Source organism: Pseudomonas sp. GW704-F2, from assembly GCF_059423025.1.
This window is the reverse complement of sequence record NZ_JBWKXO010000002.1, coordinates 168,819-224,376: the sequence shown is the minus strand read 5'-3', so window position 1 is coordinate 224,376 and position 55,558 is coordinate 168,819. Positions and strand designations below refer to the sequence as shown.

At 62.3% G+C, this 55,558-nt stretch carries 51 protein-coding genes, 5 tRNA genes and 1 pseudogene (1 of these 57 running past the window's edge); 36 read left to right on the top strand and 21 right to left on the bottom strand.

What is annotated here, in order from left to right; translation table 11 throughout:
- From ileS to ispH, 4 genes are all read left to right on the top strand, one after another.
- On the top strand, positions 1-2,659 hold the 3' portion of the coding sequence (gene ileS / locus AC07W0_RS02845) for an isoleucine--tRNA ligase (protein ID WP_102617161.1). The gene continues 173 nt to the left of window position 1, outside the view; 2,659 of the gene's 2,832 nt are visible here — the last part of the coding sequence; its start codon lies beyond the left edge, outside the window; the stop codon is at positions 2,657-2,659.
- Positions 2,652-3,161 carry a signal peptidase II gene (gene lspA / locus AC07W0_RS02840; protein ID WP_017845489.1) on the top strand — a complete coding sequence of 170 codons (510 nt, stop codon included), beginning with the start codon at positions 2,652-2,654 and terminating at the stop codon, positions 3,159-3,161. Before ileS ends, lspA begins: the two co-directional genes overlap by 8 nt.
- Positions 3,162-3,168: 7 nt before the next feature.
- The gene (fkpB, locus tag AC07W0_RS02835; protein WP_169850802.1) at positions 3,169-3,606 is read left to right on the top strand and encodes an FKBP-type peptidyl-prolyl cis-trans isomerase; all 438 of its coding nucleotides are present in this window, start codon (positions 3,169-3,171) and stop codon (positions 3,604-3,606) included.
- A gap of 137 nt (positions 3,607-3,743) precedes the next feature.
- Entirely contained in the window at positions 3,744-4,691 is a 948-nt protein-coding gene (ispH, locus tag AC07W0_RS02830; RefSeq protein WP_017845487.1) for a 4-hydroxy-3-methylbut-2-enyl diphosphate reductase, read from the top strand.
- Here the strand turns inward: ispH and AC07W0_RS02825 are convergent.
- Entirely contained in the window at positions 4,645-5,226 is a 582-nt protein-coding gene (locus tag AC07W0_RS02825) for a GspH/FimT family pseudopilin (RefSeq protein ID WP_046384738.1), read from the bottom strand. The two genes, ispH and AC07W0_RS02825, sit on opposite strands and share 47 nt — an antisense overlap.
- A gap of 204 nt (positions 5,227-5,430) precedes the next feature.
- Between AC07W0_RS02825 and pilV the strand changes: the two genes are divergently transcribed.
- The 5 genes from pilV to thiO all read left to right on the top strand — a co-directional run bounded on the left by pilV (position 5,431) and on the right by thiO (position 8,743).
- Entirely contained in the window at positions 5,431-5,916 is a 486-nt protein-coding gene (gene pilV, locus AC07W0_RS02820; RefSeq protein ID WP_032804232.1) for a type IV pilus modification protein PilV, read from the top strand.
- Positions 5,913-6,620: a PilW family protein gene (locus AC07W0_RS02815; RefSeq protein WP_017845484.1), complete on the top strand. Its 708-nt coding sequence runs from the start codon at positions 5,913-5,915 to the stop codon at positions 6,618-6,620. The genes pilV and AC07W0_RS02815 overlap by 4 nt, the downstream gene beginning before the upstream one ends.
- A 46-nt stretch (positions 6,621-6,666) precedes the next feature.
- A complete protein-coding gene (locus tag AC07W0_RS02810; RefSeq protein ID WP_232925416.1) occupies positions 6,667-7,158 on the top strand; it encodes a pilus assembly PilX family protein in 492 nt (163 codons plus the stop codon).
- Between the two features lie 11 nt (positions 7,159-7,169).
- A complete protein-coding gene (locus AC07W0_RS02805; RefSeq protein WP_017845482.1) occupies positions 7,170-7,571 on the top strand; it encodes a type IV pilin protein in 402 nt (133 codons plus the stop codon).
- Positions 7,572-7,633: 62 nt separating this feature from the next.
- Positions 7,634-8,743 (top strand): glycine oxidase ThiO, encoded by a 1,110-nt coding sequence (thiO, locus tag AC07W0_RS02800; RefSeq protein WP_017845481.1) that lies wholly within the window; start codon positions 7,634-7,636, stop codon positions 8,741-8,743.
- Here the strand turns inward: thiO and AC07W0_RS02795 are convergent.
- Together AC07W0_RS02795 and AC07W0_RS02790 are read right to left on the bottom strand one after the other, a co-directional pair.
- Complete coding sequence (locus AC07W0_RS02795) at positions 8,730-8,963, bottom strand: PP0621 family protein (protein ID WP_026139830.1); 234 nt, start codon at positions 8,961-8,963, stop codon at positions 8,730-8,732. The genes thiO and AC07W0_RS02795 overlap by 14 nt on opposite strands.
- Positions 8,964-9,088: 125 nt before the next feature.
- Positions 9,089-10,114 (bottom strand): outer membrane protein assembly factor BamD, encoded by a 1,026-nt coding sequence (locus tag AC07W0_RS02790; protein WP_017845480.1) that lies wholly within the window; start codon positions 10,112-10,114, stop codon positions 9,089-9,091.
- A 149-nt stretch (positions 10,115-10,263) separates the two neighbouring features.
- Here AC07W0_RS02790 and rluD point away from each other — a divergent pair, with 149 nt between their 5' ends.
- From rluD to AC07W0_RS02755, 7 genes are all read left to right on the top strand, one after another.
- Positions 10,264-11,226, top strand: coding sequence for a 23S rRNA pseudouridine(1911/1915/1917) synthase RluD (gene rluD, locus AC07W0_RS02785; protein ID WP_046488081.1), 963 nt, complete (start codon positions 10,264-10,266; stop codon positions 11,224-11,226).
- Positions 11,223-11,948: a peptidoglycan editing factor PgeF gene (gene pgeF, locus AC07W0_RS02780; RefSeq protein WP_017845478.1), complete on the top strand. Its 726-nt coding sequence runs from the start codon at positions 11,223-11,225 to the stop codon at positions 11,946-11,948. Before rluD ends, pgeF begins: the two co-directional genes overlap by 4 nt.
- Before the next feature lie 131 nt (positions 11,949-12,079).
- The gene (gene clpB / locus AC07W0_RS02775; protein WP_017845477.1) at positions 12,080-14,644 is read left to right on the top strand and encodes an ATP-dependent chaperone ClpB; all 2,565 of its coding nucleotides are present in this window, start codon (positions 12,080-12,082) and stop codon (positions 14,642-14,644) included.
- Positions 14,645-14,948: 304 nt separating this feature from the next.
- Positions 14,949-15,024: transfer RNA gene (locus AC07W0_RS02770), tRNA-Asn, on the top strand.
- Between the two features lie 10 nt (positions 15,025-15,034).
- Positions 15,035-15,111, top strand: a tRNA-Pro gene (locus AC07W0_RS02765).
- A gap of 6 nt (positions 15,112-15,117) precedes the next feature.
- A tRNA-Lys gene (locus AC07W0_RS02760) sits at positions 15,118-15,193 on the top strand.
- A 94-nt stretch (positions 15,194-15,287) separates the two neighbouring features.
- Positions 15,288-15,364 (top strand) — tRNA-Pro (locus tag AC07W0_RS02755).
- Between the two features lie 115 nt (positions 15,365-15,479).
- On the opposite strand, the gene AC07W0_RS02750 is transcribed toward AC07W0_RS02755, so the two are convergent.
- The 4 genes from AC07W0_RS02750 to AC07W0_RS02735 all read right to left on the bottom strand — a co-directional run bounded on the left by AC07W0_RS02750 (position 15,480) and on the right by AC07W0_RS02735 (position 18,799).
- Positions 15,480-16,778, bottom strand: a complete 1,299-nt coding sequence (locus AC07W0_RS02750; protein ID WP_017845476.1) for an NAD(P)/FAD-dependent oxidoreductase — start codon at positions 16,776-16,778, stop codon at positions 15,480-15,482.
- A 60-nt stretch (positions 16,779-16,838) separates the two neighbouring features.
- On the bottom strand, positions 16,839-17,012 hold the full coding sequence (locus AC07W0_RS02745; protein WP_016976295.1) for a DUF3094 family protein: 174 nt from the start codon (positions 17,010-17,012) through the stop codon (positions 16,839-16,841).
- Between the two features lie 90 nt (positions 17,013-17,102).
- Positions 17,103-17,732: a DUF1780 domain-containing protein gene (locus tag AC07W0_RS02740; protein WP_017845475.1), complete on the bottom strand. Its 630-nt coding sequence runs from the start codon at positions 17,730-17,732 to the stop codon at positions 17,103-17,105.
- 164 nt (positions 17,733-17,896) lie between these two features.
- The gene (locus AC07W0_RS02735) at positions 17,897-18,799 is read right to left on the bottom strand and encodes a GntR family transcriptional regulator (protein ID WP_102617160.1); all 903 of its coding nucleotides are present in this window, start codon (positions 18,797-18,799) and stop codon (positions 17,897-17,899) included.
- 167 nt (positions 18,800-18,966) lie between these two features.
- Between AC07W0_RS02735 and AC07W0_RS02730 the strand changes: the two genes are divergently transcribed.
- From AC07W0_RS02730 to AC07W0_RS02715, 4 genes are all read left to right on the top strand, one after another.
- Entirely contained in the window at positions 18,967-19,716 is a 750-nt protein-coding gene (locus AC07W0_RS02730; protein WP_102617159.1) for a hydroxypyruvate isomerase family protein, read from the top strand.
- 171 nt (positions 19,717-19,887) lie between these two features.
- Complete coding sequence (locus AC07W0_RS02725; RefSeq protein ID WP_017845474.1) at positions 19,888-20,355, top strand: hypothetical protein; 468 nt, start codon at positions 19,888-19,890, stop codon at positions 20,353-20,355.
- Positions 20,352-21,041 (top strand): energy-coupling factor ABC transporter permease, encoded by a 690-nt coding sequence (locus AC07W0_RS02720; RefSeq protein ID WP_102617158.1) that lies wholly within the window; start codon positions 20,352-20,354, stop codon positions 21,039-21,041. Before AC07W0_RS02725 ends, AC07W0_RS02720 begins: the two co-directional genes overlap by 4 nt.
- Positions 21,042-21,117: 76 nt before the next feature.
- Positions 21,118-21,333, top strand: a complete 216-nt coding sequence (locus tag AC07W0_RS02715) for a hypothetical protein (RefSeq protein ID WP_003171680.1) — start codon at positions 21,118-21,120, stop codon at positions 21,331-21,333.
- On the opposite strand, the gene yacG is transcribed toward AC07W0_RS02715, so the two are convergent.
- Genes yacG through AC07W0_RS02695 form a run of 4 tightly spaced genes read right to left on the bottom strand, consistent with a single transcriptional unit; the run spans position 21,330 to position 24,218 of the window.
- A complete protein-coding gene (gene yacG, locus AC07W0_RS02710; RefSeq protein ID WP_017845472.1) occupies positions 21,330-21,530 on the bottom strand; it encodes a DNA gyrase inhibitor YacG in 201 nt (66 codons plus the stop codon). The two genes, AC07W0_RS02715 and yacG, sit on opposite strands and share 4 nt — an antisense overlap.
- The gene (gene coaE, locus AC07W0_RS02705) at positions 21,527-22,150 is read right to left on the bottom strand and encodes a dephospho-CoA kinase (protein WP_046384731.1); all 624 of its coding nucleotides are present in this window, start codon (positions 22,148-22,150) and stop codon (positions 21,527-21,529) included. The genes yacG and coaE overlap by 4 nt, the downstream gene beginning before the upstream one ends.
- Complete coding sequence (locus tag AC07W0_RS02700; RefSeq protein WP_102617157.1) at positions 22,147-23,013, bottom strand: prepilin peptidase; 867 nt, start codon at positions 23,011-23,013, stop codon at positions 22,147-22,149. Before AC07W0_RS02700 ends, coaE begins: the two co-directional genes overlap by 4 nt.
- Positions 23,010-24,218, bottom strand: a complete 1,209-nt coding sequence (locus AC07W0_RS02695) for a type II secretion system F family protein (RefSeq protein WP_102617156.1) — start codon at positions 24,216-24,218, stop codon at positions 23,010-23,012. The genes AC07W0_RS02700 and AC07W0_RS02695 overlap by 4 nt, the downstream gene beginning before the upstream one ends.
- A 201-nt stretch (positions 24,219-24,419) precedes the next feature.
- On the opposite strand from AC07W0_RS02695, the gene AC07W0_RS02690 reads away from it, so the two are divergent.
- The 4 genes from AC07W0_RS02690 (at position 24,420) to AC07W0_RS02675 (ending at position 26,832) form a co-directional block, all read left to right on the top strand.
- Positions 24,420-24,833 (top strand): pilin, encoded by a 414-nt coding sequence (locus tag AC07W0_RS02690; RefSeq protein ID WP_046488095.1) that lies wholly within the window; start codon positions 24,420-24,422, stop codon positions 24,831-24,833.
- Positions 24,834-24,868: 35 nt separating this feature from the next.
- The gene (locus AC07W0_RS02685; protein WP_102617155.1) at positions 24,869-26,278 is read left to right on the top strand and encodes an O-antigen ligase family protein; all 1,410 of its coding nucleotides are present in this window, start codon (positions 24,869-24,871) and stop codon (positions 26,276-26,278) included.
- A gap of 39 nt (positions 26,279-26,317) precedes the next feature.
- Positions 26,318-26,393 (top strand) — tRNA-Thr (locus tag AC07W0_RS02680).
- 133 nt (positions 26,394-26,526) lie between these two features.
- The gene (locus AC07W0_RS02675) at positions 26,527-26,832 is read left to right on the top strand and encodes a DUF6388 family protein (protein ID WP_017845466.1); all 306 of its coding nucleotides are present in this window, start codon (positions 26,527-26,529) and stop codon (positions 26,830-26,832) included.
- Positions 26,833-26,875: 43 nt separating this feature from the next.
- Here the strand turns inward: AC07W0_RS02675 and nadC are convergent, their stop codons facing one another.
- Positions 26,876-27,724: a carboxylating nicotinate-nucleotide diphosphorylase gene (gene nadC, locus AC07W0_RS02670; protein WP_046384727.1), complete on the bottom strand. Its 849-nt coding sequence runs from the start codon at positions 27,722-27,724 to the stop codon at positions 26,876-26,878.
- A 242-nt stretch (positions 27,725-27,966) separates the two neighbouring features.
- Between nadC and AC07W0_RS02665 the strand changes: the two genes are divergently transcribed.
- The 6 genes and pseudogenes from AC07W0_RS02665 (at position 27,967) to AC07W0_RS02640 (ending at position 34,324) form a co-directional block, all read left to right on the top strand.
- On the top strand, positions 27,967-30,117 hold the full coding sequence (locus AC07W0_RS02665) for a DUF1631 domain-containing protein (protein ID WP_102617154.1): 2,151 nt from the start codon (positions 27,967-27,969) through the stop codon (positions 30,115-30,117).
- A gap of 61 nt (positions 30,118-30,178) precedes the next feature.
- Positions 30,179-30,742 carry a 1,6-anhydro-N-acetylmuramyl-L-alanine amidase AmpD gene (gene ampD / locus AC07W0_RS02660; protein WP_017845463.1) on the top strand — a complete coding sequence of 188 codons (564 nt, stop codon included), beginning with the start codon at positions 30,179-30,181 and terminating at the stop codon, positions 30,740-30,742.
- Entirely contained in the window at positions 30,739-31,575 is an 837-nt protein-coding gene (gene ampE, locus AC07W0_RS02655; protein WP_102617153.1) for a regulatory signaling modulator protein AmpE, read from the top strand. The genes ampD and ampE overlap by 4 nt, the downstream gene beginning before the upstream one ends.
- A 196-nt stretch (positions 31,576-31,771) precedes the next feature.
- Positions 31,772-32,911, top strand: a pseudogene (locus AC07W0_RS02650) (HAMP domain-containing protein); the annotation flags it as partial.
- 144 nt (positions 32,912-33,055) lie between these two features.
- A complete protein-coding gene (locus AC07W0_RS02645; protein WP_371918421.1) occupies positions 33,056-33,769 on the top strand; it encodes a methyl-accepting chemotaxis protein in 714 nt (237 codons plus the stop codon).
- 126 nt (positions 33,770-33,895) lie between these two features.
- Positions 33,896-34,324, top strand: a complete 429-nt coding sequence (locus tag AC07W0_RS02640; protein WP_046488108.1) for a hypothetical protein — start codon at positions 33,896-33,898, stop codon at positions 34,322-34,324.
- On the opposite strand, the gene AC07W0_RS02635 is transcribed toward AC07W0_RS02640, so the two are convergent.
- On the bottom strand, positions 34,271-35,047 hold the full coding sequence (locus AC07W0_RS02635) for a TatD family hydrolase (RefSeq protein WP_046488111.1): 777 nt from the start codon (positions 35,045-35,047) through the stop codon (positions 34,271-34,273). The genes AC07W0_RS02640 and AC07W0_RS02635 overlap by 54 nt on opposite strands.
- A gap of 2 nt (positions 35,048-35,049) precedes the next feature.
- Complete coding sequence (cra, locus tag AC07W0_RS02630; protein WP_017845458.1) at positions 35,050-36,045, bottom strand: catabolite repressor/activator; 996 nt, start codon at positions 36,043-36,045, stop codon at positions 35,050-35,052.
- A 295-nt stretch (positions 36,046-36,340) separates the two neighbouring features.
- Here cra and ptsP point away from each other — a divergent pair, with 295 nt between their 5' ends.
- From ptsP to AC07W0_RS02610, 4 genes are all read left to right on the top strand, one after another.
- Complete coding sequence (ptsP, locus tag AC07W0_RS02625; RefSeq protein WP_017845457.1) at positions 36,341-39,199, top strand: phosphoenolpyruvate--protein phosphotransferase; 2,859 nt, start codon at positions 36,341-36,343, stop codon at positions 39,197-39,199.
- Complete coding sequence (gene pfkB / locus AC07W0_RS02620; protein WP_046384720.1) at positions 39,200-40,141, top strand: 1-phosphofructokinase; 942 nt, start codon at positions 39,200-39,202, stop codon at positions 40,139-40,141.
- A gap of 11 nt (positions 40,142-40,152) precedes the next feature.
- Entirely contained in the window at positions 40,153-41,871 is a 1,719-nt protein-coding gene (locus AC07W0_RS02615) for a PTS fructose-like transporter subunit IIB (RefSeq protein WP_017845455.1), read from the top strand.
- 130 nt (positions 41,872-42,001) lie between these two features.
- On the top strand, positions 42,002-43,543 hold the full coding sequence (locus tag AC07W0_RS02610) for an alkaline phosphatase D family protein (protein WP_102617151.1): 1,542 nt from the start codon (positions 42,002-42,004) through the stop codon (positions 43,541-43,543).
- Positions 43,544-43,744: 201 nt separating this feature from the next.
- Here the strand turns inward: AC07W0_RS02610 and AC07W0_RS02605 are convergent, their stop codons facing one another.
- Positions 43,745-46,270 carry a PepSY domain-containing protein gene (locus AC07W0_RS02605; protein ID WP_102617150.1) on the bottom strand — a complete coding sequence of 842 codons (2,526 nt, stop codon included), beginning with the start codon at positions 46,268-46,270 and terminating at the stop codon, positions 43,745-43,747.
- A 134-nt stretch (positions 46,271-46,404) separates the two neighbouring features.
- Complete coding sequence (locus tag AC07W0_RS02600) at positions 46,405-48,690, bottom strand: TonB-dependent receptor (protein ID WP_046488125.1); 2,286 nt, start codon at positions 48,688-48,690, stop codon at positions 46,405-46,407.
- Between the two features lie 204 nt (positions 48,691-48,894).
- Between AC07W0_RS02600 and AC07W0_RS02595 the strand changes: the two genes are divergently transcribed.
- Positions 48,895-49,575: a Fe2+-dependent dioxygenase gene (locus tag AC07W0_RS02595; RefSeq protein WP_017845451.1), complete on the top strand. Its 681-nt coding sequence runs from the start codon at positions 48,895-48,897 to the stop codon at positions 49,573-49,575.
- A gap of 2 nt (positions 49,576-49,577) precedes the next feature.
- Complete coding sequence (locus tag AC07W0_RS02590; RefSeq protein WP_017845450.1) at positions 49,578-50,327, top strand: tetratricopeptide repeat protein; 750 nt, start codon at positions 49,578-49,580, stop codon at positions 50,325-50,327.
- A gap of 50 nt (positions 50,328-50,377) precedes the next feature.
- On the opposite strand, the gene AC07W0_RS02585 is transcribed toward AC07W0_RS02590, so the two are convergent.
- The 5 genes from AC07W0_RS02585 to AC07W0_RS02565 all read right to left on the bottom strand — a co-directional run bounded on the left by AC07W0_RS02585 (position 50,378) and on the right by AC07W0_RS02565 (position 55,501).
- Positions 50,378-51,541, bottom strand: coding sequence for a type III PLP-dependent enzyme (locus AC07W0_RS02585; RefSeq protein ID WP_017845449.1), 1,164 nt, complete (start codon positions 51,539-51,541; stop codon positions 50,378-50,380).
- A gap of 474 nt (positions 51,542-52,015) precedes the next feature.
- Positions 52,016-53,173, bottom strand: a complete 1,158-nt coding sequence (locus tag AC07W0_RS02580) for an osmoprotectant ABC transporter ATP-binding protein OsmV (protein WP_017845448.1) — start codon at positions 53,171-53,173, stop codon at positions 52,016-52,018.
- Positions 53,170-53,823 (bottom strand): ABC transporter permease, encoded by a 654-nt coding sequence (locus AC07W0_RS02575; RefSeq protein WP_102617149.1) that lies wholly within the window; start codon positions 53,821-53,823, stop codon positions 53,170-53,172. Before AC07W0_RS02575 ends, AC07W0_RS02580 begins: the two co-directional genes overlap by 4 nt.
- A gap of 11 nt (positions 53,824-53,834) precedes the next feature.
- Positions 53,835-54,728 carry a glycine betaine ABC transporter substrate-binding protein gene (locus tag AC07W0_RS02570; protein ID WP_102617148.1) on the bottom strand — a complete coding sequence of 298 codons (894 nt, stop codon included), beginning with the start codon at positions 54,726-54,728 and terminating at the stop codon, positions 53,835-53,837.
- Between the two features lie 20 nt (positions 54,729-54,748).
- Positions 54,749-55,501 carry an ABC transporter permease gene (locus AC07W0_RS02565; RefSeq protein ID WP_226926039.1) on the bottom strand — a complete coding sequence of 251 codons (753 nt, stop codon included), beginning with the start codon at positions 55,499-55,501 and terminating at the stop codon, positions 54,749-54,751.
- Positions 55,502-55,558 lie beyond the last annotated feature (57 nt).

Sequence of the window (55,558 nt, the reverse complement as noted above, 5' to 3'; positions counted from 1 at the left end):
TTATGCCAACGGCACGATTCACATCGGTCATGCGCTGAACAAGATTCTCAAGGACATGATCGTCCGCTCGAAGACCCTGTCGGGATTCGACGCGCCGTATGTCCCGGGTTGGGATTGCCACGGCCTGCCGATCGAACACAAAGTCGAAGTGACCCACGGCAAGAACCTGGGCGCCGATAAAACCCGCGAACTGTGCCGTGCCTACGCCACCGAGCAGATCGAAGGGCAGAAGTCCGAGTTCATCCGCCTGGGTGTCCTGGGCGACTGGGCCAACCCGTACAAAACCATGGACTTCAAGAACGAAGCCGGTGAAATCCGCGCCTTGGCCGAAATCGTCAAGGGCGGTTTCGTGTTCAAGGGCCTCAAGCCCGTGAACTGGTGCTTCGACTGCGGTTCGGCCCTGGCTGAGGCGGAAGTCGAGTACGAAGACAAGAAGTCCTCGACCATCGACGTGGCCTTCCCGATCGCCGACGACGCCAAGCTGGCCGCGGCCTTTGGCCTGGCAAGCCTGGCCAAGCCAGCCGCCATCGTGATCTGGACCACCACCCCATGGACCATCCCCGCCAACCAGGCGCTGAACGTCCACCCGGAATTCACCTACGCCCTGGTGGATGTCGGTGATCGCCTGCTGGTGCTGGCCGAAGAGATGGTCGAAGCCTGCCTGGCGCGTTACGCGCTGGAAGGTTCGGTGATCGCCACCACCACCGGTTCCGCGCTGGAACTGATCAACTTCCGTCACCCGTTCTACGACCGCCTGTCGCCGGTGTACCTGGCTGACTACGTTGAACTGGGCGCCGGCACCGGCATCGTTCATTCCGCGCCTGCTTACGGCGTAGACGACTTCGTGACCTGCAAGGCCTACGGCATGGTCAACGACGACATCTTGAACCCGGTGCAGAGCAACGGTGTTTATGCGCCGTCCCTGGAATTCTTCGGTGGCCAGTTCATCTTCAAGGCCAACCAGCCGATCATCGACAAGCTGTCGGAAGTCGGCGCGCTGCTGCACACCGAGACCATCAAGCACAGCTACATGCACTGCTGGCGCCACAAGACCCCGCTGATCTACCGCGCCACTGCGCAGTGGTTCATCGGCATGGATAAAGAACCGGCCAGCGGCGACACCTTGCGCAACCGCGCGATCAAAGCCATCGAAGACACCAAGTTCGTCCCGGCCTGGGGTCAGGCGCGCCTGCACTCGATGATCGCCAACCGTCCGGACTGGTGCATCTCCCGCCAGCGCAACTGGGGCGTGCCGATCCCGTTCTTCCTCAACAAGGAAAGCGGCGAGCTGCACCCGCGTACCGTCGAACTGATGGAAGTCGTGGCCCAGCGCGTTGAGCTGGAAGGCATCGAAGCCTGGTTCAAGCTGGACGCCGTCGAGCTGCTGGGCGACGAAGCGCCGCTGTACGACAAGATCAGCGACACCCTCGACGTGTGGTTCGACTCCGGCACCACCCATTGGCACGTGCTGCGCGGTTCGCACCCGATGGGGCATGCGGCCGGCCCGCGCGCCGACCTGTACCTGGAAGGTTCGGACCAGCACCGCGGCTGGTTCCACTCGTCGCTTTTGACAGGTTGCGCCATCGACGACCACGCACCGTACCGCGAACTGCTGACCCACGGTTTCACCGTCGACGAAAACGGCCGCAAGATGTCCAAGTCCCTGGGCAACGTGATCGCGCCGCAAAAGGTCAACGACACCCTGGGCGCCGATATCATGCGTCTGTGGGTGGCCTCGACCGATTATTCGGGCGAGATGGCCGTGTCGGAGCAGATCCTGCAGCGTAGCGCCGATGCCTACCGCCGTATCCGCAATACCGCACGCTTCATGCTGTCGAACCTGACCGGTTTCAACCCGGCCACCGACATCCTGCCGGCCGAGGACATGCTCGCCCTGGACCGTTGGGCCGTGGACCGTACCCTGTTGCTGCAGCGCGAGTTGCAAGAGCACTACGGCGAATACCGCTTCTGGAACGTCTACTCGAAGATCCACAACTTCTGCGTGCAGGAGCTGGGCGGTTTCTACCTCGACATCATCAAGGACCGCCAGTACACCACCGGCGTCAACAGCAAGGCGCGCCGCTCGGCGCAGACCGCGCTGTACCACATCTCCGAAGCGCTGGTGCGCTGGATCGCACCGATCCTGGCCTTCACCGCCGACGAACTGTGGGAATACCTGCCGGGCGAGCGCAACGAATCGGTGATGCTCAACACTTGGTACGAAGGCCTGACCGAACTGCCGGCCGACTTCGAACTGGGCCGCGAGTACTGGGACGGCGTGATGGCGGTGAAAGTGGCCGTGAACAAGGAGCTGGAAGTGCAGCGCGCGGCCAAGGCCGTCGGTGGCAACCTGCAAGCCGAAGTCACTCTGTTTGCCGAGGAAGGCCTGAGCGCCGACCTGGCCAAGCTGAGCAACGAACTGCGCTTCGTGCTGATCACCTCCACTGCGAGCCTGGCGCCATTCGCCCAGGCCCCGGCGGACGCCGTGGCCACCGAAGTGCCTGGCCTGAAGCTCAAAGTCGTCAAGTCGGCCTTCCCCAAGTGCGCCCGTTGCTGGCACTGCCGTGAAGATGTCGGCGTGAACCCTGAGCATCCGGAAATCTGCGGTCGTTGCGTCGACAACATCAGCGGTGCCGGCGAGGTTCGTCACTATGCCTAACGCCAGTCGTTTCGGACGTCTTGGCTGGCTCGTATTGAGCGTGCTGGTCCTGGTCATCGACCAGGTCAGCAAGGCTCACTTCGAGGGCTCCCTGGAGATGTTCCAGCAGATCGTGGTGATCCCGGATTACTTCAGCTGGACGCTGGCCTATAACACCGGCGCGGCGTTCAGCTTCCTGGCCGATGGCGGCGGCTGGCAACGCTGGTTGTTCGCCCTGATCGCCGTGGTGGTCAGTGCGGTGCTGGTGGTCTGGCTCAAGCGCCTGGGGCGCGATGACACCTGGCTGGCCATCGCCTTGGCACTGGTGCTGGGTGGCGCGCTGGGCAACCTGTACGACCGCATCGCCCTGGGCCATGTGATCGACTTCATTCTGGTGCATTGGCAGAACCGCTGGTACTTCCCCGCGTTCAATTTTGCCGACAGCGCCATCACCGTCGGTGCAATCATGCTGGCACTCGATATGTTCAAAAGTAAGAAAACCGGAGAGACCGTTCATGACTGATCAGGTATTGGCTGAACAACGCATCGGCCAGAACACGGAAGTCACCTTGCATTTCGCATTGCGCCTGGAGAATGGCGACACGGTCGACAGCACGTTCGACAAATCCCCTGCGACCTTCAAGGTGGGCGATGGCAACCTGCTGCCGGGTTTTGAAGCGGCCTTGTTCGGCTTCAAGGCCGGCGACAAGCGCACCCTGCAGATCCTGCCGGAAAACGCCTTTGGCCAGCCCAACCCGCAAAACGTACAGATCATCCCGCGTTCGCAGTTCCAGGACATGGAGCTGTCGGAAGGCCTGCTGGTGATCTTCAACGATGCAGCGAACACCGAGCTGCCGGGTGTGGTCAAAGCCTTCGATGACGCGCAAGTGACCATCGACTTCAACCATCCGTTGGCCGGTAAAACCTTGACGTTTGACGTAGAAATCTTCGACGTTAAAGCGCTCTAACTGACAGAACCGGCTCCTGCGGGCGCTGGCTTGTGTGGGAGCTGGCTTGCCTGCGATGGCATCACCTCGGTGTACCTGATACACCGAGTCGACCGCATCGCAGGCAAGCCAGCTCCCACAAAGACACGAGGCACAGCATGCAAATCAAACTCGCCAACCCCCGTGGCTTCTGCGCCGGCGTGGACCGCGCGATCGAAATCGTCAACCGTGCCCTGGAAGTCTTCGGGCCGCCGATTTATGTGCGCCATGAAGTCGTCCACAACAAATTCGTGGTCGAAGACTTGCGCGCTCGCGGCGCCATCTTTGTCGAAGAACTCGACCAGGTGCCGGACGACGTTATCGTTATCTTCAGCGCCCACGGCGTATCCCAGGCGGTGCGGACCGAAGCGGCAGGCCGCGGCCTGAAAGTGTTCGATGCCACCTGCCCATTGGTTACCAAGGTGCATATCGAAGTCGCGCGCTACAGCCGCGATGGCCGTGAATGCATCCTGATCGGCCACGCCGGCCACCCGGAAGTCGAAGGCACCATGGGCCAGTACGATGGCAGCAACGGTGGCGCAATCTACCTGGTGGAAGACGAAAAAGACGTTGCCAACCTGCAGGTACGCAACCCTGAGCGTTTGGCCTTCGTCACCCAGACCACGTTGTCGATGGACGACACCAGCCGAGTGATCGATGCCCTGCGCACACGCTTCCCGGCAATTGGCGGCCCACGCAAGGACGACATCTGCTACGCCACGCAAAACCGCCAGGACGCAGTCAAGCAACTGGCCGATGAATGTGATGTGGTGCTGGTTGTCGGCAGCCCTAACAGCTCCAACTCCAACCGCCTGCGTGAACTGGCTGAACGCATGGCCACGCCGGCGTACCTGATCGACGGCGCCGAGGACATGCAGCGCAGCTGGTTCGACGGCGTCGAGCGCATCGGCATCACTGCGGGCGCCTCGGCACCGGAAGTGCTGGTGCGCGGTGTGATCCAGCAGTTGCAGGCCTGGGGCGCTACCGGTGCCGATGAGTTGGCCGGTCGTGAGGAGAACATCACTTTCTCCATGCCCAAGGAGCTGCGGGTGCGTTCGCTGCTCTGAGTCCCAGGGTGTTGAGCGAGCCCCGGCATAATGCCTGCTCGGTTTTATCCCGGCGCAGGCTGATGCGTCCGCTGGGAGCCAGCACCACTTGAAACAGGCTTTGTGCCTGATCCGTGGCGCATACATGCACGGTGCCGGCACGAAAGCCCCCGCCGGCAAAGACCGGCTCGCCCAACCCGCTGAAGCGTACCTGGCTCCTGACCGGGCCATTGCCCACGATCGGTACGCGCCCATTGTCCTGATGCTCCAGCAATACGGGATTATCGTCGTCCAGATGGCCGCGCCCGTTCAGGTCCACGATCACCCGCCAGCCCCGGCTCCAATCGTCGTCCAAGGCATGAATGACTACCGCCCGGTTGCGTGCGATGGCTTCGCTGCGCGCATAGCGCAGGCCGCCAACCAGAGACTGGGCCGCACTGTGTCGCTGCTGGGACTCCAGCAACCCCTTGAAACTGGGGACCGCCAGCTGCGCGAGGATGCCGCTCAGGATCAGCCCGAGCAGTAGTTCGATCAGGGTGAAGCCTCGTTGTGTCATGTGCGGTCCCTCCGTGGACGCGATGCATATTCAGGTGGCATGCCTAGGTATAGCGCTCCGGTCGTGGCGTTGAATGCTGGCCTTTATGTCCAAAGTATTTCCCTTTGTTCCGGGAGCGGCACAGGCCGAAAACCGCCGCTAGTCTTGGGCCGCACAGCAGGTTTTTCCTGCTTTTTCCGGCCTTTGACAGGGATGACGACGGTAATGCTTGCTTGCTCGACTGCTTTGTTTCGACCGGTGACTTCCCGCCACCAAACCGGCATGACCCTGATCGAGGTGGTGGTGGCGGTGCTGATTCTGGTGATCGGCCTGCTGGGCGCTGCGGTGGTCCAGCTCAATGCGCTCAAGTACACCGACAGTACGCGGATGACCAGCCAGGCCAGCTTCATCGCCTACGACATGCTGGACCGCATTCGCGCCAATGCTGGCGCCGACTATTCGTGGGTGCGAACCGAGCGCGCGCCACTGTTCACGTCGACGGGCAGCGTGCGCGACCTCGACCTGCACGATTTCGAGGCCAATATCATCGGTTTCGCCGGCGACAGCGGCAGTGGCTCGGTGCTCGTTCGTGCCGATGAGGTGACCGTGAGCATCAGTTGGGATGATGCCAGGGGGGCAAAAAAAGCCGGGGCGAGGGAAACGCTCACACTCACCAGCCGCATCGCCGATGAATCGCAGGTGTCGCAATGAATCGGCGGGTGCGGGGTTTCAGTGTGTTGGAGCTGCTGCTGGCGTTGACGCTCGGGTTGGTGCTGAGCCTTGGGTTCAGCCAAATCGCCATCAGCGCTCGAACCACCGATGCCAGCCAGCAGGCCGCCATGCTGCTGCAGGATGATGCGCGGTTTGCGCTCGGCAAGCTGATTCAGGACATTCGCCTGGCGGGCATGTTCGGTTGCCTGGCTACGGCATCGATCGAAGGTGCGCCGTTGGCTTTCGATCGACCAATCAGCTGGAGTGCCACGGGTGACGCAAGGTCGCTGACGCTGGTCAGCGCTGAGGTCGGCGAGGACGGCGGCAAGCCGGATTGGACCGTATTGTCCGACTGCTCCGGCTCTGCCCACGCTTATGCCGGCACGCCACCACCCGCCGTGCCGGGGCAGATACGCTTTGCGATACGCCAGCTCACCTACACCTTCGAGGCTGGCCAGCTGAAAGTCAGTACCCCGTCAGCCCCGGCCAGGGCGGTGCTGGTGGACAACGTGCAGGCGTTCGAGATCAGTTTCGGCGTGGCAGCCAAGCCTGACTCGACGCCGGTGGTGGGTTATGACCCCGGCCCGGCTGACAATTCGCTGATACGCAGTGTACGCATCCGTTTGACGCTGCAAGACCCGGACGGGTTGGTGAAGGCGCAAACCTGGAGCGTGGTTGCAGCGCTGCGCAACCGGCTGGGGTAGGGCGACCATGGCAGGGTTTCGTGTTGTTGAACGACGGCAGGCGGGCATGGTGCTGCTGATCAGCCTGGTGTTCCTGTTGCTGTTATCGCTGATCGCGTTGTCTTCGATGCAGGGTGCGGTGTCCCAGCAGAAGGTCGTTGGCAGTGTCTGGCATCGCAACCAGTCGCTGCAAAGTGCCGAAAGTGGCCTGAGGCTGGGGGAGGCGGCCGTGCGGCGGGCAGGCGCCGCGTGGCCTGTGTGCGCGGCGATCATCACCTGTGCGCCGCCGCGCGAGTCGTCTTCGGTGATAGCTCCCGGAACCGATCCCGTTTCGAGGGTGAACTGGGCCGCCATGGACGGCGGTCTTTACGCGGTTCAAGCGCTCGGGCCTGTCGTGGGGCTGGCTCATTTGCCTGCGCAGATGCCGGCAATGCTCTATCGGGTTACGGCGGTGGGGCTCCGTGGCCAATCGCGCACGGTGCTGGAGGCCATGTATGCGCGGGTGGACGAGGGGGGGCGCTCGCGGTTTCAGCGAGTGATGTGGCGACAACTTTACTGAGGAGCGGCGCAATGGGCATGGATAGCCAGGGTTTTACATTGATTGAGTTACTGACTGCCGTGGCGATCGTCGCGGTGCTGGCCGGTGTCGTTTATCCGGCGTATGTCGGCCATGTGAACAAGGCCTATCGCGCGGAAATTGTCGTGCTGTTGACCGAGCAAGCTCAGTCTCTGGAGCGGTATTACACGAGCAATGGCAGTTTTATTGATGCAAGCGGCGTCAGCGTCGGCAATGATCGCTATAGAATCACGGCTGCGCTGAACCCTCAGGATTTCAGCCTGCTGGCCACACCAGGCGTCGACTCTGTCATGGCAGGCGACGCTTGCGGGGCATTCAGCCTGACCAGTAGCGGTGCGCGGACCAACCCCGGAGCGGCCCCAGGCATGTCACGCAAGACATGCTGGGGGCAGTGATGGGTGTACTCCATGAGTGGGCGCCGAGTGCGCTTTTCCCTTTTTATCGGCTGGATCAAATGATGGCTAAGCAACAGCGAGTGGTGGTGGTCGGTGGCGGAGTAATCGGCTTGTTGACGGCGTTCAACCTGGCGACCCAGGGCCTGGCAGTCGTACTGCTGGAACGCTCGGGGCTCGGGCAGGAGTCCTCGTGGGCAGGTGGCGGCATTGTCTCGCCACTGTACCCGTGGCGCTACAGCCCGGCAGTCACGGCTTTGGCTCATTGGTCCCAGGACTTTTATCCACAACTGGCCGAGCGCTTGTTTGCCGATACCGGCGTTGATCCGGAGGTCCACACCACCGGGCTCTACTGGCTGGATCTGGAGGATGAAGCCGACGCATTGGCCTGGGCCGCCCGTGAAGGACGACCATTGAGCAAGGTGGATGTGTCGGTCGCCCATGATGCGGTTCCGGTGCTGGGCGGTGGTTACTCCCAGGCGATCTACATGGCGAATGTGGCGAATGTGCGCAACCCGCGCCTGATCAAATCCCTCAAGGCGGCGCTGCTGGCGCTGCCAGGCGTGACGATTCATGAACAGTGCGAAGTTGACGGGTTTGTGTTGGACGGCGACAACGTCGTCGGCGTTAATACGCCTGCCGGGCCGGTGCTCGGTGATCAGGTCGTGCTTGCGGCGGGGGCCTGGAGTGGGCAGTTGCTGGACAAGCTGGGCCTGTCGCTGCCGGTTGAGCCGGTCAAAGGCCAGATGATTCTGTACAAATGCGCCTCGGACTTTCTGTCGAGCATGGTCCTGGCCAACGGGCGTTATGCGATCCCGCGGCGTGACGGGCACATTCTGATTGGCAGTACCCTGGAACATGAAGGGTTCGACAAGACGCCGACCGGATCGGCGCTGGAGAGCCTGAAGGCTTCGGCCGTGGAGTTGATTCCCGCCCTGGCGGATGCCGAGGTGGTGGGCCATTGGGCGGGCCTGCGGCCAGGCTCGCCGGAAGGTATTCCCTACATCGGTCCGGTCCCCGGTTTCAACGGGCTGTGGCTCAATTGCGGGCATTACCGCAACGGCCTCGTGCTGGCGCCGGCGTCGTGCCAGTTATTCGCCGATTTGTTGCTGGGGCACACGCCGATCATCGACCCGGCGCCCTACGCCCCCGCAGGTCGGATCAACGTTGGATAGCTTTCGGCCCTTGCTCCAGATGCGCCTGGGTGCAATACCATTCTTGTCGTGAGCTCAGTGCTCGGTCCTGCGGCAGATGCACGCCGCAGTGAGCGCAGCGCACCATTGGCGTTGCGTCGGGTTCGCCGGAACGTTGTTGTTTGACGGCCGGGTTTTTGAATTTGCGCCAGAACCATACCGCGGCAGCAATGACGGCAATCCAGAACAGTAGACGAACCATGATGGGCAGTTTCTCGACAAGGAATGCGCCAGTTTAGCCAAGGACGTGGCAGGCGCACAGCGCAATAATGCTTGCGCATAAAAAAGGGAGCCTCGAGGGCTCCCTTTTTACGTTGCGTCGGATGATCAGTCGAACACACCGAAGGTCATGTAGCTGAACCACGAGCGGTCCTGGTTGTTGCCCAGGGCTTGCGGCGCTTGTTCTTCGATCACATCGCCATTTTCATCATGGGGCTTGAGGTCCGCAGGGATGGCTTCCTTGGCGTCCTGGAACTGTTTCATCACGTCCTGGTTGGCGCGGGTTTCACCCGGCGGCAGCGGTGGACGCGACTCGATCAGGCCCAGGGTGTACTTGCTCAGCCACGAACGGTTGTCCGCTTCGGCAACCTGAGGCACGAACTGGCCGTCTTTCAGGCTTGGGTGATCCGGGTAGTTGAGCTTCAGGGTTTCCAGGCTGGTGGCCGCCAGGGCGTCCAGGTGCAGGCGCTGGTAGGCCTCGGTCATCACCGCCAGGCCGTCACCCACGGAAGGGGTTTCCTGGAAGTTTTCCACGACATAGCGACCACGGTTGGCGGCTGCCACGTAAGCCTGACGGGTCAGGTAGTAGTGGGCCACGTGGATTTCGTAGGAGGCCAGCAGGTTGCGCAGGTAGATCATGCGCTGCTTGGCGTCCGGCGCGTAGCGGCTGTTGGGATAGCGGCTGGTCAGCTGGGCGAACTCGTTGTAGGAGTCGCGGGCAGCGCCCGGGTCACGCTTGGTCATGTCCAGCGGCAGGAAGCGCGCCAGCAGGCCAACGTCCTGGTCGAACGAGGTCAGGCCCTTGAGGTAGTAGGCATAGTCGACGTTCGGGTGCTGCGGGTGCAGGCGGATAAAACGCTCGGCGGCGGACTTGGCGGCTTCCGGCTCGGCGTTCTTGTAGTTGGCGTAGATCAGCTCGAGCTGGGCCTGGTCGGCGTAGCGCCCGAACGGATAGCGCGACTCCAGGGCCTTCAGCTTGGCTGTGGCACTGGTGTAGCTATTATTGTCCAAGTCTTTTTGAGCTTGTTGATACAGCTCGACTTCGCTCAGGTTTTCGTCGACGACTTCCTTTGTTGACGAGCAAGCAGCAGTCATGGCGAGGATGGCGATCAGCAGCAGGTGTTTCACTTGCATGGCGGCTTGCGTCCCTATGACGGCCGCTGTCTTGGGCGGGGCCGTCCTGTTATGATGAGCGCCCCGTTGAAAGCATCGGGGCAAAAGACGCCGTATTTAACCACAAGCGCGCAGCCGAAACCAAAGGCTGTGCCACGCCTAGTCTGAGCATGTCCGATAAAATTGAACTTCGCGCAGAGGTGCCGTCCGAATTGGGCGGCCAACGCCTCGATCAAGTCGCCGCACAATTATTCGCTGAGCACTCGCGCTCGCGCCTTTCCGCCTGGATCAAAGACGGCCGCCTGACTGTGGATGGAGCGGTTATCCGCCCGCGAGACATAGTCCATGGCGGTGCGATTCTTGAGCTGACTGCCGAGCAGGAAGCCCAGGGAGAATGGATCGCCCAGGACATCGAGCTGGACATCGTCTATGAAGACGACGACATCCTGGTCATCAATAAACCCGCAGGCCTGGTGGTTCACCCGGCGGCCGGGCACGCTGATGGCACCTTGCTCAATGCTCTGTTGCACCATGTGCCGGACATCATCAATGTCCCGCGCTGCGGCATCGTACACCGCCTGGACAAGGACACGACCGGCTTGATGGTGGTGGCCAAGACCATTCAGGCCCAGACGCAGCTGGTTACACAGTTGCAGAGCCGCAGCGTCAGCCGGATCTACGAGTGCATCGTGATCGGCGTCGTGGTGGCGGGTGGCAAGATCAATGCGCCTATCGGTCGTCACGGCCAGCAGCGCCAGCGTATGGCGGTGATGGAAGGCGGTAAGCAGGCCGTCAGCCACTACCGTGTGCTGGAGCGTTTCCGGTCCCACACCCATGTGCGGGTCAAGCTGGAAACCGGCCGTACCCACCAGATTCGCGTACACATGGCGCACATCAACTTCCCGTTGGTCGGAGATCCGGCCTACGGCGGTCGCTTCCGTATTCCGCCGGCGGCCAGTGCCACCATGGTTGAATCGCTGAAGTCCTTCCCGCGTCAGGCGCTGCATGCGCGGTTCCTGGAGCTGGATCATCCGACGAGCGGTAAGCGGATGAGCTGGGAATCGCCTCTGCCGGACGATCTGGTCTGGTTGCTGTCGCTGCTCAGGCAGGATCGCGAGGCATTTATCGGATGAGTGACTGGCTGATTCCTGACTGGCCCGCGCCGGCTCAGGTCAAGGCCTGCGTCACCACCCGTGCGGGCGGCGTCAGCCTGGCGCCGTTCGACAGCCTCAACCTGGGCGATCACGTCGAGGACAGCCCCGAGGCTGTGCTTGAAAATCGCCGTCGCCTCACCGAAGTCTTTCATGTCCGGCCGGCCTGGCTCCGCCAGGTCCACGGCGTGAACGTGGTCGAGGCCGACCCCGAGCGCATTGCCGAAGCCGACGGCAGTTGGACCAGCACGCCGGGCATCGCCTGCACCTCCATGACCGCCGATTGCCTGCCTGCGTTGTTCTGCAACCGCGCCGGCACACGCGTCGCCGCCGCTCACGCGGGTTGGCGTGGCTTGGCCGCGGGCGTGCTGGAGGCCACCGCCGAAAGCCTGCAAGCCGAGCCTGCCGACATATTGGTCTGGCTGGGCCCGGCCATTGGCCCGCAAGCCTTCGAAGTCGGCCCGGAAGTGCGGGAAGCGTTCGTGCAGCAACTGCCGGGCACCGCCCAGGCCTTTGTGCCCAGTCGCAACCCCGGCAAGTTCATGGCCGACATCTACCAGCTGGCCCGTTTGCGCCTGGCTGCCCGCGGTATCACTGCCGTTTACGGTGGCGGGTTCTGCACCGTGAACGATCCGCGCTTCTTTTCTTTCCGCCGCAGTCCACGCACGGGTCGGTTCGCCTCCCTTATTTGGCTGGAGCGCTAGACTCTTCTGATCTACGTCAACTGTCCGACGCTTGAATCTCCCAGAATCGACCACATCTATAGGGCTATCTGGCAGGTTTCTTCATTCAGGATGTGTTTGTAGCTCCGGCCTGCTCAAAAGGAAGGTGACTAATGCGTATTGATCGTTTAACCAGCAAACTGCAATTGGCCTTATCGGACTCCCAATCCCTGGCGGTCGGCCTCGACCACCCGGCCATTGAGCCTGCGCACTTGATGCAGGCGCTCCTGGAACAGCAAGGTGGTTCTATCAAGCCCTTGCTGATGCAGGTGGGCTTCGACGTCAACAGCCTGCGCAAGGAGTTGAGCAAAGAGCTCGACCAACTGCCGAAAATCCAGAATCCTACGGGCGACGTGAATATGTCCCAGGACCTGGCGCGCCTGCTCAATCAAGCGGACCGCCTGGCTCAGCAGAAGGGCGACCAGTTCATCTCCAGCGAGCTGGTGCTGCTCGCCGCCATGGACGAAAACAGCAAGCTCGGCAAATTGTTGCTGGGCCAGGGCGTCAGCAAAAAAGCCCTGGAAAACGCCATCAACAACCTGCGTGGCGGCGAAGCGGTGAACGACCCCAACCACGAGGAGTCGCGTCAGGCCCTGGATAAATACACTGTCGACCTGACCAAGCGCGCCGAAGAAGGCAAGCTTGACCCGGTGATCGGCCGTGACGACGAGATTCGTCGCACCATCCAGGTCTTGCAGCGCCGTACTAAGAACAACCCGGTGCTGATCGGTGAGCCTGGCGTGGGTAAAACCGCGATTGCCGAGGGCCTGGCCCAGCGCATCATCAACGGTGAAGTGCCGGACGGCCTCAAGGGCAAGCGCCTGCTGTCCCTGGACATGGGGTCGCTGATCGCCGGCGCGAAATTCCGCGGCGAGTTCGAAGAACGTCTCAAATCCCTGCTTAACGAGCTGTCGAAGCAGGAAGGGCAGATCATTCTGTTTATCGACGAGCTGCACACCATGGTCGGCGCCGGTAAAGGCGAAGGCTCGATGGACGCCGGCAACATGCTCAAGCCTGCCTTGGCGCGGGGCGAGTTGCACTGCGTGGGTGCCACCACGCTCAACGAATACCGCCAGTACATCGAGAAGGATGCGGCCCTTGAGCGGCGTTTCCAGAAAGTGCTGGTGGAAGAACCGAGCGAAGAAGACACCATCGCGATCCTGCGGGGCCTGAAAGAACGCTATGAGGTCCACCACAAGGTAGCGATCACTGACGGCGCGATCATTGCGGCGGCGAAGTTGAGCCATCGCTATATCACCGACCGGCAGTTGCCCGACAAGGCCATCGACCTGATCGACGAAGCGGCCAGCCGTATCCGCATGGAGATCGACTCCAAGCCGGAAGTGCTCGACCGTCTTGATCGGCGCCTGATTCAACTGAAAGTCGAATCCCAGGCACTGAAAAAAGAAGAGGACGAAGCGGCGAAAAAACGCCTGGAAAAACTCCAGGAAGAAATCCTCCGCTTGGAACGCGAGTACTCGGACCTCGAGGAAATCTGGAACGCGGAAAAAGCTGAAGTACAGGGTTCGGCACAGATCCAGCAAAAGATCGAGCAGTCGCGCCAGGAGCTGGAAACCGCACGCCGTAAGGGCGACCTGAACCGCATGGCCGAGTTGCAGTACGGGGTGATCCCGGACCTGGAACGCAGCCTGCAGATGGTCGACCAGCATGGTCACAGCGAGAACCAATTGCTGCGCAGTAAGGTGACCGAGGAAGAAATTGCCGAAGTTGTCTCGAAGTGGACCGGTATCCCCGTGTCGAAAATGCTCGAAGGCGAGCGCGACAAGCTGATGAAGATGGAAAGCCTGTTGCACCAGCGCGTCATCGGCCAGGAAGAGGCGGTGGTGGCGGTGTCCAACGCGGTACGGCGTTCCCGTGCCGGGTTGTCCGACCCGAATCGTCCAAGTGGTTCGTTCATGTTCCTCGGCCCGACCGGTGTGGGTAAGACCGAGTTGTGCAAGGCCTTGGCCGAGTTCCTCTTCGACACCGAAGAAGCCATGGTGCGGATCGATATGTCCGAGTTCATGGAGAAACATTCCGTGGCTCGCCTGATCGGGGCGCCACCGGGCTACGTAGGCTACGAGGAAGGCGGTTACCTGACCGAAGCGGTACGGCGCAAGCCTTACTCGGTGATCCTGCTGGATGAGGTCGAGAAGGCCCACCCGGACGTGTTCAACATCTTGCTGCAGGTGCTGGAAGATGGCCGGCTGACGGACAGCCACGGGCGTACTGTGGATTTCCGCAACACGGTGATCGTGATGACCTCCAACCTGGGGTCGGTGCAGATCCAGGAACTGGTGGGCGATCGTGAAGCCCAGCGCGCAGCTGTGATGGATGCGCTGACCACGCACTTCCGCCCGGAATTCATCAACCGGGTCGATGAAGTGGTGATCTTCGAGCCTTTGGCACGGGATCAGATCGCGGGCATCACCGAGATCCAGTTGGGCCGCCTGCGCAGCCGTCTGGCTGAGCGCGAGCTGGCGCTGGAGCTGAGCCCCGAGGCGTTGGACAAGCTGATCGCGGTCGGTTACGACCCGGTGTATGGCGCACGGCCGTTGAAGCGTGCGATCCAGCGCTGGATCGAAAACCCGCTGGCCCAGTTGATTCTGTCGGGCAGCTTTATGCCGGGCACCAGCGTCAAGGCCACGGTGGAAAACGACGAAATCGTATTCCACTGAGTTCGGTCGGTCGGGCTATAAAGAGAAGGCCTCGCGTTGCGAGGCCTTTTTTTTCGATAGGGCGTTGAACTGTAAGGCAAAGGCTTGTAAAGTGCGCCCCGCAGCAACGTCAGCCCACGGGTTTCTTCTCCCCAAGAAGAAATCAGAAAGAAGCGCAAATCATTGTCTTAAAAGCAATTTAAAGGGTTGACAGGGGTTTTTAAGATTGTAGAATAGCGCGCCTCAGAGACGCGAACGTAGCGATACGGACGCATCGAAGAGAAGGTTACACAGCAGTAAAAGTTGTACATTTGAAATGTGTAGTTCCGTGATAGCTCAGTCGGTAGAGCAAATGACTGTTAATCATTGGGTCCCAGGTTCGAGTCCTGGTCACGGAGCCAATTTCAAAACCGGGGTATAGCGCAGTCCGGTAGCGCGCCTGCTTTGGGAGCAGGATGTCAGGAGTTCGAATCCCCTTACCCCGACCATTTTTTGGGTCGTTAGCTCAGTTGGTAGAGCAGTTGGCTTTTAACCAATTGGTCGTAGGTTCGAATCCCACACGACCCACCATTTTTGAGACCAGTTAACGCTGGAATCAGATCTTAAGATCAGAGGTCAAAAGCCCTGATCGAAGAAGGCGGCTGAGAGGTCGCCTTTGTTTTACCGGGGTATAGCGCAGTCCGGTAGCGCGCCTGCTTTGGGAGCAGGATGTCAGGAGTTCGAATCCCCTTACCCCGACCATATTAAAAATCCTCGTATCGAAAGATACGGGGATTTTTTTTGCCTGAAATTATCCCAAATCCACCACAACACCAATGTGGGAGGGAGCAAGCCCCCTCCCACATTGATCGCGTGTTTAGTGAAGTTTGAGACGTGGCTCAGTTCCGCGCCCAATCCGGCTGCCCAGCATCAGCATCGCCGTGCGGAAGACGCCATACAGCGCCATCTGGTGCATGCGGTACAGCGACACATAGAACATCCGCGCCAACCAGCCTTCCAACATCACACTGCCTGTGAGGTTGCCCATCAGGTTACCCACCGCCGAGAAGCGCGACAGCGAGATCAGCGAGCCGTAGTCGGTGTACTTGTACGATGGCAGGTCCTTGCCTTCGATCCGCAGCTTCAACGATTTGGCCAGCAATGAAGCCTGCTGGTGCGCGGCCTGGGCGCGTGGCGGTACGTTGCGGTCGGTGCCGGGTTGTGGGCAGGCGGCGCAGTCACCGAAGGCGAAGATGTTTTCATCGCGGGTGGTTTGCAGTGTCGGCAGCACCTGCAGTTGATTGATGCGGTTGGTTTCCAGGCCGTCGATGTCCTTGAGGAAGGCGGGCGCACGGATGCCGGCGGCCCACACTTTCAGGCTGGCCGGAATCACTTGGCCGCTGCTGGTGATCAGCGCGTCGGCCGTCACTTCGCTGACCGCCGAGTTGGTCAGCACCGTCACGCCGAGCTTCTCCAGGGTTTTATGCACCGGCCCACCGATCCGCTCTGGCAGGGCAGGCAGGACCCGTGGGCCGGCTTCGATCAGGGTGATGTGCATGTTTTCCGGTTTGATCCGGTCCAGCCCGTAGGCTGCCAGTTCATGGGCGGCGTTATGCAGTTCGGCCGCCAGTTCAACCCCGGTGGCGCCAGCGCCGACGATGGCCACGCTGATCTTTTCCACCACGTCGGTTTGCCCGGCATGGGCGCGCAGGTAGTGGTTGAGCAACTGCTGATGGAAGCGCTCCGCCTGTTTGCGCGTGTCGAGGAACAGGCAGTGTTGCGCCGCGCCTTCGGTGCCGAAGTCGTTGGTGGTACTGCCGACCGCGATCACCAGGCTGTCGTAGCCCAGTACGCGCGCAGGCACCAGTTCGCGGCCTTCTTCGTCGAGGGTCGCGGCCAGTTGGATTTTCTTCTGTTCACGGTCGAGCCCGCTCATGCGCCCCAGCTGGAACTCGAAGTGGTTCCATTTGGCCTGGGCGACATAATTGAGTTCGTCTTCCGAAGAGTTCAGCGAGCCGGCGGCCACTTCGTGCAGCAGCGGTTTCCAGATATGGGTCAGGTTGGTGTCCACCAGCGTGATGCTGGCGGTGCCGCGCTTGCCTAGAGTCTTACCCAGGCGGGTAGCCAGCTCCAGGCCGCCGGCGCCGCCGCCGACGATAATAATACGATGGGTCATGGGGATATCTCGCAAGGCTAAAAGAAATCGGAGCGGTTACCCCCGCGAGCGCCAGGCAGCTCATAGCGTCAGGTAACTCAAAAGGCGGCTCAGCAGGCCGAGCCCGATCACCACCACCAGCACCACACCAAGGAGCAGCCACGGCCGGAAAGGCTTGCGCTCGACTCGGTTCTGGGAGAGTTGCAGGTACTCTTCGACATGCTGTTGGTCGTCGGGGTTCAGGCGGCTGGTCATATAAGGCCTCGTCAGGTAGACGTTGCAAAAGGGTGCCACGTTACGGTCAGGGAGTTGGCGGTATCGCCATAAGCGTAGCCTGTGCTCGCGTCACAGGCTGATGCCCACGTCGAACACGATGCTGCGCCCCAGATTGTTGCGCAAGAAATCCGGCGCGTCCGGGTGGGCGAACAGTACCCGGGCAAACGTCGGCCCCACCAGCGACAGCGAGCGCCAGCCCTGGCGCAAGTATTCGGTGGGCGGCGGGAAATGACTGTTGAGGTCCAGCACCTCGCGCTTGAGGCTGGCGAAGGCGACGATATCCAGCTCGCCCAGGTCCATCCCGCGTTCTTTGTAGTTGTGCGCTTTTTTACGCAGGGTCGGCGCCAGGCGCAGCAGGAATTCATGGGCCGGAATCCGCCGCGGCTTGGCTTCGCGCCTGACCAGTTGGCTGAGGGAAAACGCACTGCGTCGACGCAGCAATTCGTCGCGCCATTCATCGTTCAGACGGCGTCCTTCGTCCAGCACGAAAAACACTTCGAAACTGGCGTCACGAAACAGCACGTCCGGCGGTTCTTGCCCGGCGGCATGAAACTCTTCGGCGCGGTACGGCACGTTCAAGCCTTGCAGCAGGCGCTGGCAGACCCAACGCTCACGCTCCCATTTACGGGCATTGGACAGGAACGCATTGGCTTGTTCGGCTGCCACGGTGAGCAGGCGCAAATAATCTGAGTCATCCATGCGTGCAGCTTAGCGCCCAAATGTGATCTTAAAAACATACGCCGTCGCGAAAAAATAAAGTCTATCGTTCGCCGTTTTGTATTTTGTTATCGTAAGGAACAATCATGCTAAGCTGATGTGCGAATTTCAGAGCGCGCGCGGTTCATCGATGCCAGCGGTGCTCTCTAGATCCCATCACTTTTTGGCAGGATGCCCTGATGAGTTTTGAGTCGGCCCACTTCGTCCAGGTGCCTCCAGAGAAACTGCGCGGCTTCTTCGCGGCGACCGGACTCGATGAGGTTGAGCAAATGGATGTGCTCCTGGCATTGCGTCACAAGGCGACTGCGATCGACGTTCGCTTTGTAGCTCATGAAGCGCCGGAGCTGGTTCTGCTGACGGAGAGCATCAATGAAAAAGACATTCCCCGAGCACTGCACGATCACTTCGTGGAACTGGGCGCCGATTTGGAACAGTTGGGCGCGGGACAGCGTGTTGATGCCCCCGTCGATCAGGGCCTGTTGTTGCTGCCTGGCTTGGGCAAATGCGGTTTGGTTGACCTGATAGCCGGGTTCGAGCAGGGCCGCCGGCTCGATAGCCATGCGGAAACGGTAGCTCTGGATGTGAGCCGTCGTGCTATGCACGAAGTCTTTGAGCTCCCATCCTTGCCCCGGTTTGCGCTCCACCATGGCTTCGCCAGCCAGTCGGTTCAATACCTTGAGCAATTGCCCTCGAGGCACGTCGTAACGCCGCAACAGTTGGGCTTCGAAAAACTGGGCGGGTATTTCACCAGCCAAAATATCGTCGACTACGCGAAGATAAAAGTCTTCGAAAGGGTCGCTGGCCAGAGGGAATGCGGACTCCTGGATATCCCCAGCGTCTTGCTTCAGAAAGTAGCCGCGATTGGGTTCTTGAGTCGCAAGATCCCACTCGGCAAGCAAGGCAAACACTCGTCGGATAGGCGAGCGCGAAACGCCCAGCGCTTGAGCGAACGTCTGCTCGCGCAATGGCTCGCCGGCCCGCATCGAGCGGGCGCGAACCATGCCGATGACCTTCGGTGCCAGCTGCAAGGCAAGGTCTTTCTTGATCACAGGCTCTCTCTTGAATGGTCGGCGTCAGTCCGTGCCTGTCGGGGCAGGGCCACATCGAACTGGGGTGGGAAAATACCATACCCGGCAGTGCCGAGTATCTGCGCCGAAGACGCAGGAACTTGTGGAACAACTTTTTAAAGCTCCTTTCCTGGACGGATACCTGCCTTATGCTGAAATTCAACGCTCACCTTGGCTTTCAATTCAATGAATTGCCATTCCTGCAACGCATCGAAGCCGCCGCCGCCGCTGGTTTTCGTGCGGTTGAGTTCCCGTCGCCTTATGAGTTCGACGCAAGTCTGCTTGCAGATCATTTGGCTCAACACAACTTGCCGTTGATTCAATTTTCCGCTCCGGCGGGCCTGACCAAAGGCATCGCGGCCTTGCATGGCAAGGAAGGCGATTTTCGCAGTGGCTTGCTCCAGGCCGCCAACTATGCAAAGGCGCTGGGCTGTTCGGACGTCCACATCATGTCGGGCATTACCACTCGGGATGACGCGGCGCTCATCTACGAGAGCAACCTGGAATACACCGTCAAGTATTTTGAAGACCAGGGTTTGCGGCCATTGATCGAAGTCATCTGCGCGCAGGAAATGCCGGGCTATTACATGTCCGACTTCAGCAAGGCGCAGCACGTTCTGGAGACGTTCCCGAGTGTCGGGCTGATTCTTGATCTGTACCACGCTCAGCGCCTGACTGGAGACGCGGCGGATGTCCTGGCGCGGTTTTACGAACGAACCGCGCATGTGCAAATCGCCGACTGTCCGGGGCGTCATCAGCCGGGCACGGGGAGCATGGATTTCTGCGCGCTGTTCACCACATTAGAACAGCGCGGTTATCAGGGATGGATCGGCTGTGAATACCGCCCGACCGGCGTCACGGTTGAAAGCTTGGATTGGATCAAGCCGTTCACTGCTTAGTTGGCGATGCGTCGGAGGCGCAACCAGGGGCGGCGAGAGCATCCTGAGGCTCAGTGTTCTCCTGCTGCCCGCGCTGTGGTTTTTCCGCATTCGTTCAGACTGCAGGAGGTCCCAGGGAGAAAGCCCGGTGTAGACTGTCGACTCGGTTTTTTCCCAAGCATGAGGTGTGCAGTGAAGTTTTTCGCCGTGCTGTTGTTGAGCCTGTTGCCCGTGTGGGCCCAGGCGGTTGAAGTGGGTGAGCGCGTGGCGCCCTGGACTCTGCTGGATCAGTTCGATCAGGCCTACACCCTGGATGACCAGGCACAGGTCCTGTTGGTGGCCCGCAGCATGGATGCCGCCAAGCTAGTGAACGCCGCCCTGCAAGGCCAGCCCAAAGGCTATCTCGAAGCACGGCATGGGGTGTTTGTCGCGGATATCCAGCGCATGCCTCGGCTGGTCGCCAAGCTGTTCGCGGTGCCGGCCATGCAGTCCTACAACTACCGGGTCATGCTGGACCGGGACGCACGCATCGCTCCGCGTTATCCCGCGCCTGTGGATAAGGTGCTGTGGCTGCAATTGGATAATGGCAAGCTGACAGCGCGCCACGAGTACGGCTCTGCGGCTGAACTGCGCGAGGCCCTGGAGCAGGTGAAACCGTGATCAGTGCCGCGGTGCTGGCGCCGGGAACCCTCGGCATCGGCTGGCTGTTGTACGCGCCGGTGCTGTTGTGGGCGATCATGCGTTCGCCGTGGGTCGAGCTGTTCGCTGACCGGCGGCGCCAGCATTTGCTGTTCGGTACGGTGTTCGCGTTATTCATGTTGTGGTTGGTGAGACGGGACTTCGATACCGGGGTCTCCTACCACTTTATCGGCATGACGGCCGTGACCCTGCTGCTCGACTGGCCGCTGGCAATCGTCGGCGGTTTCGCCGCGCAGTTGGGCTTGCTGTTGCTGGGTCGCCAGGACCTGGCCGCCGTGGGCATCAACGGCCTGCTGCTGATCGTGCTGCCGGTGCTGGTCACTGAAACCTGCGCGGTGCTTGTCGAGCGGGCACAACCGCGTAACCCGTTCGTCTATATCTTCTGTTCCGGCTTTTTCGCCGCTGCATTGTCGGCCTTGCTCTGCCTGTTGGCCGGGCTGGGGTTGCTGTGGTTCGACGGGCGTTTCGCGATGCCGGAATGGCTGGAGGATTTTATCGGTTACCTGTGGCTGATCATCTTCCCCGAGGCCTTCATCAACGGCATGGTCATCAGCGCCCTGGTGGTGTTTTGCCCGGAATGGCTGGAGACATTCAACCGCACGCGCTACCTCTCGGCGCCCTGGAAAGACGACAATTCGCAGACTTGACTCAGATCAAATCGCGCCCAGCGTGGCGGGCCCATGCTTTGCGAAACTTTTCCTGAGCAAGATGGGAGCACGGATCATGAGTGTGTATGAATGGGCACGTCAGGAGTTGCGCAGAAGCCAGGACGCGGCACAAGAAATCGGCTTTGATCCAGGCTTGACCTTGCGCGCGATGCTCAGCGCGGTGGTGCAGCAGAGCAAGGGCGTGCGCAGTTTCGAAGACCTGGCCGACGAGTTGCAATACCTGGCAGAGAACCTCGACGACCAGCAGGAATATGCCTTTATGCGGCCTTAATGGCGCGGTGGCAGGTCTTCGGAAAACAGCTCGTCTTCGGCGTCCGGCGCCACGGGGATCTTATGTTCCTCAGCGGCCCAGGCACCCAGGTCGATGAGCTTGCAACGGTCCGAGCAGAACGGCCGGTTGAGGTTGGTCGCTTTCCATTCCACGGGTGCGCCGCAGGTTGGGCATTCGACGGTCAAGGGTTGGCTCATGATCGGCCTCCACGCAAAGTAAGGTAAAAGTGGTGCAGTCGTTCGACCTCGCTGTGCAACCAGGCGAGGTCGCGGTCATTGACCAGCACGTCATCGGCATGGCTCAGGCGCTCTTCGCGGCTGGACTGGGCCTTGAGTATCGCCTGCACCTGTTGTTCGCTGATGCCGTCGCGCTGCAGGGTACGCTGAATCTGCAGGGATTGCGGCACGTCGATCACCAGGATGCGTTGGGTCATGCTGTGCTGGCCGGATTCGATCAGCAGCGGCGACACCAGGATCGCGTAAGGCGAGCGCGCACGCGCCAGGTGGTTGCGAATCTCTTCGCCAATCAACGGGTGCAGCAAGGCTTCCAGCCAGCGGCGTTCTTGCGGCACTTCAAAGATCAACTTGCGCAATGCGGCGCGGTCCAACTGGCCGTCGGGCTGCAGCACGCCGGCACCGAAATGTTCGACAATGCTGGCGAGCGCCGGCCGGCCGGGTTCGACCACCCAGCGCGCGGCGTGATCGGCGTCTACCAGGTCTACGCCGAGGTCGCTGAAGTGCTGGGCCGCGGCGCTCTTGCCGCTGCCGATGCCGCCCGTAAGGCCAAGAATCCAGGGTGTTGCAACAGGAGTGGTCATTTGAAACCGACAGACTGCAAATAGAAGTCGGTTATTTGACCACCCCAGAGCACGGCAATCCAGCCGGCAATTGCCAGATAGGGACCAAACGGCATCGGCGTGGCCGCCTGGATCTTGCTCCGACGCAGCAGGATCAGCCCGCCGCACACGCCCACCAGCGATGACATCAGCAGCGTCATCGGCAGGATTTGCCAGCCACCCCAGGCGCCGAGCAGCGCCAACAACTTGAAGTCGCCGTAGCCCATGCCGTCCTTGCCGGTGGCCAGCTTGAACAGCCAGAACACCGTCCACAGGCTCATGTAGCCGATCACCGCACCCCACAGTGCATCGGGCAGGGGCACCAGCAGCTCGACGCTGTTAAGCATCAGCCCCAGCCACAACAGCGGCAGGACCAGCACGTCGGGCAGCAGTTGGTGGTCGACGTCGATCAGGCTCATCGCCAACAAGCCCCAGCTCAACAGCATCACTGCGCCCGCTTGCCAGCCAAAGCCAAAATGCCAGGCCACCACGGCCGAGATCAACCCGCACGCCAGTTCGGTCAAGGGATAACGCGTACTGATCGCTTCGCGGCAATGGGCACAGCGGCCCCGGAGCATCAGGTAGCTGAGCAGCGGGATGTTTTCCCACGGCCGAATCGGCTGATTGCAGTGCGGGCAGCAGGAATTGGGCTGCATCAGGTTGTATCTCGGCCCGACGGGGTCGCCGGGCAAACCGAGCACTTCTTGGGCCTGTGCGCGCCATTCCCGTTCAAGCATTTTCGGCAGGCGCCACACCAGCACGTTGAGGAAACTGCCCACGATCAAGCCCAGCACCATTGCCATGGCGACAAAGGCCCACGGCTGCTGGCTCAACAGCAGGCTCAAAATGCCGTACCGAGTTGGAAGACCGGCAGGTACAGGGCGATTACCAAAGCGCCGACAATCCCGCCGAGCACCACCATGATCAGCGGTTCCATCAGGCTGGTGAGCTGGTCGACCAGCGTGTCGACGTCCGACTCATAGTGGCTCGCGACTTTTTCCAGCATGTGCTCCAGGGTGCCGGATTCTTCACCAATCGCCGTCATCTGGATCGCCATGCCAGGGAACAGACCGCTGGTAGCCATGGCCCGATTCAACGGCATGCCTGTGGATACATCGTGACGCATATGTTCGATAGCCTGTTTGAATAGCTGGTTGCTGGCAGCGGCCGCCACTGAATCCAGGGCCTGCACCAACGGCACTCCGGCCGCGAACGTAGTTGAAAGCGTGCGTGCGTAGCGGGCGACCGCCGACTTTTTCAGCAGTGTGCCCGCCAGGGGCGCTTTCAACAAACCGGCATCCAGCCAATGACGAAAACCCGGCGATACGCGATAGGCCCGGCGCAACCCCAGACCTCCCGCGCCCAGGCTGAGCGCCAGCATCCACCAGGCTTGTTGCAGGAACTCGGACAAGGCAATCACGTACAGAGTAAAACCAGGCAACTCGCTGTCCACGCTGGCGAACAGGTTCTGGAATTGCGGCACCACATGGATCAGCAAGAGACTGCTGACAAGGCTGGCGACCACGATGACCGCGATGGGGTAGGTCATGGCCTTCTTGATCCGGGCCTTGAGCCGTTCGCTCTTTTCCAGGTGATCCGCCACCCGTTCCAGAAGGGTTTCCAGGGCACCGGCCTGCTCACCCGCCGCCACCAGGTTGCAGTACAGGTCATCGAAGTAGCGCGGCTGTTTGCGCAGGGCCGACGCCAGGGTATTTCCGGCGCCGATCTCCTGTTTCAGGCCTTTTACCAGCCTGTACATGTGGCGGTTGTCGAAGCCTTCGCTGATCACGTCGAAGGCTTGCAGCAAGGCAATGCCGGCCTTCAGCAGTGTCGCCAGTTGGCGGGTGAACAGGGCAATGTCCGCCGGTTTGATCGGCGCAGCGAGGCTTGGCAGGCCGGCGGATTGTTTGCGCACGCGGCCAGGGCAAATCCCTTGCTGGCGCAGTTGTGCCTTGACCCGCGCGAGGTCGTGGCTGACGGTTTGCCCGGACACCCTGCGTCCCTGGCGGTTGATGCCTTCCCAGGCGTATGTCGTGGCAGCGTTGGTCATGTCTCTGTTCCGCACACAGGTCGTCGAATCTTTATAGCGTAGCCAGGTGACGGATTCGGATTGCTCGGCGTTCAACGATAAAATGTCAGATTGTGCGTCTTGGACGCGATTGGCCGCTCGCGGGTGAGTACACTGGCGCGGCTGCACGATACGGGGCGCAGGACGCGCCTTGTCATGGGTTCTGTTCTGGAGAGGAATGTGATGCGTCAGAAAGGTTTTACTTTGATCGAGTTGTTGATCGTCGTGGCAATCATCGGCATTTTGGCCACCATTGGCTTGCCCATGTACACCACGCATCAGGCCAAGGCCAAGTTCACGGCCGGGCTGGCTGAAATCACCGCGTTGAAAGCCGGCTACGAGGATGTATTCAACCAAGGCACAGTGCCAACCGTGGCATTGATCGGTGGCACCAGCCCGACCGCCAATTGCAAGATCGATGTGACAGGGGATGTCGCCACCGGCGCCGGTTCCATCAGTTGCGAAATACTCGACGCCCCGGCACCGGTACTGGGCAAGACCATTACCCTGACGCGCAGCGCCACCGCCGGCTGGAAATGCGCCACGACGGCAGAGGCCAAGTACGCCGCCAAAGGGTGTGGCGCCGACGGGGCATGACTGCCAAACCCTGTGCACGGACGTAAAGGTGGCCGATGTCGTTATCCCCGCAGCAGCGCGACAAGACGTTCCTGGTGATTGCAGCGTGCTTGCTCGCGCTGGGTATCTGCGCACCGTTCAGCGGGCATGACTGGCAGCGCGCAATGCAGGTGGCCATGGGCCTGGGTGCGGTGGTGTATGGGCTGACGGTCGTTCCCGTCGAGCGTCTGGTGGACCGGCCGACGGCCCTGGGCCTGGTGCTGATCGTTGGGCTGGGCCTGGTGTCATCGGCACTGGCCCATCAGCCGCTCTGGGCCTTCACCGAGGTCGCGCTGTTCATCAGTTGTGGGGCGATCGCCGTCGCGGTTGCCCTGCTGCGCCGACGCGCGGGTGAGCCGTTGGACCGCGTGCTGATCCTGATGGTGGTGCTGCTGTGCCTGATCAAGTCGATCCAATACCTGTATGCCGGCGCGCTCGCCTTCGCCAGTGGCGCGCGGGTTCTTGATCCGGACGCGTTGCTGTCCGGGTTTTCCAACAAGCGCTTCTACGGTCAATTCCAGACCTTCACCCTGCCATTGCTGGCGCTGCCCTTGCTGATGCCCAAGGTCTCCCGCTCCGTGCGCGGCGCGGTGTTTGCGTTGCTGTGTGTGTGGTGGTTGATCGCGATCAGCGGCGGCACCCGCGGCACCTGGCTCGGCATGGCGGTGGCCGGGGTGGCGTTGACGCTGCTCGGGCCGTGGGGGCGACGCTGGTTGGCCTGGCAATTGGCTGCGGTGTGCGGCGGTTTGTTGCTGTATACGGCGTTGTTCACGCTGTTGACGGGTGCGCTGGGTGTCGAGGTCGGCAGTGGCGTCAGCGATCGCCTCACCACTTCGCTGTCGGGGCGTGGCCCGATCTGGTGGCAGGCCTGGCACATGATCGCCGAGCGTCCGTGGCTGGGGTTCGGGCCGATGCATTTCGCGGATATCGCCAACCCGATCGCCGCGCACCCGCACCAGGCAATCCTGCAATGGGCCAGCGAGTGGGGCGTTCCCTCGGCCTTGTGCGTGGCTGCCTTGGCGTGGCGCGGTGGCTGGGCCACCCTCCGCGTGTTGCGGGCGCGGGCTTGTTCTACAGCGCGCGTGGACTTGCTGCGCGGGTGCCTGTTCGCGGCATTGCTGGGCGCGCTTACGCAAGCGATGGTCGACGGCGTCATCGTGATGCCCAACTCGCAGGTCTGGTTGGCGCTGGTGGTGGGCTGGTTGATGGCGCTGCACGTGTGGCGCGCCGCTCCTGGCGCGTCGCTGCCGTGGGCCTGGGCAGGGTGGCGGGTGGCGGCGGTGCTGTCCGTTGGCCTGCTGGTGTGGGTCGTGATGCGTGATGCCCCGCACATCGAGCAAGCCCAGCAAGACTATCTTGAAGGTGGCAACCAACACCTGCAGCCGCGCTTCTGGGCCCAAGGGGTGATTGCCCTGCGACGTCAGTGAGTTGCCGGACGCCCGATGCGGTGCTAGCTTTAGCCCACCGCCCGTGTAGCTCAGCCGGTAGAGCAGCGCACTCGTAACGCGAAGGTCGCAGGTTCGATTCCTGTCTCGGGCACCAAAGCAACACCGTTTTCAGATGATCCCAGAATGGTTCTGAAGGCCAGGCGAGTCGGCATTCGTGCCCGCTCTTTTGTATCTGCGCAACCTTGATGACCCAGATGCATCCCCATTCCTCGATCTAAGAGAACAACATGACCACGACTGAAATGACCCAGGAAGTTCGGCACCAAGCAGCCCTCGACAAATATCTCGGGGAATCGCCGCAGCTTAAAGAAGAGATCAAGGACCTGAGCGCTGACGATCAGCGCGACCAGATCCAGTGGGCATTTGAGGACGAGGCCGAGAGCCAGGGCCTCCAGCCATGGGAGCTGAGCCTCAAGTACACCTCGTCAGCGGACGAGTTCGAAGCCGCACGGCTGGCCTTGCACCAAGAGGCGGCTGAAGTGCTCGGTGTCGAATGGGAAGAGTATTGCGAGATGAATAACCTGGTGGTTTGAACCGCTGTTGCAGGAGCCGGCAACCCGGCTCCTGCAACGGGCTTCAGATACTGAGGCGCATCGACAGGTCCACCGCTTTCACATCCTTGGTCATCGCGCCGATGGAGATGTAGTCCACCCCTGTTTCAGCGATGGGCAGCAGGGTTTTTTCGTTGATCCCGCCGCTGGCTTCCAGCTTGGCTTTGCCGCCGTTCAGGCGCACGGCTTCACGCATGTCGTCCAGGCTCAGTTCGTCGAGCATGATGATATCGGCGCCCGCCGCCAATGCTTCGCGCAATTCGTCCAGGCTTTCCACTTCGACTTCCACCGGTTTGCCCGGGGCAATCTTGTGCGCGGCCGAAATCGCCTGGGCGATACCGCCACAGGCGGCGATATGGTTTTCCTTGATCAGGAACGCGTCATACAAACCGATGCGATGGTTGTGGCAACCGCCACAGGTCACGGCGTATTTCTGCGCCAGACGCAGGCCCGGCAGCGTCTTGCGCGTATCGAGCAACTTGACCTGGGTGCTCGCGACGCTATCCGCCAGGTACTGGGCGCGTGTGGCGACGCCGGAGAGCATCTGCAGGAAATTCAGCGCGCTGCGTTCGCCGCTGAGCAGCGAACGTGCCGGGCCTTCGAGGTGGAACAGTGCCTGGTTGGGGCTGACGCGTTCACCGTCGGCCACCAGCCAATGCACCGCGACCCGCGGGTCCAGTTGGCGGAACACCGCGTCCACCCAGGCCGTGCCAGCGATAACGGCCGCATCGCGGGTGATGATCGTGGCCTTGGCCAGCCGTTCGGCCGGGATCAATTGCGCGGTGATGTCGCCGCTGCCGATGTCTTCGCGCAGTGCGCGGCGCACGTTGGCTTCGATTTCGGCGGTGAGGTCGGCAAGACGGAGATTCGGCATAACAGGCTCCACAAACAAAGTGCGCCGATTATAGGGGCTGTGCGCGTTTGAACCCAGTGGCGTGCTCATTTACAGCGTTATGACAGAGTTCGCTGGCGCAACGACCCCCATTTGCAAGATAATCTCGCGCCTTGCAATTGGCGTCATAGCTTTGACGTCCTGGTGGTAACCGGATATTCGCAGTGCCCCACTGGGCCTGCCCCGACTTTGCCCTACCCACACCGCCGTTTCAGGAGGCCTGGATGCACAACGACGGAAAGGTGGTGCCGATCAATAAGGCACAGACCACGCCATCGCCGCTCGCGCGCCTACCGGTGGTGTTGCTGCAGGTTCGCGACAAGGCTGCGCAGCAACTGCAGCAAGGTTTGCAGGAGCTGTTCGATAACGCCGACGACACCCTGTTCGAAATGGCCGACAAGGCCCTTAACAACGTCGACCACCATATTTTCTTTGAAGCCATGCGCGACCTGCGTCTCAAGCGCAAGAATTTCGAGCGCGTGTTCATGGGGCAACTGTTCGAGGCCTTCGCCAACCTGGGCGGGGCAGGGCGCGGTGAACGGCAGTTGGTGCCGGTGGTGTCCTACGACAAGGTGCCCGGCATCCTCAGGGAGGACCTGGAAAAAGCCCTGGCGCTGGAGGCAATGCTCGGGCGGGTGCAGCATCGCGACGGCCTCGCCCTGGGGCAACTGACCACTCGCCTGGGCGCCTTGCTCGGCAGGTCCATGGATGACTGCGAGAACCCCCTGGGGCCGGCGCTGCTGTGCGAGTTTTTCCTACGCGCGGGGCGCAGCCTGGGCGTGGAAATTCGCGTCAAGCTGGTCATGCTCAAGCTCTTTGAAAAGTACGTGCTCAGCGACGCCGACCACCTGTACGGTGAGGCCAATCAGTTGCTGGTCGCCACCGGCGTGCTGCCTGAACTCAAGGCGGTGCCGGCCCGTCGTTCCGGCGGGCGCGTACCGTGCAAGCACACGCGTGAAGCCCGGTTGCCAAGCGCCGACCAGCCAGTCGACGAAAATGGCGAGCACGCCTTTTCTACCTTGCGAGCGCTGCTGGGCGCCGTGCGCGGCAGTGTCACGCCGACCCTGGAAGCCAGCGCCGAGCCCCAGCCCATTGCCACCCGCGACCTGCTGCGGCTGTTGTCCCATTTGCAGCAATACGTGCCGGAGCCGGATGTCGAGGACGACTTCGACCTGCGCAACCAGTTGAAGCAACTGCTGACCCGAGTCAGCGTCAAGAGCGGCAAATCCCGGGTCGTGGAAGAGGCCGACGAAGACGTGATCAACCTGGTCGCGCTGTTGTTCGAATTCATCCTCAATGACCACGCCGTCCCGGACGCCTTCAAAGCCTTGATCGCCCGGTTGCAGATCCCGATGCTCAAACTGGCGGTGCTGGACAAGAGCCTTTTCAGCCGCGCCGGCCATCCGGCGCGGCGGCTGCTCAACGAAATCGCTGGTGCCGCCATCGGTTGGAGCCCGGCTGAGGGCAACCCGCGTGACAGCCTGTACCTGCACATCGAGCAGGTGGTGCAGCGGTTGCTGAATGATTTTGCCGAAGACCCGGCGATTTTTTCCGAACTGCTGTCGGAGTTCTGCGCGTTTACCGCTGACGAGCGTCGGCACAGTGCATTGCTCGAACAGCACACCCGCGATGCCGAGGAAGCGCGCCTGCGTAACGAGGCGGCCCGACAGCGCGTGGCCGACGTGCTGAACCGGCGCTTGCTGGGCAAGGTCCTGCCGCGCTCGGTGGTGCAGTTTGTGCAACAGGCCTGGAGCCAGGTGCTGTTGCTGGCCAGCCTCAAGCACGGTGAGCAATCGGTGCAGTGGCAGGCGGGGCTGCGCACCCTGGACGAGTTGATCTGGAGCGTTGGCCTGCACGACGACACCGAGGCCGGGCGGCATCTGCTGGAGCAGTTGCCGGCGTTGCTCAAGGCCTTGCGCGACGGGATGAGCGGCGCGGGGTTCGACCCTTTCAGCACCCGTGAGTTCTTTGTTCGGCTGCAGGCCTTGCATGTTCACGCGTTCGAGGGCGACGAGAGGTTGATCGAGGTGCAGGAGCCCTTCGTGTTCGACCCTGGCGTGCCCGATGCCGCGCAGGACCTGGCCGCGGATGATCCCGACCTGCTCAAGGTGCGCCAATTGCGCGTTGGCGTTTGGCTGGAGTTCCTGGAACCCGAGAAAACCGCTCTGCGCGGCAAACTGAACGCGATCATGGCACCGGCCGATCGCTATGTTTTCGTCAACCGCGCCGGGCTCAAGGTGCTCGAGCGCAGCGCCGGCCAACTGGCCCTGGCGTTCAAGCGTGGTGCGTTGCGTATCCTGGACGAAGCCCTGCTGTTCGAGCGTGCGCTGGCGACGGTGGCGGGTAACTTGCGTCAACTCAATCGCGGCAAGTGATCGCAACCATAGGGCTGAACGCGGCATACTGGTCAGACTTAGTCACGTTCAAGGAACCTGTATGCAGTTGGACCCCGCCAGCGGTTGGTGCCAGGGTGTTCGTCATTGCCCTTCGCCCAACTTCAACGAGCGCCCCGCAGGTGAAGTCTCGCTGTTGGTGGTGCATAACATCAGCCTGCCGCCGGCGCAGTTCGCCACCGGCAAGGTGCAGGAATTTTTCCAGAATCGCTTGGATGTCACGGAACATCCTTACTTTGCAGGGATTGCCGACCTACGCGTGTCAGCGCATTTTCTGATTGAACGCGACGGAGGGGTGACGCAGTTTGTGTCCTGCCTCGACCGCGCCTGGCATGCCGGGGTTTCCAGCTTCGAGGGGCGCGAAACGTGCAATGACTTTTCCCTGGGGATCGAGCTGGAAGGCACGGATGACCTGCCCTTTACCGATGCCCAATATGCGTCACTGATCGACCTGACACGTCAGTTGCTGGCGACTTACCCGGGCATCACCCGTCAGCGCATTTGTGGTCACAGCGATATCGCCCCGGGGCGCAAGACCGATCCCGGGCCCGCTTTTGATTGGATGCGCTTTCGCAGCGCCCTGCAGGATGGAGGACACGCACAATGAGTTTCCTGGTGTTGGTGCTGGCGGTCTGGATCGAGAAATTCTCGGCCTTGCGCCAAAAGTTGCAGCGCGACGGCAGATGGCTGCGCGAACTGGCCAGATTGGAATCGAGCCCGCGCCTGGGCGAACAGCCCTGGTTGATTCTGGCGCTGCTGGTGTTGCTGCCGGTGGCCGTGCTGGCGTTGTTGCTGCTGGTGCTGGAACCGGTGGCCTACGGCCTGTTGGCGCTGCCGGTGCATTTGCTGGTGCTGATCTATAGCCTGGGGCGCGGTGACCTGCTGGCCGGGCTTGGCCCGTTCCGCGATGCCTGGCGGCGCGGCGACCTGCAGGCCGCCGAGCATGTGGCCGAGCGTGACCTGAAGGTCGCTGCCGACAGTGGCGAGCAGTTGCTGGAGGGTGTCCAGGGGTATCTCTTGTGGCAGGCCTATCAGAGCTTCTTTGCGGTGATCTTCTGGTATTTCCTGTTGGGCCCGGTCGCAGCCCTGGCCTATCGCCTGCTGGCGCTGGCCAGCGAACACAGTCAGAACCCTCTGGTGGCCGAGCGTGCCGCGCAACTGCGGCATGCCTTTGACTGGTTGCCGGTGCGCTTGCTGGCGGCGAGCTTCGCCTTGGTGGGCAACTTTGTCGCGGTCAGCCGAGTGATGCTCCACGAGCTGTTGAGCTGGGACATCAGTGCCGCGCAACTGATGGACAAAGTCGGCCTGGTGGCCGCCGAAATCCCGCCGCCGGTGGTGGGGGCCGACGGCATCAACAGCCTGGATCGCCTGTGGGAACTGCTGCTGCGCGCGGCGGTGCTGTGGTATGCCGGTTTCGCCATCTGGACCGTGTTGCCCTAGCGGTCACGCTCAATCCCTGTGGGAGCAAGCCTGCTCCCACAGCGCGTTAACTTTACGTTACAAAACTCCCTTGCGATTTGAGCTATACAAGTAGAGCGCCAAATAGTGGCTATCTGCCGCCGCCCTGCGCCTCAAATAAAAATAATAGGAAGGGAGTTCACCTGTGAAGAGCTTGCTCTATCCCGCCGTCGCGCTGATGAACCGCCTGAGCTTCGGCATGAAGTTCAGTTTGATCAGCGTGTTGTTCCTGTTGCCGATGCTGGCGACCAACTATTTCCTGGTGCGCGATTCCTGGCGTGAATTCCAGGGCACCCGCATCGAACTGCAAAGCCTGGATTTGCTCGGCAGCAGCCTGGCCTTGCGCCGTGACCTGGAAACCCTCAACAACCAGGTGCAGATCAACGCGACCCTCGGCCAATCCGGCAAGGCGGGCGATCTGGAGGGCGCGATCAACACCCTGGAACAAAGTGTGCTGGCGCGCCTGCAAGGCCTGAGCGCGATGGCCACCGACCCCGAGCAAGTCGCCGTATTCGACGCCAAGCGCGACGAGCTGGTTGGCGCCTTCAAGGCCCAGCAACAGGAGTCATCGCTACAGAGCAAAAGTGCGCTGATCGGCAAACTGCTGAACAAGGCGCAGATGCTCAGCCAGATCATCGCCAGCCAATCCGGCTTGAGCCGCGACCCCCAGAGTGATCTGCGCCAGCTCAGCGAACTGATCACCGGCGTCACGCCGCAAGTCACCCAGACGTTGGGCGAAGGGCGGGCAATGGGCGCGTACTCCCTCGGCCAGGGTTTTCTCAACTCCTCCTCCAGCACGCGCTTCGACGAGCTGTTGCAGCAGTTGGAAAAACTCCAGGCCGAATACGGCTTGAAGCTGCAGGACGCCCTGGGCTCCAGCAAAGCCGCCCACACAGCGCTCGACAGCCTGGCCAAGGCCAGCAACGCGAGCCTCAAGCAAGGTAGTGAACTGTTTGAAGAGCAGGTGGTGATGGCCGAAACCCTCGACGCACCGTGGCAGGGCTTCTACGACGACGTGAGTCAACTGATGGCCCAGACCTACCAACTCAATGAGGCCACCCTGGGTTTCCTCGGACAACAGTTGGAGCAACGGCTGACGCAAAACCGCACGCACATGGTCGTACTGGTGTCGGCCCTGGCGGCGGTGTTTTTGCTGATCTTTTATCTGTACGCCGGTTTCTATGCCTCGACGCGCACCACGTTGCGGCGCTTGGGGGCGATGATGGACAAGGTGGCGGCGGGCGATATGACCGTCACGTTTGTCGCCCGCAGCCGCGACGAGTTGGGCGACCTGGGCCAAGTGTTCAATGGCACCGTGGCCAAGATCCACGACCTGATCGAGCGCGTCGGGCACACCGTCAGCCAGGTTGAGTTGCAGGCCGGTCAGGTCGAGGCGGTCTCGGCCCGCAGTAACCAGGCGGTCTCCGGGCAGCGCAGCCAGATCGAACAGGTGGCGACGGCCATGAACCAGATGTCCTCCACCGCCCAGGAAGTGGCACGCAGCGCGGCGGCGGCGGTGAGCAGCGCCCATAGCGTCAACGATGAAACCGTCAGCGGCCGTGGCCTGGTGCAGTCCCAGCAAGGCAGCATTGCGCGGTTGGCATCGGAGATCGATGAGTCGGTCCGCGTGATCAATCAACTGGCCACCGACAGCCAATCCATCAGCAGCGTGCTGGAAGTGATCAAGAGCATCGCCGAGCAAACCAACCTGCTGGCGCTCAACGCCGCGATCGAAGCGGCCCGCGCCGGGGAGCAGGGCCGCGGCTTTGCGGTGGTGGCTGATGAAGTGCGGACCCTGGCCCGGCGCACCCAGCACTCCACTGAAGAGATCGAGCAGATGATCAGCCGATTGCACAGCGGTGTCGGCGCGGCGGTCAAGGCCATGGGCACCAGCCATGCCATGGCTGAAGGCACCGTGGGCCAGTCGGAAAAGGTCCAGCAGGCCCTGGAAAATATTCTCGGCGCCGTCGGCATGATCGTGGATCAGAACCAGCAGATTGCCGCCGCCGTCGAGCAGCAAACCGCGGTCGCCCACGACATCGACCGCAACATCGTCGAAATCAACCGCGCCGGAGAGCATGCGGCCGACGGTGCGTACCAGACCGAAGCGGCCAGCCGGCAGTTGTCGCAGCAGGTGATCGAGCTGAAGCAACTGATCGGCGCATTTCGGGTGTAGGGCCTGTTAGTAGGATTTGTCCTTTGTGGTTGTGGTGTTTGTCTTAATTTTGCGGCGTATCTTTTCTGGCGGCGTGAATAGGTGAAAATTTGTTTCACTTGGTCACAGTCCCAAAGAGGCACGGCGATGATTGCTGCATTCGGTATCAGAGGGCGCTGTGCCCGATGCGACATGACGTTTGAACTCAAGCCTTGGCAGTTGAACGCGATTGCCATCGACGAGCCGTTCGAGTGCGTGTATTGCCAGTCGGGCCTGCAGTTGCGGGGTCGCAAACAGCAGCGTCAATTTCGTGCGCTGGACCAGTGGGCGCTGGTTCGCCCGAGCATGATCATCCTGACCTGCGTGACCTTGCTGGTGGCACTGGTGGCGGAGTGGGTGGGGTTACTCAGTGTGATCGAGCAGCTCAACCTTTCACTGGTGACGGTGCTGATCCACTGCCTGGTGCTGCGTTTTGCCCGTCATCGGCAACGCATGACCCTGGACCTGCAGGCCGTCAGCCCGCTACCAATTGAACAGCTCGCACGCGTTGCGTGTGCTCGCCTGCGCCAGCGATAACGGGCTCAGGCCCATGCGCTCGGCCAACGCGGCGCAGATCTCGGGCAGGTGTTCCGGGCTGTTGCGCTGGCCGGGATGCATGGCGGGGGCCATGTCCGGTGCATCGGTTTCCAGTACCACGGCGTCCAGGGGCAGTTGCGCGAGTACTTTGTGCATGCGCAGCGCCTGTGGCCAGGTGGCCGCGCCGCCCAGGCCCAGTTTGAACCCCAGCTTGATGTACTCGCGCGCCTCTTCGCGGCTGCCGGCGAAGGCGTGGATGATGCCGCCCCGTGGCAGGCGGATGCGCTTGAGGGTGGCGATCACGGCGGCATGGCTGCGGCGCACATGCAGCAGGGCCGGCAGTTGGAAATCCACGGCCATCTTGAGTTGGGCTTCGAACAGGTGTTGCTGGCGTTCGCGATCGAGGTGTTCGAGGAAGTAATCCAGGCCGATCTCACCCACCGCGCACAATTGCCGATGGCCCCGCAGGCGGGTCAGCCAGTCGCCCAGGGCCGTCAGGTCGGCGGGGCGATGCTCGTCGAGGTACACCGGGTGCAGGCCGAAGGCTGCGAACAAACCTTCATCGTCTTGCACCAGATCCCACAGTCGTTGCCAATTTTGCTGATACACCCCCAACACCACCATGCGCTGTACGCCGAGTTGGCGGCTGTGCGCGAGGACTTGCCGGCGATCGCTGTCGAAGTCCGGGAAGTCCAGGTGGGTGTGGGTGTCGATCAGCTCCACGCTCAAACCTCGTGAATGCGCTGCTTGAAGGTGCGGCCGATGGCGTTTACGCCGGGTTGATACTGTTGTTCTTCAATCGCAGCCAGGGCCAGGCGCAGCGCGGTGTCGGCGATCAGTTGATGTTGCTGGGCCATGGCATTCACCGGCAGTGGCAGGAAATCCAGCAGTTGGGTATCACCGAAGGTGCCCAGGCGCAGCGGCCGCGTCTTGAGCGGGAAGTCATGCAGTGCGTCGAACACGCCTTGCAGCAGCACGTAGGACGTGGTCACCAGCGCATCAGGCAAATGCCCCAGGCGCTGCAGTAATTGCTCCATCAGTTGCCGGCCGCAGTCGCGGCTGAACGCTTCGCCGTGTTCAACGATCACTTCACCGCCGAACCCCTGCAGCGCTTCACGGAAACCGGCGGCGCGCGCCTGGCTGATGCTCAGCTCGGGCCGCGCGCCGATCAGTGCGATCTGCTTGGGTAGCGGTTGCAGCAGGCTGCTGGTCAGTTGCTGGCAGGCCTGGCGGTCGTCGCTGACCACCGAGCAGAACTGCGCGGGGTCCATCTCGCGGTCGATGGCGATGACCGGCAAACCCTTGGCTTGCAGCTCGCGATAACTGTCGTCGCTGGCCGGCAGGCAGCTGGCAACGAACAGCGCGTCGCAGCGTCGGGCGCGGAACAGTTGCAGCAACTGGCGCTCGCTGTCGGCGTCATCGTCGGAGCTGGCGATCAGCAATTGATAGCCGCGCGCGCGCGCGCCCTGTTCCAACAACTTGGCAATTCGTGCGTAACTGGGGTTTTCCAGGTCTGGCAGGATGAAACCCAAGGTGCGCGTATGCCGGCTGCGCAGTCCCGCAGCCTGGGGGTTGGGCGTGAAACCATGGGCTTGGACCACCGCACGCACGCGCTCGACGGTTGCGCTGCTGATGCGTTGTTGTTCGGCTTTGCCATTGATGACATAGCTGGCGGTGGTCACGGACACACCGGCGAGACGGGCGATATCACTGAGTTTCAAACCGGGATTTCCTTGTTTTCTGGAGCTTGCCCCGACATTTTGTCCAATCGTAACCGATTACTGCAGACGACCAATGTCTCAGCTCAAGTGCCGAGTGGGTCTTCAAGGATGCGCAATTAACGCGTAATCTGCCACGAATTCTAGATTAAACGTTTCAGCAGGCGTATTTTTGCGATGTTCGCTACTGAGTGGCTACTGCCAACCGACTGCTCAGTCAGTTTGTTCATGAACGACTTTAGACTGATTTATTCAAAACAATACCTAGTGCGCCCGACGCACTAACTAGGAGAACGGCATGCTTGAGCTCACCATAGAGCAGATATCCATGGGCCAGACGGCTGTGGATAAATCTGCTGCCTTGCACCTGCTCGCTGACAAACTGGTGGCCGACGGCCTGGTCGCCGAGGGTTATCTCAGCGGCTTGCAAGCCCGTGAAGCCCAAGGTTCGACCTTTCTCGGTCAAGGCATCGCGATCCCTCACGGCACCCCCGAAACCCGCGATCAGGTATTTTCCACCGGCGTGCGCCTGCTGCAGTTCCCCGAAGGGGTGGACTGGGGCGATGGCCAGATCGTCTACCTGGCCATTGGCATTGCCGCCAAATCCGACGAACACCTGCGCCTGCTGCAACTGCTGACCCGCGCCCTTGGGGAAACCGACCTGGGCCAGGCACTGCGCCGCGCCGCTTCCGCCGAGGCCCTGCTGAAACTGTTGCAGGGCGCGCCGCAGGAACTGGCATTGGACGCGCAAATGATCGGGCTCGGTGTGTCCGCCGATGATTTTGAAGAACTGGTGTGGCGTGGCGCCCGCCTGCTGCGCCAGGCCGATTGTGTGAGCAATGGCTTTGCCGCCGTGTTGCAGCAGGTCGATGCGCTGCCCCTGGGCGATGGCCTGTGGTGGCTGCACAGCGAGCAGACCGTCAAGCGCCCGGGGCTGGCGTTTGTCACCCCGGACAAACCCATGCGTTACCTCGGCCAGCCCCTCAATGGTCTGTTCTGCCTGGCCAGCCTCGGCGAGGCGCACCAGACCTTGCTCGAACGCCTGTGTGCGCTGTTGATTGAAGGGCGTGGCCAGGAACTGGGCCGCGCCACCAGCAGCCGTGCGGTGCTTGAAGTATTGGGCGGCGAGCTGCCACCCGACTGGCCCAGCGCACGCATCGCCCTGGCCAATGCCCATGGCCTGCACGCGCGGCCGGCGAAGATCCTCGCGCAACTGGCGAAAAGTTTTGACGGCGATATTCGTGTACGCATCGTCGATGGTGCGGTGGGCGCCGTGTCGGTGAAAAGCCTGAGCAAGCTGCTCAGCCTCGGCGCCCGGCGTGGCCAGGTGCTGGAGTTTGTCGCAGAGCCGACGATTGCCGACGATGCGCTGCCCGCCTTGCTGGCCGCGGTACAAGAGGGGCTTGGCGAAGAGGTCGAGCCGCTGCCTGTCGCGAGTGTGCAAGCCGCCGCCGTGGTGCTCGAACCGACGCTCAGCGCGCCCCTGGCCGGCAGCCAGATCCAGGCCATCGCCGCCGCACCGGGCATCGCCATCGGCCCGGCGCATATCCAGGTGCTGCAACCGTTCGACTATCCGCTGCGTGGCGAGTCCTCGGCCATCGAGCGCCAGCGCCTGCACGCCTCACTGGCCGATGTGCGCGGCGATATCCAGGGCCTGATCGAACGCAGCCAGGCCAAGGCGATCCGCGAGATTTTCATCACCCACCAGGAAATGCTCGACGACCCGGAACTGACCGACGACGTCGACACCCGCCTCAAGCAGGGTGAAAGCGCCGAAGCCGCCTGGATGAGCGTGATCGAAGCCGCCGCCAAGCAGCAGGAATCGTTGCAGGACGCCTTGCTCGCCGAGCGCGCCGCCGACCTGCGCGACATCGGTCGCCGTGTGCTGGCGCAGTTGTGCGGTGTCGAAACCGTCCAGGAACCGAACGAACCCTACATCCTGGTGATGGACGAAGTCGGCCCGTCGGATGTGGCGCGCCTCGACCCGGCCCGCGTCGCCGGCATTCTCACCGCCCGTGGCGGCGCCACTGCCCACAGCGCCATCGTCGCCCGCGCCCTGGGCATCCCCGCCTTGGTGGGCGCCGGCCCGGCCGTGTTGCTGCTGGCCGCCGGTACGCCGTTGCTGCTCGACGGTCAGCGCGGCCGCCTGCATGTCGACGCCGACGCCGCGACCCTGCAACGCGCCAGCGTCGAACGCGACACCCGTGAACAACGCCTGCAAGCCGCCTCGGCGCAGCGCCATCAGCCGGCCCTGACCCGGGATGGGCACGCCGTGGAAGTGTTCGCCAACATCGGCGAAAGTGCCGGCGTGGCGAGCGCGGTGGAGCAGGGCGCCGAAGGCATTGGCCTGCTGCGCACCGAGCTGATTTTCATGGCCCACCCCCAAGCGCCGGACGAAGCCACCCAGGAAGCCGAATACCGCCGTGTGCTCGATGGCCTCGGCGGCCGCCCGTTGGTGGTCCGCACCCTAGATGTGGGCGGCGACAAACCGCTGCCGTATTGGCCGATCGCCGAGGAAGAAAACCCCTTCCTCGGCGTGCGCGGCATTCGCCTTACGTTGCAACGCCCGCAGATCATGGAAGCGCAATTGCGCGCACTGCTGCGCTCGGCGGATAACCGGCCGCTGCGCATCATGTTCCCCATGGTCGGCAGCGTCGATGAGTGGCGCGCAGCGCGGGACATGACCGAGCGCCTGCGCCTGGAAATCCCGGTGGCCGACCTGCAACTGGGGATCATGATCGAAGTGCCGTCCGCCGCGTTGCTCGCGCCGGTGCTGGCCAAGGAAGTCGACTTCTTCAGCGTCGGCACCAACGACCTGACCCAGTACACCCTGGCCATCGACCGTGGCCACCCGACGTTGTCGGCCCAGGCCGATGGCCTGCACCCCGCCGTGTTGCAACTGATCGACATCACCGTGCGCGCCGCCCATGCCCATGGCAAATGGGTTGGCGTGTGCGGTGAACTGGCCGCCGACCCGCTGGCGGTGCCGGTGCTGATCGGCCTCGGCGTGGATGAGTTGAGCGTGTCGGCCCGCAGCATTCCCGAGGTGAAGGCGCGGGTGCGAGAATTCAGTCTGAGCGAGGCCCAGGGCCTGGCGCAACAAGCACTCGCGGTGGGTTCGCCCGCTGAAGTGCGAGCCCTTGTGGAGGCCGTGTAGATGGCAAGGATTTTGACCCTGACGCTGAACCCGGCGTTGGACCTCACGGTACGCCTGGCGCGCCTGGAACCCGGTGAAGTCAATCGCAGCGAGACGATGCTGACCCACGCGGCCGGCAAGGGCGTGAACGTCGCCCAGGTGCTGGCCGACCTCGGCCATCAGGTCACCGTCGGCGGTTTTCTCGGCGCGGACAACCCCCAGGCCTTTGACGCGCTGATCGCGCGCCGTGGGTTTGCCGATGCGTTCATCCGCGTGCCCGGCGAGACCCGCAGCAATATCAAGATCGCCGAACAGGATGGCCGCGTCACCGACATCAATGCGCCGGGGCCGCTGGTCAGCGAGCAGGCGCAGCAGGCGTTGCTCAACCAACTCACGCTGATCGCCCCGGGGCACGATGCGGTGGTGGTCGCCGGCAGCTTGCCGTGCGGTGTCAGCCCGCAGTGGTTCCAGGGCTTATTGGTGCTGCTGAAAGACCTCGGTTTGAAAGTCGCCCTGGACACCAGCGGCGCTGCCCTGCGCGCCGGGTTGCAGGCCGGCCCGTGGTTGATCAAGCCCAATACCGAAGAACTTGCCGAAGCGCTGGACTGCCCGACCGACTCCGTCGACCAACAGGCCCAGGCCGCCGCGCGTTTGCATGCCAGCGGCATCGAGCATGTGGTGATTTCCCACGGTGCCGACGGCGTCAACTGGTTCAGCCCCGGCACGGCGCTGCATGCCACGCCGCCGAAAGTCAGCGTCGCGAGTACGGTCGGCGCGGGCGATTCGCTGCTGGCCGGGATGCTCCACGGTTTGCTCGGTTTCGATCTGCCCGAGACCACCTTGCGCCGCGCCACGGCGATTGCCGCGATGGCCGTCACGCAGATCGGGTTTGGCATCAGCGATGATGCGCAATTGGCGCGTCTCGAAAGCGGCGTCCATGTGCGCCCGCTGACAGAACAATAAGAGGGTTTGTGATGAATTTAGCCATTGTTACCGCCTGCCCGAACGGCATGGTCACCAGTGTGCTGTGCGCCCGTTTGCTCGACGCCGCCGCGCAGCGCCAGGGCTGGAGCACCAGCGTCGAAGTGGTAGACGTGCAGCGCCCGGAACGCCAGTTGTCCCAGGCCACGCTCGATGCTGCCGAGTGGGTGTTGCTGGTCAGCAGCACGCCGCTGGATATGCAGCGGTTTGTCGGCAAGCGCGTGTATCAGAGCACCCCGGCGCAGGCCTTGCAGGACGTCGAGGCGGTATTGCGGCGCGGCGCCGAAGAGGCTCAGGTGTATGTCGCCAGCGAAGCCCCGGTGGCGGCCAAGCAAGCCCCGCGTATTGTCGCGATCACCGCCTGCCCGACCGGCGTGGCCCACACCTTCATGGCCGCCGAAGCATTGCAGCAGACCGCCAAGCGCCTGGGCTATGACTTGCAGGTAGAAACCCAGGGTTCGGTCGGCGCGCGCACGCCGTTGAGCCCGCAAGCGATTGCCGAGGCGGATGTGGTGCTGCTGGCGGCGGATATCGAAGTCGCCACCGAGCGCTTCGCCGGCAAGAAGATCTACCGCTGCGGCACCGGCATCGCCCTCAAGCAAGCCGAAGCGACCCTCAACAAGGCCCTGGCCGAAGGCACCGTGGAAAGCGCGGCGAGCGGGGCGGTGGCCAAGTCGGAAAAAACCGGGGTCTACAAACACCTGCTGACCGGTGTGTCGTTCATGTTGCCGATGGTGGTGGCGGGCGGTCTGTTGATCGCCTTGTCGTTCGTGTTCGGCATCCATGCCTTCGAAGAAAAAGGCACCCTGGCGGCGGCGCTGAAAACCGTCGGCGACCAGGCCTTCATGCTCATGGTGCCGCTGCTCGCGGGCTATATCGCCTATTCGATTGCCGACCGCCCCGGCCTGGCCCCCGGCATGATCGGCGGCTTGCTGGCCGGGACGTTGGGCGCGGGCTTTATCGGCGGGATTATTGCCGGTTTCCTCGCCGGTTACTGCGTCAAGCTGATCACCGGCGCGGTGCGCCTGCCGCAAAGCCTGGAGCCGCTCAAGCCGATCCTGATCATCCCGTTGCTGGCGAGCCTGTTCACGGGCCTGGCGATGATCTATCTGGTAGGCCCGCCGGTGGCGCGGCTGCTCACCGGGCTGACCGACTTCCTCAGCACGATGGGCACCACCAATGCCGTGCTGCTCGGCATCCTGCTCGGCGGCATGATGTGCGTTGACCTGGGCGGGCCGATCAACAAGGCCGCGTATGCGTTCTCTGTCGGCTTGCTGGCGGCGTCCAGCGGTGCGCCGATGGCGGCGACCATGGCGGCCGGCATGGTGCCGCCGATCGGCATGGGCATCGCGACCTTCCTGGCCCGGCGCAAGTTTGCCCAGACCGAACGCGAGGCCGGCAAGGCCGCGATGATTCTGGGCCTGTGCTTTATCTCCGAAGGCGCGATCCCGTTTGCTGCCAAGGACCCGCTGCGGGTGATCCCGGCCAGCATCGCCGGCGGCGCGTTGACCGGCGCGCTGTCGATGTACTTCGGCTGCAAACTGGCGGCGCCCCATGGCGGCCTGTTTGTGCTGGTGATCCCGAATGCGATGAACCATGCGCTGCTGTACTTGCTGGCGATTGCCGCCGGTAGCGTGTTGACGGGGTTGGTGTACGCGCTGATCAAACGCCCGGAAGCGGTGGAACTGGCGGTCACACCCGCCCAAGCCTGACGCTGTGGAAAATGTGGGAGGGGGCTTGCCCCCTCCCACATTAGGATCTGCAAGGCTTTGAAGGCGGTGTCATATCGGCTTCATCCCCCTATGTTCTAGTTGCCCTTTTGATACTCAAGAGGGCATCTGCATGAGCCATTTCGATCTCGGCCGTCGCCGCGTGATGCAAGCCGTCGGCGCGGGCCTGTTGCTGCCGGGGCTGGCACCGGCGGTGATTGCGTCGGTGAAGGACCGGCCGCAACTCACCGATGGCGTGCAGTCCGGCGACCTGCTCGGCGACCGCGCGATGATCTGGAGCCGCAGCGACCGCCCGGCGCGGATGGTGGTGGAATGGGACACCCGCAGTGTGTTCAGCAACCCACGCCGATTCGTCTCGCCGCTGGCCGACAACCGCAGCGACTTTACCGCCCGCGTCGAACTCACCGGCCTGCCCGCCGACCAGGCGATTTTCTACCGCGTGCAGTTCGAAGACGCCCAGACCGGCGTCGCCAGCGAGCCCTGGTTCGGCCACCTGCGCAGCGTGCCGCAACAGCGTCGCGATATTCGTTTTGTGTGGAGCGGCGATACCGTCGGCCAAGGCTTCGGCATCAACCCGGACATCGGCGGCATGCGGATCTACGAAGCCATGCGCCTGCGCCTGCCGGACTTTTTTATCCACAGCGGCGACACCATCTACGCCGACGGCCCGGTGCCGGCGCAACTGACCACCGAAGGCGGGCGCATCTGGCGCAACATCACCACCGAGGCCAAGAGCAAAGTCGCTGAAACCCTCGATGAGTATCGCGGTAATTACCGCTACAACCTGCTGGATGAAAACGTGCGGCGCTTTAACGCCGAAGTGCCGCAGATCTGGCAGTGGGACGACCACGAAGTGGTGAACAACTGGTCGCCGAGCAAGCAGCTCGATGAGCGTTACCAGACCAAGGACATCAACACCCTGGTCGGCCATGCGCGTCAGGCCTGGCTGGAATATTCACCCATGCGTCGGCAAAGCGCCGACGGCGGCGGGCGGATTTATCGCAAGCTCAGTTACGGCCCGCTGCTGGATGTGTTCGTGCTCGACATGCGCAGCTATCGCGGGCCCAACGATGACAACCTGGGCGGCGCCAAACCCTTCCTCGGCCGAGAGCAACTGGACTGGCTCAAGCGCGAACTCAAGGCGTCCCAGGCCCAATGGAAGGTGATCGCCGCCGACATGCCGATCGGCCTCGGCGTGCCCGACGGCGAAGTCAGCCCGGGCGTACCGCGCTGGGAAGCGATCGCCAACAACGACCCCGGCCCGGCGCAAGGGCGCGAGTTGGAAATCGCCGAGCTGCTCGGGTTTCTGCGCGCGCAGCAGGTGCGCAACCATGTGTGGTTGACGGCGGATGTGCATTACTGCGCGGCGCATCACTACCACCCGGATCGGGCGGCGTTCCAGGACTTCGAGCCGTTCTGGGAGTTTGTCGCGGGGCCGTTGAATGCGGGGAGCTTCGGGCCCAATCCGCTGGATAAAACCTTTGGTCCGCAGGTGGTGTTCGAGAAAGCACCGCCGGCGCAGAACACCTCGCCGTTTGCCGGTTTCCAGTTTTTCGGCGAAGTGCAGATCGATGGGCAGACGGCGGAGTTGACGGTGATGCTGCGTGATCTGGATGGGGTTTCAGTGTTCGAGCAAAAGCTGCAACCGGTCTGATTGAGGGGGCAGTCAAAAACTGATTGGAGTGCAGTCAAAAACTGACTTGGAATACAATCAAAAACTGACTTGGAATACAGTCAAAACTGTGGGAGGGGGCTTGCCCCCGATAGCGGTGTGTCAGTAACCCATGAGTTGACTGATCCACCGCCATCGGGGGCAAGCCCCCTCCCACATAGGTTCTTCAGTGGTTAGAGGATCTCAGTAGACATCGCGGCGATAGCGGCCCTGTTCGATCAAGCGCTCCACCGCCTCACTCCCCAGCACCTCATGCAGCACCCGATCCACCCCTGCGGCCATCCCCTGCAAACTGCCGCACACGTAAATCGCCGCGCCGTCCGCCAGCCATCGACGCAACACGTCCGCCGATTCGCGCAGGCGATCCTGCACGTAGATCTTTTCCTCCTGGTCGCGGGAAAACGCCAGGTCCAGCAGCGCCAGGTCACCGCTGGCCAGCCAGCCTTGCAGTTCGTTCTGGCACAGGTAGTCGTGGGCGATGGTGCGTTCGCCGAACAACAGCCAGTTGCGCTGCTGGCCGTCGGCAATGCGTGCCTTGAGCAAGCTGCGCAAACCGGCGAGGCCAGTGCCGTTGCCCAGCAGGATCAACGGCGCAGGCGCGTCCGGCAGGTGGAAACCACTGTTGCGGCGCGGGCGCAGGCTGATGCTCGAGCCGAGGGCCGCGTGTTCGGTCAGCCAGCCCGAGCCAAGGCCGAGTGTGCCGTCCGGATGACGTTCCTGGCGCACGATCAACTCCAGCACGCCGTCGCTGGGAATCGAGGCGATGGAGTATTCGCGCATGCCCAGGGGCGCCAGCGCGTTCACCAGCGCCTGGGCATGCAGGCCCACCAGATGGGCGCGGTTGTCCGGCAGTTGGCGGGTGGCCAGAGCCTGGTCGAGGGTGTGCGCCAGGCCGTCGATCAGTACGCTCTCGCTGCCGGCCAGGCCCAGGCCCCCGAGGAACTGCGCGATGGCTCGGCTGCCGTTGCGCGGCAGGATTTCCACCAGGTCGCCGGCCGTCCAGCGTTGCCCTGACGGCACGCTCAGCTCCAGCAGGTACACAGCCGAACCGACACTGCCAGGGTTGAGCAAGGTGCGTTGGTTCAAGCTGCAGTTTTCATACTGTGCGCTCGGCCACGCCGCTGTCGGTGTGTGCCCGGTGAGTTGCCCCAGCTGTTGTTGCCAGTGCTGCAGGGCATGGGTGTCGCCGCTGTCGACTTCCACGGGGGCGAACAACGGGGTGCCGCCCTGGTTGGTCAGCCAGAAGTGCAGGCGCCGCGCAAAGCCGCAGAAGTGCTGGTACTGGCGATCGCCGAGGGCCAGTACTGAGTAGTTCAAGCCCTTGAGGGACAGGTCCTGCCCGAGCACGCTGCGCTCGAAGCCACGGGCGCTGTCGGGGGCTTCGCCGTCGCCGAAGGTGCTGACCACGAACAGCGCATTTTCTGATTGGCGCAGTTGGTCCTGGCTGACGCTGCCCAGTGGCTGCACGTTCACTGGCAAGCCCGCGGCCTGCAGTTGCCCGGCGGTCTGCCAGGCCAGTTGTTCGGCAAAACCGCTCTGGCTGGCGAAGCCGATCAGCCAGGCCGGCGCATGGCTGTGATTGGCGCTGAGGCGCTCGCGGGCATCGCGTACCTGGCGCTTTTTATGGCGACGGTCGAGGTACAGCAGCCAGCCGGTGATGAAGAACAACGGCATGCACAGCGCGCTGATGGTGAGGATGATCCGCCCCACCAGGCCGAAGTAACTGCCGGTGTGCAGCGCGTAGAGGCTGGTCAGCAATTGAGCCTTGAGGCTCTTGCTGGCGTAGCGCTCGTGGGATTTCACCGCGCCGGTGGCCGGGTCCAGGTTGATCTGGTTCAGCGCGCGGTCGTGGGGCGAGTTTTTCAGCAGGTAAAACACCGTGGCCGGCTGCCCGGCGACTGCCGGCATGCGGATGTTGTAGGCACTCAAGTCGGGGCCGGCGCTGCTGTAGATGCTGCTCCAGATCGCCGCGTAGTTGGCTTCCGGCGTCGGGCCCGCGGGCGGTGGGCCGCGTTTGCGCATTCGTTCGTTCTGCGGGGCGTCCGACAGCAGCTTGTTCAGGCCCTGGTTGTACCATTCGTAGGACCACGACAGGCCGGTCAGCGCCGCCAACAGATAGAACAACAGGCACCAGGTGCCGAACACCGAGTGCAAGTCCCAATTGAAGCTGCGACCTTTTTTGCGCCAGTCCAGGGTCAGCCACATGCGCCAGTTCGCCACCTGACGCGGCCAGCGCAGGTACAGGCCGGACAGGCAGAAGAACAGCAGGATCAGCGTGCAGGCCCCGGTGATTTGCCGGCCGGTGTCGCCCATGGCCAGGAAGCGGTGCAGTTGCAGGAGAAACCCGAACACGTCCTGGCCGACGGCGTCGCCCATGTAGTCGCCGGTGTAGGGGTCGAAGTAACGCATCTGGCCGCGCCGTTCACCCGGCGGCGGGGTGAAGAACACGCGTGCGGCGGTGCCGCTGTCGGTTTCCACCCACAGCATCGACACGCGCTTGCCTTCGCTGGCTTCGAGCTTGCGCACCAGCTCGGCGGGCGGCAGTACCCCGGCGTCGCGTTTTGCCACGCTCAGCACGCTGGGGTTGAGCGCGCGCAGTATTTCATCCTGGAACGACACCGCCGCCCCGGTGATCCCCATCAAGGCCAGCACCAGCCCGGCAGTGATGCCGAAGAACCAGTGCAACTGGAACAGGGTTTTCTTCAACACGTCGGACCGCCTCGCTCATCTGGATATCTGTAGCACGGCGCGCATTATGCCGTGGGTTGTCGAGAAACTTTGTTGTTTAACACGCAAAAGCCCCACGCATCGATGCGTGGGGCTGTTGGCTGCGGGTTGACCGTTTAGAAGTGGAAGCTGGTGGTCAACAGTGCGGTGCGCCCGGCCGCCTGGTTGGCGAAGTGGGTCGAGAAGGCCTTGTCGTAGTAGGTTTTGTCGGTCAGGTTCTGCACGTTCAGTTGCAGGTCGACGTTCTTGGTCAGCTTGTAGCTGGCCATGGCGTCGTAGCGCGTGTAGGACGGTACATACACGGTGTTGCCGGCATCGCCGTAGACCTCGTCGACATAGAACGCACCGCCGCCGATGGTCAGCTTCGACGTGATGTCGTAGGTGGTCCACAGGCTGAAGGTGTTCTTCGGCGTATTGGGCATTTGGTTGCCCTCGCTGGAGCCGGCGCTGAGCACCCCGTTGCGCCCGTTGCGTCCGGATTTGACCAGCTCGCTGTCGAGGTAGCTGTAGCCGGCGAACACTTGCCATTGATCCGTGAGTTTGCCGCTGGCCGAGAGTTCGAGGCCATCGACGCGGGATTCACCGGCGTTCTCGTAGGTCAGGGCATCCACCAGAATGCGCGTGTTCTTCTTCTCGGTGCGGAACACGGCAGCCGTCAGCGAAAGGCGGTCGTGGAACAGATCCCACTTGGTGCCCAGCTCGTAGTTGACGGTTTCTTCCGGTTGCAGGTCGCTGGTGGCGGCGCCGGCGGACAGTGGGTTGCCGTCGGAGCCTTCACCGACCAGACCACCGGCCGGCGTGGCCGAGGTGGCGTAGGACGCATAGATGCTGGCGTTCTCCACCGGCTTCCAGACCAGGCCGGCCTGCCAGTTGAAGAACTGGCTGTCGTCTTTGATCTTGGTGCGCCCGGCGGTGGCGTTGGTGTTGGCCTCGGTGTCGAAGGTGTCATAGCGCAGGCCGACGTTCAGCAGCCATTTCGGGTCCAGTTCGATGGTGTCGAACACGTAGGCGCCGCGGCTGGTGGCTTTGGTGTTGGTGCCGTTGTAGTTGCGCGCGATGCTGCCGGTCCAGGCGTCGTCCGGGTTCGGGTTGCTCAGCGAGGTGCATTGGCCGCCCAGGCTGCCTTTGGCCACGGTGCAGACCGGGTTGGCGTTGGGGCTGATGGCGTAGCTGCTGACACGGGTTTCTTCGCCGGTGAACTCGAGGCCGGTGGAGTAGGTGTGCTTGAAACCCAGCGCGTGGAAGTTGCCGAACAGATCGGTCTGGTTGGTGGTGGTCTCGGTGGTCGACACGCGGCTGTTGGCGCGGCGCCACACGGTACCGAACTTGTTGACGTTGAGTTTGCTGTCGTCCGGTTGCGTGAGGATATAGTCCTGGCCGGTGTTGCCATGGCGCAGGGTGTTTTTCAGCGTCATGTTGTCGTTCAGGTCGTGTTCGACGGAGACCGTGCTGATATCGGCGCGGGTCTTGCGGAAGTCGCGACTCTTCAGGCCGTAGAAGTTATTGCTGTCGCCGCCGTCGTTGGGTTTGTCGTGTACGTGGGCGGTGGCGGTCGCGGAGCCGTAACCGTAGGGGATCCCCGAATCCGGCAGGTCGTCGCTTTCCATGTGGTAGTAGCTGACGTTGACGCGGGTCGGCGTGCCCAGGCCAAAGGTCAGCGACGGTGCCACGCCCCAACGGTCGTAATTCACCGCGTCGCGGCCGGCGACGTTTTGTTCGTGGCTCATCAGGTTCAGGCGGAACGCGGCGCTGTCGTCGAGGAATTGGCGGTTGACGTCGAGCACGTAGCGGCGGGTCTGGTCGGAGCCGTAGGTGAAGCCGCCGTTGGTGAAGTCGCGCGCCTGGGGCGTCTTGCTCACCAGGTTGAGGCTGCCGCCGGCCGAGCCACGCCCGCCGAACGAAGAGTTCGGGCCTTTGCTGACTTCGATCGATTCGATGTCGAAGATCTCACGGCTCTGGCCGCCGGTATCGCGCACGCCGTCCAGGTAGGTGTCGCCCTGGGCGTCAAAACCGCGGATGAACGGGCGGTCGCCCTGGGGGTTGCCGCCTTCACCGGCGCCGAAGGTAATGCCGGGCACGGTGCGCAAGGCATCCTGCAACGAGGTGGCGGCGGTGTCCTTGAGCACTTGCTGGGGCACCACGGTGACCGAGCGCGGCGTGTCCACCAGCGGCGCGGTGTACTTTTGCGAAGAGGCTTTTTCGACCTGATAGGAGGTGGCGTCCTGTGCTTCCCCGGTGATGCTGGTGGCGCCCAGGGAGATGCTGTTGCGCTGGCCTTTCTGTTCGGTGTCGTCGGCCGCTTGCGCCAGATGGGCGACAGAGCTGGCGCCGAGTGCAACGCCGATGGCCGAAGCCAGCAGGCGTGGTGAACTGGCAGGTGTTTTTATGCAAGTGCGCGACATGACGTGTCCTTTCCCCAAGGATGTGAGGCCGCGGAATATAGGCTGAACAAGACTTTGTATCAATTGCGACTTATTGCTATTCGTAGCTAATTTACATTCTTTACACTTTTTCCTTACGGTTTTTACGATCTCGTTCGTCTTCGGGTTTTACAGAGAGGATAAGAATCAATACCATTAACGTCTTTCCGCTCTCAGGTAGTGCTCATGTTGCTGCATATTCCCGGCCTGTTCTCTCGTGAGGAAGTGCAGCGCATTCGCCAAGCCCTGGAAACCGCCGACTGGGCCGACGGTAGAATCACCGCCGGGCACCAGTCCGCCAAGGCCAAGCACAACCTGCAATTGCCCGAAGGCCACCCGCTGGCCAAGGAAATCGGTACGGCGATGCTGGAGCGGTTGTGGCAAAACCCGTTGTTTATGTCGGCGGCGTTACCGCACAAAGTCTTCCCGCCGCTGCTCAACTGCTACACGGCCGGGGGCAGTTTCGACTTTCATATCGACAATGCCGTGCGCCAGCCCAAGGGCAGCCAGGAGCGGGTGCGTACCGATCTGTCGTCCACGCTGTTCTTCAGCGACCCGGAGGACTATGACGGCGGCGAACTGGAGATCCAGGACACCTTCGGCGTGCAACGGGTCAAGCTGCCCGCCGGCGATATGGTGCTGTACCCCGGCTCCAGCCTGCATAAAGTCAACGCCGTGACCCGCGGTGCGCGCTACGCCTCGTTTTTCTGGACCCAAAGCCTGGTGCGCGAAGACAGCCAGCGCACCCTGCTGTTCGAGATGGACGGTGCGATCCAGCAACTGACCGCGGCGGTCCCGGACCACCCGGCGTTGATCCAGCTCACCGGCACTTACCACAACCTGTTGCGTCGCTGGGTCGAGGTCTGAGCATGGGCTTTTTATTGCGCCGTGAAGAAGTGCTCAACGTCGAGCAGTTGCAGCGCATGCTCGACGACTCGCCAGTGCGCGCGGCCCAGGCGATCCTGATCGCGGCCAGGGAGGGCGTGGTGGATGCCCAGGCCTTGCTCGGGCAGATCCTGCTGGAAGGGCGCGGCATCGAGCGCGATGAAGCGCTGGCACTGCGCTGGTTCCAGATCGCGGCGCAGGGCGGGCACCTGATGGCGCGCAATATGCTGGGGCGTTGCCGCGAGCATGGCTGGGGCTGCGTCGCCGACGAAGCGGCGGCGGCGCGGGACTATCGGCTGGCGGCCGAAGCCGGGTTGGACTGGGGGCAATACAACTACGCCAACCTGCTGGCCACCGGTCGCGGTGTCGCCGAGGACCAGGCGCACGCGCTGAGGTGTTATCGCCAGGCGGCGGAGCAGGGCCACGCCAAGTCGATGAACCTGTTGGGGCGCTATCTGGAAGAGGGCCGGTTTTGCCCGAGGGATCCGGACGCTGCCGTGGCGTGGTATCGACGCTCAGCCGAAGCCGGGGATTTCCGTGGGCAGTTCAGTTACGCGGCGGTGCTGGCCGACAGCGGCCAGATCGAGGCGGCGCTGGCGTGGTTGCGCAAGGCGCTGGCAGGCGGCAATCTGAAGTTTTTGCGGGTGGCGCACAAGGCGCTGGCGCAGGCGAATGATCCGCGGATTCGGGCGATGGCCGATGCCTATGAGCAACATGCCATGACCTGTTTCTGAGCGATAAAAAAAACCCATGACAGGTCATGGGTTTTTTGTTCGCCGCCGTCTTACACGTAATACGACTTCAACGGCGGAAAGCCATTGAACTCAACCGCGCTGTAGCTGGTGGTGTACGCACCGGTCGACAACCAGTACAACCGATCACCGATCGCCAGGTTCAGCGGCAGGCCGTACTTGTAGTTTTCGTACATGATGTCGGCGCTGTCGCAGGTAGGACCGGCGATCACCACTTCTTCCATCTCGCCTTTCTTCTCGGTCCAGATCGGGAACTTGATGGCTTCGTCCATGGTTTCGATCAGGCCGGAGAACTTGCCCACGTCCGTGTACACCCAGCGCTCGACGGCGGTGCGCGATTTACGTGCCACCAGCACCACTTCGCTGACCAGGATGCCGGCGTTGGCGATCAACGAACGGCCCGGTTCCAGGATGATTTCCGGCAGGTCGTCGCCGAAGTCTTCCTTGAGGAAGCGGATGATTTCTTCGGCATAGGTTTCCAGGCTGTTGGTGCGGGTGATGTAGTTGGCCGGGAAGCCGCCACCCATGTTGATCAGCTTGAGGTGGATGCCGTCTTCTTCCTTCAGGCGCTCGAAGATCACTTTGACCTTGGCGATCGCCGCGTCCCACACGCTGATGTCGCGCTGTTGCGAGCCGACGTGGAACGAGAGGCCATACGGCACCAGGCCCAGGTCGCGGGCGAGGATCAGCAGGTCCATGGCCATGTCGGTCTGGCAGCCGAATTTGCGCGACAGAGGCCAGTCAGCCGTGGTCGAGCCTTCGGTGAGGATACGCACATAGATTTTCGAGCCCGGCGCGGCCTTGGCGATGTTGCGCAGATCGGCTTCGGAGTCGGTGGAGAACAGGCGCACGCCCTTCTCGTAGAAGTAGCGGATGTCCTTGGATTTCTTGATGGTGTTGCCGTAGCTGATACGGTCGGGGCTGACGCCGCGGGCCATGACCTTGTCCAGCTCGTAGATCGAGGCGATGTCGAAGCTCGACCCCTTGTCTTTCAACAGGTCGATGATCTCGACGGCCGGGTTGGCCTTGACTGCGTAATAGATTTTGGCGAATTCGAAACCGGCGCGCAGGTCATCGTAGGCCTGGCTGATCATCGCGGTGTCGATCACCACGAACGGGGTTTCTTGCTTGTCGGCGAACGCCTTCATTTTGTCAAAAGTGGCGCGCGCGAAATAATCTTCGACGTTGATCGACATGCTGGGAACTCCTAAGGGCAAACTAAATTGATCAATGGGTGCAAATGAACGTCCTCCGTATCCCCACTTTGGTTCGCCTACTTCCCAAGGCATGTCGCCGAAAGCAAAAAGGCCATGGGATAAGCTTCCCTTGGCCTTGCTGTCTCGTCGTCAGTACTTGAGCCGGATGGATCGTTTCCAGCATGGACGTTCGGCGCGAACTTTAGGGCGTGAGGGGCTTGAGATCAACTAAAAATGTCGCGTTTTTGCACGCGTTCGTCGCGGGACCGGGTGCAGCTACTTATGTAACCGACCGGTGTGACGGATTGATGTTCCCCGCAGGCGGATAATCAGGGGGATTTCCCTGACACACCACGGACCAAATGTGGGAGGGGGCTTGCCCCCGATGGCAGTGTGTCAGTCATGAATATATTGACTGATACACCGCCATCGGGGGCAAGCCCCCTCCCACAGTTTTAAGCGTGTTGTGTCAGGTCAGGCCAGGGCGGTTTCGGCAGGCGAAACGATACTGGTCTTGCCGCCACGCGACTTGCCGGAGCTCAGGTACTCGGCAATCGATTCCTGGGTCACTTCGCCCAAAAACACCCGCTCGGCGTCCATCACCGGCAACCATGAACGGTTGAACTCGTACATGCGCGACAACAGGATGCGCAAGTGCTCGTCATACGCGGCCGTGGCGTTGAATTCGCGCAGGTATTGACCGCAAGTGCCGGTCTGACGGTGCAGGTCGCGACGGCGCACATAGCCCAGCGCCTTGTTGTCGGCGCAGGTGACCACCACATAGCGGCGGTCGAGTTCGTCCATCAGCTCCAGGGCATCGGCCACCGGGGTTTCCGGGCTGACCGACGGGGCGTTGTCTGCCGCGTCTTCGGCTTTTACCAGCAGCAGACGCTTGAGGGTGCTGTCCTGGCCGACGAAGTTGCTGACGAACTCATCCGCCGGGTGCGCCAGCAGGGTGTCCGGGTGGTCGATCTGCAGCAGTTTGCCGGCGCGGAAGATGGCGATCTTGTCACCCAGCTTGATGGCTTCGTCGATGTCGTGGCTGACCATGATCACGGTCTTGTTCAGCGCGCGCTGCATCTCGAAGAACTCGTTCTGGATCATCTCGCGGTTGATCGGGTCGACCGCGCCGAACGGCTCATCCATCAGCAACAACGGTGCATCCGCCGCCAGCGCCCGGATCACGCCGATGCGCTGTTGCTGGCCACCGGACAATTCACGCGGGTAGCGGTGCAGGTACTGCTTGGGCTCGAGCTTGATCATGCTCATCAACTCGCGGGCGCGGTCGTGGCATTTCTGCTTGTCCCAGCCCAGCAACTTGGGCACGACCACGATGTTTTCCTCGATGGTCATGTTCGGGAACAGGCCGATCTGCTGGATCACGTAGCCGATGTTGCGACGCAGGGTCACTTCGTCGAGGTCGGTGGTGTCTTCGCCGTTGATCAGGATCTTGCCCGAGGTGGGCTTGATCAGGCGGTTGATCATTTTCAGCGTGGTGCTCTTGCCGCAGCCCGAGGGGCCGAGGAATACGCAAATCTCGCCTTCGTTGACGGTCAGGCTTACGTCGTTCACGGCGGAGACAGTCTTGCCGTTGCTTTGGAAAGTCTTGGTCAGGTGTTGAAGTTCGATCATTTGAGCAGTCCTTTTGGAGTCAGCGAGCGTTGCAGCCATTGCAGAAGCAGGTCGGCGAAGATGGCCAGGAGACTGACCAGCACGGCGCCGACGATCAGCATCGACATGTCGCTGCGGCTGATGGAAGCCAGAATAAGTACACCCAGGCCGCCGGCGCCGATGGTGGCGGCGATGGTCATCACGCCGATGTTCATCACCACGGCGGTGCGTACACCGGCGAGGATCACCGGTACGGCGATGGGCAGTTCGACCATGCGCAGGCGCTGGCCGAAGGTCATGCCGATGCCTTTGGCGGCTTCGCGGATGCCCGGTTCCACGCCGGTCAGGGCCAGGTAGGTGTTACGCATGATCGGCAGCAGGGAGTAGAGGAACACGGCGGTGATCGCCGGCATTGGTCCCAGGCCCTGGCCGAATTTGGAGTAGAACGGCAGCAGCAGGCCAAACAGGGCGATGGACGGCACGGTCAGCAGCACGGTGGCGCTGGCTTGCAGCGGGCCGGCCAGGCTCGGGAAGCGGGTCATCAGCACGCCGAGGGGCACGCCGACGACAATCGCGAGGATCACGGCAATGCCGACCAGGGTGATGTGCTGCCAAGTCAGGTGCAGGACTTGGGCCCAATCAAGATGGGAAAAGGCGTTTAAAAAATCCATGTCTTCTCCTCTTAGTTGAGTGGATGCTGGCGCAGGAAATCGGCGGCAACAGCTGACGGGCTTTCATGGCCGACGTCGACCCGCGCGTTCAGCTGGCGCATGGTTGCGTCGTCGAACAGGGCAGCCAGCGGCTTCAGATCGGCGGCCAGTTCAGGATGGGCGTCGAGATAAACCTGACGCACCACCGGCGCGGCGGTGTAGTCCGGGAAGTAGTGCTTGTCGTCTTCGAGCAGCTTCAATTTGAAGGCATTCAGGCGCCCGTCAGTGGTGTACACCAGGCCGGCAAACACCTGGCCGTTACGCAACGCGGTGTAGACCAGCCCGGCGTCCATCTGCCGGGTGTTTTTGCGGGTCAGGTTCATGTCGTAGAGCTTGACCATGCCGCCCATGCCGTCGGAACGGTTGGCGAACTCGGTGTCCAGGGCCACCAGGCGCGTGGCCTTGGTTTTTTCCGCGAGGGCTTGGGTCAGATCGCTGATCGTGTTGATCTGCGGGAATTCCTGGGCCACGTTCTCAGGCAATGCCAGCGCGTAGGTGTTGCTGAATTTCGATGGCGACAGCCAGACCAGGCCTTTTTTCGCGTCGAGTTCTTTTACCCGAGCGTAGGACTGTTCGCTGTCGAGCTTCTCGTCCACATGGTTGTAGGCCACCAGCGACACGCCGGTGTATTCCCAGATCAGGTCCAGTTGCCCGCTTTCCTGGGCACTGCGCGCCAGGTTGCTGCCCAGGCCCCCGGTCACGCGGGTGTCGTAACCCTTGGTGCGCAGGTACTGGGAAGTGATTTCGGCGAGCAGGGTCTGTTCAGTGAACACCCGTGCGCCGATGCGGATGACCGGTTTTTCAGCGGCTTGCGCAACCCCTGCAAACAGCAGGACGCAGCTCAATATCAATGTCAGTTTTTTCATGTGAATTCCTTTGCCGAGCCTTAAGACGCACGCACTCCGCGTTCCAGCCAGAGGCGGCTGCCCATGGTCACCAGACCGTCGAGCAGCAGGGCCAACAGCGCGGTACACGCGGCGCCGAGCAGCAATTGCGGCTGATTGTTCAGGGCGATGCCGGGGAAGATCAGGCTGCCCAGGCTGTTGGCGCCGATCAGGAATGCCAGCGGCGCGGTGCCGACGTTGATCGCCAGGGCCACGCGCACGCCGCCGATGATGATTGGCACGGCGTTCGGCAACTCGACGCGAAACAGCACCTGGCGCGGGGTCATGCCGATGCCGGTGGCGGCTTCTTTCAGCGAGCCCTGGACGTTTTTCAGGCCTTCGTAGGTGTTGCGCACGATGGGCAGCAATGAAGCGAGGAACAGCGCGAAGATCGCCGGGCCGCTGCCGATGCCGAGGACGCCGAGGGCGATGGCCAGTACGGCCAGGGGAGGTACGGTGTTGCCGATGTTGAAGATCTGCATGAAGCGTTCGGCGCGCCCGACCATGTTCGGGCGGCTGAGCAGGATACCGGCGGGGAGGCCCACAATCAGGGCGGCCAGCATGGAGACTAGGACGAGAATCAGGTGAGCTTGCAGGTAAAACAACAAATCGTCGCGGTACAGTTCGATGGTGTTGATGCCGATCCAGTGGATCAGCAGGGCCAGGAGAGCGACGACAACCGCTCCTCCTATCAGCCCTTTGCCATAGCGAATAGCCACAGGCGGACTCCTTTTTTCTTCTGTCGGCGAACACATTCCTGCGTGGCATGCCACTGCTGGCTGCCGTTGAATGTGGTCGCGAAAAGCAGCTCG

What these genes read in the sequence shown, in the direction of transcription:
- lspA (WP_017845489.1), top strand. Translation starts at nt 2,652, where the DNA reads ATGCCTAACGCCAGTCGTTTCGGACGTCTTGGCTGGCTCGTATTGAGC.
- ispH (WP_017845487.1), top strand. Translation starts at nt 3,744, where the DNA reads ATGCAAATCAAACTCGCCAACCCCCGTGGCTTCTGCGCCGGCGTGGAC.
- AC07W0_RS02825 (WP_046384738.1), bottom strand. Translation starts at nt 5,226, where the DNA reads ATGACACAACGAGGCTTCACCCTGATCGAACTACTGCTCGGGCTGATC.
- pilV (WP_032804232.1), top strand. Translation starts at nt 5,431, where the DNA reads ATGCTTGCTTGCTCGACTGCTTTGTTTCGACCGGTGACTTCCCGCCAC.
- AC07W0_RS02815 (WP_017845484.1), top strand. Translation starts at nt 5,913, where the DNA reads ATGAATCGGCGGGTGCGGGGTTTCAGTGTGTTGGAGCTGCTGCTGGCG.
- AC07W0_RS02810 (WP_232925416.1), top strand. Translation starts at nt 6,667, where the DNA reads ATGGTGCTGCTGATCAGCCTGGTGTTCCTGTTGCTGTTATCGCTGATC.
- AC07W0_RS02805 (WP_017845482.1), top strand. Translation starts at nt 7,170, where the DNA reads ATGGGCATGGATAGCCAGGGTTTTACATTGATTGAGTTACTGACTGCC.
- thiO (WP_017845481.1), top strand. Translation starts at nt 7,634, where the DNA reads ATGGCTAAGCAACAGCGAGTGGTGGTGGTCGGTGGCGGAGTAATCGGC.
- AC07W0_RS02795 (WP_026139830.1), bottom strand. Translation starts at nt 8,963, where the DNA reads ATGGTTCGTCTACTGTTCTGGATTGCCGTCATTGCTGCCGCGGTATGG.
- AC07W0_RS02790 (WP_017845480.1), bottom strand. Translation starts at nt 10,114, where the DNA reads ATGCAAGTGAAACACCTGCTGCTGATCGCCATCCTCGCCATGACTGCT.
- rluD (WP_046488081.1), top strand. Translation starts at nt 10,264, where the DNA reads ATGTCCGATAAAATTGAACTTCGCGCAGAGGTGCCGTCCGAATTGGGC.
- pgeF (WP_017845478.1), top strand. Translation starts at nt 11,223, where the DNA reads ATGAGTGACTGGCTGATTCCTGACTGGCCCGCGCCGGCTCAGGTCAAG.
- clpB (WP_017845477.1), top strand. Translation starts at nt 12,080, where the DNA reads ATGCGTATTGATCGTTTAACCAGCAAACTGCAATTGGCCTTATCGGAC.
- AC07W0_RS02750 (WP_017845476.1), bottom strand. Translation starts at nt 16,778, where the DNA reads ATGACCCATCGTATTATTATCGTCGGCGGCGGCGCCGGCGGCCTGGAG.
- AC07W0_RS02745 (WP_016976295.1), bottom strand. Translation starts at nt 17,012, where the DNA reads ATGACCAGCCGCCTGAACCCCGACGACCAACAGCATGTCGAAGAGTAC.
- AC07W0_RS02740 (WP_017845475.1), bottom strand. Translation starts at nt 17,732, where the DNA reads ATGGATGACTCAGATTATTTGCGCCTGCTCACCGTGGCAGCCGAACAA.
- AC07W0_RS02730 (WP_102617159.1), top strand. Translation starts at nt 18,967, where the DNA reads ATGCTGAAATTCAACGCTCACCTTGGCTTTCAATTCAATGAATTGCCA.
- AC07W0_RS02715 (WP_003171680.1), top strand. Translation starts at nt 21,118, where the DNA reads ATGAGTGTGTATGAATGGGCACGTCAGGAGTTGCGCAGAAGCCAGGAC.
- yacG (WP_017845472.1), bottom strand. Translation starts at nt 21,530, where the DNA reads ATGAGCCAACCCTTGACCGTCGAATGCCCAACCTGCGGCGCACCCGTG.
- coaE (WP_046384731.1), bottom strand. Translation starts at nt 22,150, where the DNA reads ATGACCACTCCTGTTGCAACACCCTGGATTCTTGGCCTTACGGGCGGC.
- AC07W0_RS02695 (WP_102617156.1), bottom strand. Translation starts at nt 24,218, where the DNA reads ATGACCAACGCTGCCACGACATACGCCTGGGAAGGCATCAACCGCCAG.
- AC07W0_RS02690 (WP_046488095.1), top strand. Translation starts at nt 24,420, where the DNA reads ATGCGTCAGAAAGGTTTTACTTTGATCGAGTTGTTGATCGTCGTGGCA.
- AC07W0_RS02685 (WP_102617155.1), top strand. Translation starts at nt 24,869, where the DNA reads ATGTCGTTATCCCCGCAGCAGCGCGACAAGACGTTCCTGGTGATTGCA.
- AC07W0_RS02675 (WP_017845466.1), top strand. Translation starts at nt 26,527, where the DNA reads ATGACCACGACTGAAATGACCCAGGAAGTTCGGCACCAAGCAGCCCTC.
- nadC (WP_046384727.1), bottom strand. Translation starts at nt 27,724, where the DNA reads ATGCCGAATCTCCGTCTTGCCGACCTCACCGCCGAAATCGAAGCCAAC.
- AC07W0_RS02665 (WP_102617154.1), top strand. Translation starts at nt 27,967, where the DNA reads ATGCACAACGACGGAAAGGTGGTGCCGATCAATAAGGCACAGACCACG.
- ampD (WP_017845463.1), top strand. Translation starts at nt 30,179, where the DNA reads ATGCAGTTGGACCCCGCCAGCGGTTGGTGCCAGGGTGTTCGTCATTGC.
- ampE (WP_102617153.1), top strand. Translation starts at nt 30,739, where the DNA reads ATGAGTTTCCTGGTGTTGGTGCTGGCGGTCTGGATCGAGAAATTCTCG.
- AC07W0_RS02645 (WP_371918421.1), top strand. Translation starts at nt 33,056, where the DNA reads ATGAACCAGATGTCCTCCACCGCCCAGGAAGTGGCACGCAGCGCGGCG.
- AC07W0_RS02640 (WP_046488108.1), top strand. Translation starts at nt 33,896, where the DNA reads ATGATTGCTGCATTCGGTATCAGAGGGCGCTGTGCCCGATGCGACATG.
- ptsP (WP_017845457.1), top strand. Translation starts at nt 36,341, where the DNA reads ATGCTTGAGCTCACCATAGAGCAGATATCCATGGGCCAGACGGCTGTG.
- pfkB (WP_046384720.1), top strand. Translation starts at nt 39,200, where the DNA reads ATGGCAAGGATTTTGACCCTGACGCTGAACCCGGCGTTGGACCTCACG.
- AC07W0_RS02615 (WP_017845455.1), top strand. Translation starts at nt 40,153, where the DNA reads ATGAATTTAGCCATTGTTACCGCCTGCCCGAACGGCATGGTCACCAGT.
- AC07W0_RS02610 (WP_102617151.1), top strand. Translation starts at nt 42,002, where the DNA reads ATGAGCCATTTCGATCTCGGCCGTCGCCGCGTGATGCAAGCCGTCGGC.
- AC07W0_RS02600 (WP_046488125.1), bottom strand. Translation starts at nt 48,690, where the DNA reads ATGTCGCGCACTTGCATAAAAACACCTGCCAGTTCACCACGCCTGCTG.
- AC07W0_RS02595 (WP_017845451.1), top strand. Translation starts at nt 48,895, where the DNA reads ATGTTGCTGCATATTCCCGGCCTGTTCTCTCGTGAGGAAGTGCAGCGC.
- AC07W0_RS02590 (WP_017845450.1), top strand. Translation starts at nt 49,578, where the DNA reads ATGGGCTTTTTATTGCGCCGTGAAGAAGTGCTCAACGTCGAGCAGTTG.
- AC07W0_RS02585 (WP_017845449.1), bottom strand. Translation starts at nt 51,541, where the DNA reads ATGTCGATCAACGTCGAAGATTATTTCGCGCGCGCCACTTTTGACAAA.
- AC07W0_RS02580 (WP_017845448.1), bottom strand. Translation starts at nt 53,173, where the DNA reads ATGATCGAACTTCAACACCTGACCAAGACTTTCCAAAGCAACGGCAAG.
- AC07W0_RS02575 (WP_102617149.1), bottom strand. Translation starts at nt 53,823, where the DNA reads ATGGATTTTTTAAACGCCTTTTCCCATCTTGATTGGGCCCAAGTCCTG.
- AC07W0_RS02570 (WP_102617148.1), bottom strand. Translation starts at nt 54,728, where the DNA reads ATGAAAAAACTGACATTGATATTGAGCTGCGTCCTGCTGTTTGCAGGG.
- AC07W0_RS02565 (WP_226926039.1), bottom strand. Translation starts at nt 55,501, where the DNA reads ATGTGTTCGCCGACAGAAGAAAAAAGGAGTCCGCCTGTGGCTATTCGC.